Source organism: Pseudomonas sp. RIT411, assembly GCF_003057735.2.
Taxonomy (GTDB): Bacteria; Pseudomonadota; Gammaproteobacteria; order Pseudomonadales; family Pseudomonadaceae; genus Chryseomonas; species Chryseomonas oryzihabitans.
In genome coordinates this window covers 1-54,540 of sequence record NZ_QBIZ02000015.1, presented here as the reverse complement: position 1 = coordinate 54,540, position 54,540 = coordinate 1, and the positions used below count along the sequence as shown (strand labels likewise).

Here is a 54,540-nt window from a genome sequence, read left to right as displayed (position 1 = left end):
CGGCGATGGAGGAAGCGGCCTGCAGCGCGCTGCGGGTCACCTTGGCCGGGTCGATGATGCCGAATTCCAGCATGTCGCCGTATTCGCCGGTAGCGGCGTTGTAGCCATAGTTGCCGCTGCCCTGCTTGACCTTGTCCAGCACGACGGAGGCTTCGTCACCGGCGTTGGTCACAATCTGGCGCAGGGGCGCTTCGACGGCGCGACGCAGGATGTTGATACCGGCGTTCTGCTCTTCGTTGATGCCTTTCAGGTCTTTCAGAGCTTCCAGGGCACGCACCAGGGCGACACCGCCGCCAGGCACCACGCCTTCTTCCACCGCAGCACGGGTCGCGTGCAGGGCGTCTTCAACGCGGGCCTTCTTCTCTTTCATCTCGACTTCGGTGGCAGCGCCAACCTTGATCACGGCAACACCGCCAGCCAGCTTGGCCAGACGCTCTTGCAGCTTCTCCTTGTCGTAGTCGGAAGAGGTTTCTTCAACCTGGGCACGGATCTGCTTGATACGGGCCTGGATGTCGGCTTCGACGCCAGCGCCGTCGATGACGGTGGTGTTTTCCTTGTTCAGGACCACACGCTTGGCTTGACCCAGGTGCTCCAGGGTGGTGCTTTCCAGGCTCAGGCCGACTTCTTCGGAGATGACGGTACCGCCGGTCAGGATGGCGATGTCCTGCAGCATGGCCTTGCGACGATCACCGAAGCCGGGCGCCTTGACGGCAGCGACCTTGACGATACCGCGCATGTTGTTGACCACCAGAGTGGCCAGGGCTTCGCCTTCGACGTCTTCGGCGACGATCAGCAGCGGGCGACCGGCCTTGGCGACGGATTCCAGCACCGGCAGCAGTTCGCGGATGTTGGAGATCTTCTTGTCGACCAGCAGCAGCAGCGGGCTGTCCAGCTCGGCCGACATGGTGTCGGGCTTGTTGATGAAGTAGGGCGACAGGTAGCCACGGTCGAACTGCATGCCTTCGACGACGGACAGTTCGTTTTCCAGGCCCGAGCCTTCTTCGACGGTGATGACGCCTTCTTTACCGACCTTCTCCATGGCTTCGGCGATGATGTTGCCGATGCTGTCGTCGGAGTTGGCGGAGATGGTGCCTACCTGGGCGATGGCCTTGCTGTCGGCGCAGGGCTTGGACAGGTTCTTCAGCTCGGCGACGACGGCCGCGGTGGCCTTGTCGATGCCGCGCTTCAGATCCATCGGGTTCAGGCCGGCGGCCACGGACTTCAGGCCTTCGGTGACGATGGCCTGGGCCAGCACGGTGGCGGTGGTGGTGCCGTCACCGGCAGCGTCGTTGGCCTTGGAGGCCACGTCTTTCACCAGCTGGGCGCCGATGTTCTCGATCTTGTCCTTGAGCTCGATCTCCTTGGCGACGGAAACGCCGTCCTTGGTGATCAGGGGAGCACCGAAGCTACGCTCCAGCACCACGTTGCGGCCTTTCGGGCCGAGGGTGGCCTTGACGGCGTCGGCCAGGGTGTTGACACCGGTCAGCAGCTTCTTGCGCGCGGAGTCACCGAATTTGACGTCTTTTGCAGCCATGTTCTGTTTCCTCTAAGAAATTCGAAAAGTGAGCGGGGATCAGCCTTCGATGACGGCCAGGATTTCGGACTCAGCCATCACCAGCAGTTCTTCACCATCGACCTTGATGGCGTTGCTGCCGGAATAGGGACCGAAAACCACCTTGTCACCCACTTTCACCGCCGGAGCACGGACATCACCGTTGTCCAGCACGCGTCCAGTGCCTACGGCAACCACTTCACCGCGGTTCGGCTTTTCGGCAGCCGAGCCCGGCAGCACGATGCCGCCAGCGGATTTGGTCTCTTCTTCGCTGCGACGAATCACAACGCGATCATGCAGAGGACGAAGCGCCATTGTCGTATCTCCCAAAGTTCTAAGTGTTTCCAGCGCCGATGACTGCATCGGCAGTTTGTTTTTACCGGCTGCGCCGGGTGCGCCCCGTGCATGACAGGACGCGAAACCTGCTCGCCTTGCGGCGACAACCTTGCGGTGTCCGCTACATGAGGTTGTCGCCAGGCATTTCAAGGGCGGGGGGCAAAATTTTTAGTGCTTTTGCTCGTCGCGGTGCACCACTTCACCTTCGATGACCTCGGGGCGATGGGGCGCGGCCTGACCGGAGCCCGGCTGATGGCCCTGGTAGCCCTGGGCACCGGGGTTGCGCCGGGTCACCCGGCCGATCACCGCGCCCAGCAAGGCCTTGCGGGTCACCGGCAGGAGGCAGACGAGCGCCAGGACATCGCTGATGAAGCCCGGAAAGATCAGCAGGGCGCCGGCGATCGCCAGGGTCAGACCCTGGATGACCTCCTGCTCCGGCATCTGCCCCTGGGCCAGGCGCATGCGGATGCGCCAGAGGGTGGTGAAGCCGGCGACGCGCAGCAGGGCGACGCCGACCAGAAAGCTCAGCAACAGCAGGGCGAAGGTGGCGAGCACGCCGATTTCGCTGCCGATCTTGATGAGTACGGCCAGTTCCACAAAGGGGAACAGCAAGAAGAGTAAGGCGGTCACGCGCATCTCGGGTCCTTCACGGTGGAAGCCGGTTGAAAGTCAGGAGATGGAGGCGGCCGAGCCGATTTCAAGGTGGCCGCCCGACGCCGCCCGGAAACGCAAAGGCCGCGAAAATCGCGGCCTTGACGGATTGGCGCCTGCCTAGGGAAACATGACGTTACCAGGACACGCCGACACCGGCGGTGTACTCGGTCTGGTTGACGTTGCCCTCGGCACCGCTGGTCAGTTCCTTGGACGCCTTGAGGTTCAGCGACGCCCAGTTGGTCACCTTGTATCTCAGGCCGACATCGCCGTCGAAGGTGAAGTTGGCGGTGTTGTCCAGCGGCCGGCCCAGTTCACCATTGGTGAAGAACTGGATGGTCTGGCCGTACAGGTAGCGGTTGTAGTCCCACTTCACGCTCGCCGAGAGGAACTGGTCGGAGCCGCCGTCCGAGTACTCGTAACGGTTGTGGTTGAGCAGGCCGGTAAGGGAGAAGGCACCCAGTTCGTTGTCCCAGAACTGGTAACCGGGACCGGTACCCAGGGTGCGCTGCTTGGCCAGGTCCTGGATCCAGTCGCGCTTGTATTCGGCGCGGCCCTGCCAGAAGAATTTCTCGTCGAAGAAACGATCCAGGGCGTACTGCAGACCGTACTTGCTGGTCGAGACCACGTCGTCGGTCTTGTAGCGGTCATAGCTGCCGTTGGCGTTGTGCCGCCACATGCCGTGCCGCGCCTGGGTCTTGAAGTCAATGTCGTACTTTTCGCTGTCCTGGGACGAGCTGATGTAGTCCAGACCGGCGTCGATGTTGCCCTTCCAGGCGAAGTCGCGCAGGAAGGGACGCGGCGGCACGATCTGGGTGATGCTGGCCAGGGGCACGGTCTGCTGGCCATCGGCGGTACTGACCACCACCTGACCGTCATCGGCCGGCTTGAGGCTTTCCACCGGGAAATCGGGTTCGTACTTGCCGCGCTGGACGATGACGGGCTTGTCACGCTGCAGGGTCTTGATCTTGTCCCAGGACAGGGGAATGTTGCCGCCGTATTCGGTCTGCAGGAGCAGCTTCTTGCTGTCGAGCAGCTTGATGGTTCCGGTCAGGCGGTCGCCGTTCTTCAGCCAGACGGTATCGGCATGGGCGAAGGAGGCGAGTGACAACAGCGCGAGCGAGGAGAGCAATCGAAAACGCATGGGCACCAGGACACCTTTGGGTGGAAAGGTAACGAAACGAGAGGGGCGCGATTATCCGGGTGCCGGAGACCCGCGCAACCGTTCCTGGGTAAAAGTTAGGCAAGTTTCCGCAAATACTGCCCAAAGGTCGGACGTCTTGGGAGAATGTGGCAGCTCGACACGTTTCAGCACCACCGTAACCAAACTTTTCGGCACACTGGCACTCTTCTCCCCCGGAGCAGCAGGGCGTCATGAGCGCATCCCCTCCCCTCGAACCCCGGCGTCAGGCCGTCTTCCTGGCGCTGGCCGCCATTCCCGCGGGACGGGTGGTCAGCTATGGCCAGTTGGCGGAGCTCGCCGGCCTCGGTCGCGGCGCGCGCTGGGTGGGCTGGGTGCTGGGACGCCTGCCCGAGGGCAGTGCCCTGCCCTGGCACCGGGTGATCGCCGCGGACGGCCGCCCGAGCCTGACCCGCGACAGCCCCTCTGGCCGGGAGCAACGCGAGCGTTTGCGGGCCGAGGGCGTGCTGCTGCACGAGGACCGGGTGGACATGCGTCGGTACCGGTGGAATCCAGCTGAGAGTGTCGAGTAGAGTGCGCGTTTTTTCCGAGCCCAAGGGCATGTTTGCACGTTTCTGGCGTGAAGCCGTCACCACCTACAAATCCAGGGCCTGCCTGGCCCTGCTGCTGCTGGGCTTCGCCGCGGGCCTGCCGGCCATGCTGGTGTTTTCCACCCTGTCGGTCTGGCTGCGCGAAGCGGGCGTGAGTCGCGAGACCATCGGCTACGCCAGCTGGATCGGCCTGGCCTATGCCTTCAAGTGGGTCTGGTCGCCCATGCTCGACCTCTGGAAGCTGCCGCTGATCGGCAAGCTCGGCCGTCGCCGCTCCTGGCTGGTGCTGTCGCAGATCCTGGTGGGTCTGGGGCTGATCGGCATGGCGCTGTGCAATCCGCAGCAGCACTTGGAGCAGTTGATCGCCCTGGCGGTGCTGGTGGCCTTCGCCTCGGCCACCCAGGACATCGCCGTGGACGCCTATCGCCTGGAGATCGCCGACGACGACCGCCAGGCCGCCCTCGCCGCCTGCTACATGACCGGCTATCGCATCGCCGCCCTGCTGGCCAGCGCCGGCGCGCTGTTTCTTGCCGAGGAACTGGGCTCGTCCCGCCTGGGCTACAGCCAGAACGCCTGGGCCACCACCTATATGCTGTTCGCCCTGCTGGTCCTGCCCGGCCTGGTCACCAGCCTGCTGATCCGCGAGCCCGAGCCGGTGGCGCCCATGGCCATGGCGGAATCGCGCTTCGGCTTCAATCACCAGCTGGTGGCGGTCGCCCTGCTGCTGGTGATGCTGGTCTCCATCCCCGCCGCCATCAATGCCGCCATCGCCCAGGCCTGGCCGCGCGCCCTGCTCTACAGCCTGTTCATCGTCGGCTGCCTGTCGCCCTGGGGGCGCTATTGCTCAAAGCCGCTGAGCGATCTCATGCGGCGCATGCGCGAACCGCTGCGACTGCGCGATGCGGCCAATGCCGAAGAGCTGCCGCGCTTCGACTTCGTCCACCAGATGGTCTCGGTGATCCTGCTGATCGTGCTCATCGTCGCCGTCACCGGTGGCCTGTCGGCGCTGGCCGGCGGCTACTGGCCGCGCGGCCTGATGTACGGCCTGATCGCCTGGCTCTGCCTCACCGCGCCGGGGCGCCGGCTGATGGCACCGGTGCTGACGCCCATCACCGAATTCATCCAGCGCTACCAGTGGCAGGCGCTGCTGCTGCTCGGCCTGATCTCCACTTATCGGCTGTCGGACACGGTCATGGGCGTGATGGCCAGCGTCTTCTATATCGACGTGGGCTACAGCAAGGAAACCATCGCCGGGGTCAGCAAGATCTTCGGGGTGTTCATGACCTTGTTCGGCGCGGGCCTGGGCGGCGTGCTGATCACCCGGGTGGGGATCCTGCCGATCCTCTTTCTCGGCGGCGCCGCCTCGGCGCTGACCAACCTGCTGTTCGTGGTGATCGCCTCCACCGGCGCCAACGTGCCGCTGCTGATCGCCACCATCTGCGCCGACAACGTCAGTGGCGGCATGGCCACCTCGGCCTTTGTCGCCTACCTGTCGAGTTTGACCAACCTCAGATTCTCGGCCACCCAGTACGCCATGCTCAGCTCGCTGATGCTGCTGTTGCCGCGGCTCTTGGGCGGCTACTCGGGGGCCATGGTCGAGCACGTCGGCTACAGCTCGTTCTTCTCGCTGACCGCCCTGATGGGGGTGCCGACGCTGCTGCTGATCGCGGTGCTCTGGCTGCGCCAGCGGCGGACCGCGATACCCAGCGGTCCTTCCGGCAGCGGCCACTGAGACCGGGGCGGCCTATGGCCGCCCCGGCCTGCCCTAGGCTTCGCCGCGCGCGGCCGCGGTGGCGCGCTCGTCGCCCTTGTCGTCGATCACCTTGACCACCCGGCTGGGCAGCGCGATGTCGATGCCTTCGGCCCGCAGGCGATCGCGGATCTGCTCGTTGAAGGTGAACTGGGTGCCCCAGAAATCGCTGTTGGCGGTCCAGCAGCGCAGCGACACGGTGATGAAGGTGTCACCCAGGCCGGCCACCACGATGGCGGGCGGCGGCGTCTCCAGCACCCGCGGATCCTTGGCCATGTCGGCCAGCACCTGCTTGGCCTTCTGCAGATCGGCGTCGTAGCCGACCTTGACGTCGAAGACGATCTGCCGCGTCGCCTGGCGCGACTGGTTGGTGATGATGCCGTTGGACAGGTTGCCGTTGGGCACGGTGACGGTGCGGTTGTCGCCGGTGCGCAGCACGGTATGGAAGATCTGGATCGAATCCACGGTGCCCTGCACGCCCTGGGCCTCGATGTAGTCACCGATCTTGAACGGCCGGAACAGCAGGATCAGCACCCCGCCGGCGAAGTTGGCCAGGCTGCCCTGCAGCGACAGGCCGATGGCCAGGCTGGCGGCGCCGAGGGCGGCGACGAAGGAGGTGGTGGCGATGCCGATCATGGAGGCGACGCTGATCACCAGCATGACCTTGAGACCGATGTTGACCAGGGTCACCACGAAGGTTTCCAGGGCCTGGTCCATGTGCCGTGCGGTGAACAGCGCGGCCAGTCGCCCGGTCAGGCGATTGATGATCCACCAGCCGATCCACAGGGTGATCAGGGCCAGTACCACCTTGCCGCAATATTGCAGGATCACCGGTAGCCAGGCCATGAAGGCCGTCAGCAGGTGATCGGTCTGGGCACTCAAATCCATCGTCTACCTCTCCACGCACAAGAAAAAAGTCGGGCGCGGCCTGAATGGCAGCGCCCTATGTGCGACGGACGGTAGCCCGAGAGGTTCCGAAACGCGGCTCAGTCGCGGAAGTTGTCGAACTGCAGCGGCATGCCCAGGGACTGGCCGCGCAGCAGGGCGATGACCTCCTGCAATTCGTCGCGTTTCTTGCCGGTGACGCGCACCTGTTCGCCCTGGATGGCGGCCTGGACCTTGATCTTGCTGTCCTTGATCAGGGCGACGATCTTCTTCGCCAGCTCCTTGTCGATGCCCTCGCGCAGGGTGGTCTCCTGCTTCACGGTCTTGCCGGAGGCATAGGCATCCTTGACCTCCAGGCACTGGACGTCGATCTTGCGCTTGGCCAGGTTGACCTTGAGGATCTCCAGCATCTGCTCGAGCTGGAAATCGGCGTCGGCGGTCAGGGTGACGGTAAGGTCCTTGGCCTCGAAGCTGCCCTTGCCGCGCAGGTCGTACCGGCGCTCGAGCTCCTTCATGGCGTTGTCCACGGCGTTGGTGACTTCGTGCTTGTCCAGCTCCGATACGACGTCGAAGGAAGGCATGGATTTTCTCCTCGGTTGGGGTGGGGCAGCCTTGACGCTGCAGCCTGACCGACCATTATAACGACTGGCCCTCTTCCTCAGGAATCCGACCATGCGCAAGGAATCGACACTGGAGTCACAGCTGTGAGCTGGCACGTGCTGGGCGCCGGCAGTCTCGGCGGACTCTGGGCCGCGCGGCTGTTTCGCGGTGGCGAGCCGGTCCGGCTGATCCTGCGCGATCGCACGCGCCTGGCGCAGTATCGCGCCCGCGGCGGCCTGCAACTCAGCGAAGGCGACACCACCAGCCTCTATCCGCTGCCGGCCGAGACGCCCGAGGCCGGCAATCCGATCCGCCGGCTCATCCTCGCCTGCAAGAGCTACGACGCCGAAGAGGCCATCGCCAGCGTCGCCGCGCGCCTGGAACCGGAAGCCGAGATCCTGCTGCTGCAGAACGGCCTGGGCAGCCAGGACGCCGTCGCCGCCCGGGTACCGCGGGCGCGCTGCCTGAGAGCCAGCACCACCGAGGGAGCCTATCGCGAGACCGATTTCCATGTGGTCGCGGCCGGGGCCGGGCAGATCTGGATCGGCGACCAGCTCGGCAGCCATACCCCGCCGCCCTGGCTGGATACCCTCGCCGAGCTGGGTTTCCCGGTGCGCTGGACCGACGACATCGACGCCCGCCTGTGGCGCAAGCTGGCGATCAACTGCGCCATCAATCCGCTGACCGTGCTCTATCGCTGCCGCAACGGCGAATTGCGCCAGCATCTGCCGGAGGTCACGGCGCTCTGCGACGAACTCGCGGCGCTGCTGGAAGCCATGGGCCTCGCCCCGGCGGCCCAGGGGCTGCAGCAGGAGGTCGAGGCGGTGATCGCCGCCACCGCCCACAACAGATCCTCCATGCTGCAGGACGTGGAGCGCGGCCAGCGCACCGAGGTGAGCTACCTGCTCGGCCACGCCCTGCCGATCGCCGGACGGCTGCGCCTGCCGGTGCCGCACCTGACCGAGCTGCAGCAGCGCCTGCAGGTCCGGCTCGCGGAGCGTGGATTGCCCGTCGATTAGCAGCGGGCTACCCTGCCCGCTTCCCTGTTGCCACGGCTGCGCCATGATCCTCGCCAAACGCCTGAAGAATCTCCCGGTCGGCCGCAAGTTGCTGGCTGCCCTGCTGGTGATGATGATCGCGGTGCTGGTGGTGGCCAATGTGACCTTTATCAGCGCCGCCTATTGGATCTCCCAGGAGAGCGTGGCGCCCCAGGCGCTGCAGACCCTGGGCCGGCTGTTCGCCAGCCCGGTGCTCAGCCGCGAGGTGCTGGCCTCGCCGGCGGCGGCCGAGGTGCAGCTGCGCCAGCTGGACGGCTATGCGCCGCTGCGCCTGGCCGCGGTCTACGACAGCCAGGGCCAGCGCCTGGCCGAGTTGCACAATGGCGATCGGCTGCAGGTGCCGGCGCGCTTCGAAGAGCTGCAGACCTGGCGCCTGCGCGAATTCCGCACCAATCTGCTGGTGGAGCTGCCGCGTCCCGAGGGCGCTCCCGGGCATCTGCTGCTGGTGGCCAGCAGCGAACTGCCGGGGGCCTTCTACCGCGGCACCCTGACCGCCAGTCTGGCGATCCTGACCTTCAGTATCCTGCTCTGGCTGGTGGTGGCGCGGCAGATCAAGAGACTCATCACCCTGCCGATCCGCGAACTGGAAGAACTCTCGCGCCAGGTGACCCGCGAGGAGAACTATTCGCTGCGCGCCAGCAAGGGCAGCGAAGACGAACTGGGCCGCCTGGCGGAATCCTTCAACACCATGCTCGGCCGCATCCAGGGCCGCGAGCAGCAACTCAAGCGCGCCCGCGACGACGCCCAGTACGCGGTGCTTCAGGCCCAGAGCCTGGCCGAGGAGACCCGCCGCTCCAACCGCAAGCTGGAGCTGGAGGTGCAGGTCCGCGGCAAGATCGAGAAGAAGCTCACCGGCTTCCAGAACTACCTCAACAGCATCATCGACTCCATGCCCTCGGCACTGATCGCCGTGGACGAGCAGTTCTACGTCACCCAGTGGAACCAGGAGGCCACCCACCTCTCCGGCACCCAGCTGGACGAGGCCCTGAACCAGCCGGTGTTCCTGGCCTTTCCTTCGCTCAAGCCGTTCCTGCCGCAACTGAGTCGCACCGCCGAATTGCTGCGGGTGGAAAAGGTGGAACGGGTGACCTGGGCGCTGACCGATACCCCGCGGCACTACACTCTGACCTTCTACCCGCTGATGGGCGGCGCCGGGCGTGGCGTGGTGATCCGCATCGACGACATCACCCAGCGCCTGAACATGGAAGAGATGATGGTGCAGTCGGAAAAGATGCTCTCGGTGGGCGGCCTCGCCGCCGGCATGGCCCACGAGATCAACAATCCGCTGGGCGCCATCCTGCACAACGTGCAGAACATCCGCCGGCGGCTGTCGCCGGAGTTGCCGAAGAACGTCGAGCAGGCCGCCGAATCCGGTGTCGAGCTCAATGCGGTGAACTGCTACCTGGAGAGCCGGCAGATCCCGCGGCTGCTCGACGGCATCCACCAGGCCGGCAGCCGCGCGGCCAAGATCGTCAGCCACATGCTGGCCTTCAGTCGCCGCAGCAATCGCAAGATGGAAGCCAGCGAATTGCCGCCGCTGATCGACCAGGCCATCGAGATCGCCGGCAACGACTTCGACCTGGCCGAGGGCTTCGACTTCCGCACCCTGTCGATCATCCGCGAATTCGATCCGGCGCTGGGACCGGTGCCGGTGATCGGCAACGAACTGGAGCAGGTGCTGCTCAACCTGCTGAAGAACGCCGCCCAGGCCATCCACCTGCGCGACGACGAGGAAGAAGGCGAATACGGCCGCATCACCTTGCGCACCAAGCTGCGCGGCGGCTGGGCCGAGATCCAGGTGGAAGACAACGGCATCGGCATCCCCGAGGACATCTGCAAGCGCATCTTCGAGCCGTTCTTCACCACCAAGGAGGTGGGTCAGGGCACCGGTCTGGGCCTGTCGGTGTCGTATTTCATCATCACCAACAACCACAAGGGGCAGATGGAGGTGCACTCCACGCCCGGCGTAGGGACCTGCTTCACCCTGCGCCTGCCCCTCGTCCAGGCCGACTTCGACGCGGCCTAGGACCTCATTAGGAGCTGCGCCATGGGTTTTCGCCTCACCGAGATCTACACCCGCCAGGGCGACGCCGGCGACACCGGCCTGGCCGACGGCAGCCGGGTACCCAAGGACCATCCGCGCATCGAGGCCATCGGCGCGGTGGATGAGCTCAACAGTGCCCTGGGTCTGCTGCTCGCCGAGCTGGCCGAGGACGCCCGCCTGGCCGAGGTGAGCGAGCTTCTGGCGCCCTGTCAGCACCGCCTGTTCGACCTCGGTGGCGAACTGGCCATGCCCAGCTATCGCGCCCTGCAACCGGTGGAGATCGAACGCCTGGAGGGCGCCATCGATCGCTGGAACGCCGAGCTGGGGCCGTTGGAGAATTTCATCCTGCCTGGCGGCTCGCGCGCCGTGGCCCAAGCCCATGTCTGCCGCACCCTGGCGCGCAGCGCCGAGCGCCGCTGCCGCAGCCTGCATGCGGTGGAGCCGCTGGAGGGCCAGGGCTTGCCCTATCTCAATCGCCTGTCCGACCTGCTGTTCGTCGCCGCCCGCATCGTCGCCCGGCGCCAGGGGGTGAGCGAGGTGCTCTGGCAGGCCGCGCGGCCATGAGCGCGTCGGCCGCGCCCGCCGCGCCACCGCCGCGCCGCCACGAGGGGCTGCTGGCGCTCTGGGACGGCCTGATCCTGATCCTGGTCTGCGTGAACCTGGCGCTGATCCTGTTCGACAGCCTCTATGCCCTGGGACCGCTCAACCAGGCCCTGGCTGCGGTGTTGCCCGGCTTCCACGCCTTCTATGGCGAACGCATCCACGCCCACTTCACGCGCATCGACCTGGTGTTCGTCGCCTTCTTCATCGCCGACGTGCTGCTCGGCTGGCTGGTGGCGGTGATCGAGCGCCGCCACGCGCGCTGGTACCACTACCCCTTCATCCACTGGTACGACGTGCTCGGCTGCATCCCCTTGGGCGGCTTCCGCCTGCTGCGGGCGCTGCGCATCGTCTCGCTGCTGCTGCGCCTGCAACGCCTGGGGCTGATCGACATGCGCGGCTGGCGGCCCTATCGGCTGTTCAACCACTACTACCAGCTGCTCATGGAAGACCTGTCCGACCGGGTGATGATCAAGATCTGCGGCGAATTGCAGGACGAACTCAACACCCGCGACGACTTCTCCCAGAGCGTGATCGACCGCGTCATCCGCCCGCGCAAGCAGCGGCTGATCGACGGCATGGCGCTGCGCATCCAGACCATGGTGGAACAGGGCTATAGCCAGAATCGCGCCACCCTGGAGCGCCTGGTTGGCGACGTGGTGCAACGCGCCCTGAACGAGAATCCCGATCTGGCCCGACTCAAGCGCCTACCCATGGGCGAGCGCCTGGCCGACACCCTGGACGGGGTGCTCACCGATATCGTCAACGGCCTGGTCAGGGAGGCGGCGGCCAGCCTGCGCACCCGCGACTTCCGCGCCCTGGCCAGTCGCCTGGCCGATCACGGCTTCGATCAGAGTCTGCCCAGCGGCGCCCAGGACAATGCCCTGGACGAGGTGCTGGTGGAGATCCTCGAGGTGTTCAAGCAGAAGGTCCTGCAGCGCCGGCTCGATCAACTCGATGGCGAGCTCTGGCCGCAGGAATGGCAGCGCAGCGAGATCGATCCGATCAACGCGCCCCGGCGCTGATCTGCTGCTGCAGATTCTGCACCTGGGTCTGCAGGGTGGTGATGTTGCGGGTGGTCTGCAGGCGGAAGGCGTCGAATTCCTTGCTGTCCGGGCCCACCGGGCGCGCATCCAGCTCGCTGCGCAGCACCAGCAGGTCCTGCTGCATCTCGCCCAGGGCCTGATTCTGAGCACTGGGCTTCTTCAGCGCGGCGATGTCGGCCTGCAGCGCCTTGTTCTGCGCGGTGAGGCTGGCGACCTGCTCGGTCAGGCTGGCGGTCTGCGCCAGGCCGTTCTTCAGCGCGGTCTGCTCATCGGCCAGGGCCTTGAGGCGGGTATCTACCTCGCCACTGCCGGTCTGCACCGTCTGGACCGCGGTGGAGAGATTCTGCAGACGGTTGTCCTGGGCCTGCTGGTTGTCCGTCACCCCCTGCTGCTGGCGGGTGAGTTCGGCGACCTTGGTCTGCAAGGTCTTGACCTGCAGCAGCAGCGCCTCGCGACTGGTGGTGCCGGAGGATTCGCTTTCCACCAGCTTGCCGGAGATGTCCCTCAGGCGACCCTGGGCGTCTTCGCTGATGCGCGCGAAGTTTTCCTGGGTGGCCACCACCTGCTCCTGCATCAGCACCAGTTGCTGATGACTCCACCAGGCGACCCCGGCCAGGGCCAGAGTCAGGGCCGCGACCAGCACCCACAGCGGCGCGGTGGACGGGCCACGGCGTACCGCGCGCGCATGACCGGCCGTGGGCTCGCGATAGACCTCCTCGGCTTCGACCGACCGGCGACCCGCGGGACGGCGATCGTCACGCTCCGGCGTCAGACTCGGGACGTTATCCATTTCATCGAGAAGATCGTTGCGCATGGCAGACCTGTGAGCAAAGGCAGGAAGACGAAATCGCGGCCAGTATAACGGCCGTCGGCGTCGACGCGAGGCCGTGCGCGGACGGATTCACCCCGGGAGCGTGCGCGGAAACGCAGTCTGCGCCGATAGCAAAGCGCCAGCATGCCATATCCCGAGTGCCTTTGGTGCGGCGCTAGACCGGGCCGCTGCGGGCCTGGGGCGCCCGCGGGCGATATTCTTCCAGGGCGTTCCAGGAGCTGGCCTCGGGCAGGTAGCCGAAGGCCTCCTGGGCGGCGCGGATATCCAGGGTGAAGGGGCTGTCGAGCAGGTCGGGCCAGCGCGACTCGTGACCCGGGGTACGCAGGCGGGCATAGAGACGCCGGGGATCGAAGGCCTTGCGCTCGACCACCGGCGGCAACTCGAAGCGCCGCAGCAGGAAGTTGATCGCATCCCAGCACACCAGCGGCTGGCCATCGCTGAGGTTGAAGACCTTGCCCTGGGTGGCGGCCGGTTGCCTGAGCAGCAAGGTCACCAGGGCCTTGCGCAGATTGCCGGCGCTGGTGAAGTCCCAGCGATTGAGGCCGTTGCCGCTGCGGCCCAGCTGCCTGCCCTTGGCCCTTTCCAGCAACCAGCGCGCCCAGTCGCGATCGGCCAGGCCGAGCACCTGGGCCGGCCGCAACACCGTGACCTGGGGGCCGAATTCGCCGGCGGCCAGGGCCAGGCGCTCCAGTTGCAGACGGCGCTGGGCCTCGCTGCTTCTGGGCTTGGCCGGCACCTGGTCTTCCTTGAGCGCTTCGCCGCCCCGCTCGTAGACGCGGGCGGACGAGACATAGACGAATTGCGCGACCTGCTGCTGCAGGGCGGCTTCGATCAGCACCTGGCCGTGGTCGAGATCGGCTGCGCTCGGCACGCCGGCCACATCGGTACAGTGGGCGATGGCATCGATGTCGTCGCACAGCGCCACCACCTGCGCGGGCTGGTCGAGCAAAGCCGGGTGATAGTCGGCGCCGCGCTCGACCAGGGCGTCCAGGGTCGCGCCGGGGCGGCCGTGCACCCGCACCAGTTGGCCGCGGTCGAGCAGGTCGCAGGCCAGGCCCGCACCGAGCGGCTCGCTGGCGCCCGTGATCAAGATACGCATGTCGCTGGGATTCCCGAAGCTGTCCGCGGTCGCCCGGGGCGACCCATCCGCCAGTGTAACCAAAGCCTTCGACAGGCGCCGCTAGTCGCGCACCAGCCACTGGCCGGCGACCTGTTCGAGATGCCGGGTGAGGGCCTGCAAGGCGGCGCCGCCATTGCGCCAGTGATGCCAGAACAGCGGCACGTCCACCCAGTGACCGGGCGCCAGATCCACCAGCGCGCCCCGCGTCCGGGCAGCCGCGCTCTGGATATCCGGCAGGAGACCCCAGCCGATGCCACCCAGGGTCATCTGCAGAAAGCCTTCGGCGGAAGGACAGAGGTGGTAGTCGAAGGTCTGGGTGACGCCGAGCTGCTCCAGATAGCGATGCTGCAGGCGATCATCCGGGCCGAAGACGATGGCCGGCGCCCGTGCCAGGGCCTGGGGATCCGGCAATGCGGCCAGTTGCCGAGCGCGGAATTCCGGACTGGCCAGGGCCCGGTAGCGCATGGCGCCCAGGGCGCTGACCCGCGCCCCGGCCAGCGGCTGACCGTTGGCGCAGAGACAGGCCGCCACCTCGCCGGCGCGCATCCGTCGGAGCACCACGTCCTGGTCTTCCACCACCAGATCCAGCAACACCCGCTGCGACCGGACCCAGGGGCCGACCGCCAGCGGCCACCAGTTGGCCAGGCTGTCGGCGTTGAGGGCGATACGCAGGCGCTGCGGCGCCTCGTCGGCCAGACCCGGCACCTCGCTGCCCAGATCGGCTTCCAGTAGCCGCACCTGCTGGATATGGCGCAGCAGCCGCAGACCCGGCGCCGTCGGCTGCGGGGGTGTCTCCCGCACCAGCACCGCCTGGCCGACCCGGGCTTCGAGCAGCTTGATGCGCTGGGACACCGCCGATTGCGACAGCCCCAGGCGCCGCGCCGCCCGCTCGAAACCGCCCTCTTCCACCACCACTGCCAGGGCTTCCAGCAACTTGTAGTCGATCATCGATTCAGCTAATGCTGCATAAGGAATATTGGTTTTTCTTATACACCTGGACGCGGCAAGGTGGCAGCCAATCCAGCACGACAGGGCACCACTTCCGCAATGAACAGCTACGTCACCGGCCTCCTGACCATGGCCAGTCTCATCATGGCGCTGGGCGCGCAGAACACCTATCTGCTGGCCCAGGGGCTGCGCCGCGAGCACCATCTGGCCATCGCCGCCTTCTGCCTTACCTGCGACGTGATTCTGGTGGCCGCCGGGGTACTGGGCCTGGCAGCGCTGATCCAGCACAGTCCGTTGCTGGTGGATATCCTGCGCTGGGGCGGCGCGGCCTTTCTGCTCTGGTATGGCGCCCAGGCATTGCGTCGGGCCTGGCGGCCGGCAGCCATGGGCACCCTGGCCGCGGCGGAGCCACGCAGCAGGCGGCAGGCGCTGCTCGCCGCCGCGGCGGTCTCGCTGCTCAATCCCCATGTCTATCTGGACACGGTGCTGCTGGTGGGCTCCCTGGGCAGCCAGCAGGCCGCGCCCCTGGCCTATGTGTTCGGCGCGGCCACGGCCTCCATGCTGTGGTTCTTCGGCCTCGCCCTGGGCGCCGCCTGGGCCGCGCCCTACCTGGCCCGCCCAGGGGTGTGGCGGTTGATCGATCTGCTGGTGGCCGGGGTGATGTTCGCCGTCGCCGCCCAGTTGCTGGTCTCGACCTGAGGCTGGCCTTCCCCGGGCGAGCGCCCTAAGCTGCGGCTCTGCGTTTCCTGTCGAGAGTCCTCATGCCCTTCGCCCGCTCGCTCCGCAGTCAGAGCCTGCTCCTGTTCGGCGGCAGTCTGCTGCTGATGCTGCTGATCGCCCTGGCCGGCTTCGGCCTGCTCTCCCGCGAGTTGCATCGCTACCAGCACCTGATCGAAGGCCCGCTGGAGCGCCTGGTGGAGATCGACGACACCCACCTGATCTTCAAGATCCAGGTCCAGGAGTGGAAGAATTTTCTTCTGCGCGGCGGCGATGCCACGACGGCCGAGCGCTACTGGCAGGCCTTCCTGACCCGCGAGGCGGAGGTCGACCGGCGTCTGCAGCAACTGACCGGCAGCGTCGATCCCGATCTGCAACCGCGGCTCCAGGCGCTGCGGGCCCAGCACCAACGCCTGGGCGAGCGCTATCGCGCCGGCCAGGCCGCCTATCTCGCCCATGATCGCGATCCGCGTCGCGGCGATGCCGAGGTCCGTGGTATCGACCGCGAGACCGCCGAGGGCTTCGCCGCCCTGGTCGACGACCTGCACGGACGCACCGCCGCGCAGATCGCCGCCATCCGCGCCGAGGCCCAGCGCGACATCCTGCTCGCCGGCCTGGCCCTGCTGCTCTGTGGCGGCGGCCTGCTGTTCCTCGGGATACGGCTGGTGGAGCGGCGGCTGGTGGATCCGCTGGTGGCCTGCGCCCGACAACTCGGGCTGCTGGCGCGCGGGCGTTTCGGCGAGCGCCTGCCCGGCGGCCGCGATGACGAAATGGGGCGCCTGGTCCTCAGCACCAATCTCCTGCGCGACGCCGCCGTGCAGCACACCCACGACCTGCGCCACCAGGCCGGCGAGGTGGGCGCCCTGAGCGCCCTGCTGGCCAATCAGCTGGTGACCGGGCCGGGCCAGCCGCCGCGAGAGGTCGATCCGCAGGTGCTCAAGGACGTCAGCCGCCGCCTCGCCGACATCGCCGGCGATCTAGAGGAGGCCGCCAGCCAGCGGCAGGACTGAGCTCCGCCCCTAGAGCTGCGCCGGCACCTCGCGCCACGCGCCCGGCGCCAGATCGTCCAGGGTCCAGGGGCCGATGCGGACGCGCACCAGGCGCAGGGTCGGCAGGCCCACCGCGGCGGTCATGCGCCGCACCTGGCGATTGCGCCCTTCGCGAATGGTCAGCTCGATCCAGGCGGTCGGCACGCTCTTGCGAAAGCGCACCGGCGGATCGCGCTCCCACAGCGCCGGCGGCTCCGCCAGCAGGCGCGCCTCGGCCGGCAGCGTGGGGCCGTCATTGAGGTCGACGCCCTGGCGCAGGCGCTGCAGCTGCTCTTCTCCAGGTGTGCCCTCCACCTGGGCCCAGTAGGTCTTGGGCAGCTTGTGCCGGGGATCGGCGATACGCGCCTGCAACTGGCCATCGTTGGTCAGCAGGAGCAGGCCTTCGCTGTCGCGATCCAGGCGGCCAGCGGGATAGACGCCCGGCACCTCGACATAGGCCTTGAGGGTCGCGCGGCCGTCGGCGTCGGCGAACTGGGTGAGCACGTCGAAGGGCTTGTTGAGCAGCAGCAACCGCGGCGTGACCGGCGGTGCCTTGGCCTGGCGCCGCGGACGCTGGCCGGGGGTGGAACGGGTATTTCGCGACATGGGGATCGACGGCGGCTAGCCAAAGGGTAATCTGGACCGCCCAGTCTATTCGTCCGAGGTCCCATGCGCATCTTTCGTCCGCTGTGGCTGATCCACCTGCTGACCCTGGCCGGTTGCGCCTCCTCCGCCTACGAGGGTCCGCGCTCCGATCACTTCGACGGCGAGCGCTTTCACAACCTGGCGCCGCGCGAAGACAAGAGCCTCTGGACCCTGCTGAAATGGCAGTTCACCCGCACCCGTCCCGAGTGGACCTGGCAGGACGGGCCGGCCGTACCGACGCGGCCAGTGGCCCGGGTCGAGGGTGGCGAATTGCGGGTGACCTTCGTCAACCATGCCACCCTGCTGATCCAGCATCAGGGCCTCAACATCCTCGCCGATCCGGTCTGGTCGGAGCGGGTGAGTCCCTTCAGCTTCATCGGTCCGCGACGCTATCACGCCCCCGGCGTGGCCCTGGATGACCTGCCGCCGCTGGACTTGATCTTCGTCAGCCACAGTCACTACGACCATATGGATCTGGCGACGCTGCGGCGCCTGGCCGAGCGCGCGCCCCTGACGCCGGTGGTGACGCCTCTGGGCAACGCCGAGCTGATCCGCCGCGAGACCGGTTTCGTCACCGTCAGCGAACTGGACTGGTGGCAAAGCCTGCCGCTCAAGGACGGCCTGCGCCTGCACCTGGTGCCAGGCCAGCACTGGTCGGCGCGCAGTCGCTTCGACACCAATCGCCGGCTGTGGGGTGGCTTCGTACTGGAAGCGCCGACCGGACCGGTCTATTTCGCCGGCGACACCGGCTGGGGTCCGCACTTCGCGCAGATCCGCGAACGCCTGGGGGCACCGCGTTTCGCCGCCCTGCCCATCGGCGCCTACGAACCGCGCTGGTTCATGCGGGACAGCCATCTGAATCCCGACGATGCGGTACGTGCTCATCAGGCGCTGGGCGCCGCCAGCAGCCTGGGCATCCACTTCGGCACCTTTTCCCTGAGCGACGAAGAACAGTTCGCCCCGCCCCGCGACCTGGCCCATGCCCGCGCCCTGCATGGCCTGGCGGACGAGGCGTTCCGGACACTGGCGCCGGGCGAGGTCTGGTCGGTGCCCTGAGGTCAGCCGCCGACCTTTGCTGCTTCGATCAAAGGCGGCAAGGAGGAGGCGCTGAGCCAATCCATCAGGGTGGCTCTCATACCGACTCCCCAATGCTGGTCATAAAGCATCCAGGCCCCGGTAATCACGATGGCCCAGAGAATGCTGAACAGCGAGCCGACCAGAAAGTATTCGGCAAAGTCCCGCTGATCCAGCTCCTTGAAGCGAGCGACGGTCTTGAGCGCTATCACCGCCGCGAGGATTTCCCAGCTGTTGCTTAGCAGTCCCGCAGCCAACACCAGACGTTCGAGCCAGCCGATGAGGCGTCCCGCGGAAAAGGCGCCATCGCTGGACGCGCCTGGCATTCTTGGCCGTGTCATGCGGATGAGCATCCTGCGACACAAGACATTGCCAAGCTCGGTCAACAGGGCCAAGGCGAAGAGCGTATAGGCCAGTGCATGCAATCCTTGCAGCAACCCGTTCATTGCTCAGCCTCCCTGCGATCCAGATCCGCCAGCACTTCCAGCACGGCATTCCACTGTTGGCTATAGGCGTCGAAGTGACCGGAGGTGCGTACCTTGTAGATGCTATGGACCGATACCTGACGCTGCTCTGCCAGCTCCGCGGGTAACTGTCCGTTCAACAGTGCCGCGATGTCGCTCAATTGACGTTGCGTCCAACCCTTCTCGATAACCGTCAAGCCAACCCCTAGTGCATCGAGAGTGGTCTCCAACAGCGGCTCCTGAGGCAGCGAGAAACCATAGCGGCAGAGCGCGCGCTTTTCGTTTAGCTTGTGCCGACTGCGGCTAAGACCCGGCCCCATCATGTTCCAGGCCTGCTGCGGATTCACAGCCGTTTCTATCCGGGCCAGCCCCAGCACGAAACGGCAATCGATACCACGCTGCAGGAGATCCAGCCTGATGTCACGCAACAGCCGAGCGCCGGCATTCAGGGACGTCACCAGGCCCTGAAATTCGTCTCCAAGGGTGATGGTCAACGGTGATGCCAGGACGTCGGCATAACGCCTGTTGCACTGCACGACCGCTTCATTGAAAGCCTTGTGTAACTGCGCGATATCGGCAGCGTGCTCGCTATGCACCAGGTCGCCCATTACCACCGCGAGTGTCCTGGCAGTCATTTCCTGTTTTGGGGTCATTTTTCGCGATGTAACCATAAAAGGGTCAATCGCTTCTTTTTACCCAAAAACGGTGCGACTCGCCTAGCGCTAAATGTCATCAGTAATCAGCAGGGCAAGAGACACAAGCGGCCAGGACGCTTGAGGATGCCCTCAACACCTCGCTGCTCCCGACCATTAATTCAGGTTATTCCACCAGCCCCTTGTCCCAGAGTCGTACCAGCTCGCTGGGCGCGCGGTCCTCGGGAATCAGCAGGGTCAGTTCGTCCTGCTGCTCGGCGGGCTGGGGACGGAAGCGCAATTCCACCTTGAAGTAGCGCTGATCGCCCCGCCCGACCTGGGTCGGTTCGCCGGATTCCGGCAGGCAGCGTTCCAGCACCGAGCAGATGCGCCCGCGCTGGGCGCTGTCGTACTGGCCGAATTCGATCTCCCGCGGCTTGCTCAGCGCGTGCAGGGGCGCGAAGCCGCCCTGTCGCGAGAGTCGCACCACGGTGTCCTTGCCCAGCGGGGGAAGTTCGCGCATTGCCCTGCTCCTCTAGATGAGAGTGACGCCCACGCCAGCCCAGGCCTCCTCGACCGCACGCACCTCCGCCGACTCGGCGCCGAAACGGCGACCGGCATTGGAGACGGTCAGACGGGCGAAGGAGGCGAAATCCGCATCGTTGGCCAGGCGGCTGTCACAGAGGGTGTCGTACCAGATCGGCCCGGCCTTTTCCCAGGCGTAGCCACCCAGGGCCATCGCCGCCAGATAGAAGGCCCGGTTGGGAATGCCCGAGTTGAGGTGGACACCGCCGTTGTCTTCGCGGGTCTCGATGTAGTCGCGCATATGCCCGGGCTGGGGGTCCTTGCCCAGGGTCGGATCGTCGTAGGCGGTACCCGGCTCGGCCATGGACCTCAGGCCCTTGCCGTTGATCTTCTTGGTCAGCAGCCCGGCGCCGATGATCCAGTCCGCCTCGGCGGCGGTCTGCTTGAGCTGGTACTGCTTGACCAGGATGCCGAAGACGTCGGAGACCGATTCGTTGAGCGCGCCGGACTGGTTGAAGTACACCAGGCCCGCCTCGCTCTCAGTGACGCCATGCACCAGTTCGTGGGCGATGACGTCCAGGGCGATGGTGAAGCGGTTGAAGATCTCGCCGTCGCCATCGCCGAACACCATCTGCTCGCCGTTCCAGAAGGCGTTCTGGTATTCCTGGCCATAGTGGACGGTACCGGCCAGCGGCAGGCCCTGGCCATCGATGGAATTGCGCCCGAACACCTCGTTGAAGAATCTGAAGGTGGCACCCAGGTAGTCGTAGGCCTCGTCCACCGCCACATCGCTCAGTGCCGGCTGCCCTTCCTGGCGCACCAGACGCCCGGGCAGCTGCATGGCGTTGCCGGCATCGAAGATGCTGCGCTGCGGACTGGCGTCATCGGTACGCGGCAGCGGCCCGACCGGTGCCTGGCGCACGCCGGGGCGACCGGGGTTGTGCAGCAGACTCTGGACATGACTCAGGGTGGTCAGGGCGCAGGAACGCTGGTGTTCGTCGCCATGATCGATGATGCGACCAAGAATGTAGGGGGGAATCACCCCCTGGTAGGTGCCCGGGTTACGAGACATGCGCGCCCTCCTCCTCTGGGGGACTGAGTCCCCGATCACCGCAGCGTGCGGTCCGTGTTTCTTGGACCACGAAACGACCAGACGGCTCCCGCCTCTTCACCCGGAGGCAGGCTTCTGGTACAAAGGCACCCCACGCGGGCGTCGTATAATGGCATTACCTGAGCTTCCCAAGCTCATGACGAGGGTTCGATTCCCTTCGCCCGCTCCAGATTCCAGACGGCCTCCAATCAGTCCTTGCGGACACGCTGATTGGGGGCCGTTGCGTTTCCGGGCCCTGCCAAAGGGGTTTCGCGCGCGAAACCTACCCCGCCACCAGCCCCTTCACCCGCTGCGCCAGGGCCTCCACCGCGAAGGGCTTGGTCAGGATCGCCATGCCCGGTTCCAGGTGGCCGTCGCTGAGCAGCGAGGTTTCGGCGAAGCCGGTGATGAACAGCACCTTGAGCGCCGGGCGGCGGACGCGGGCGGCGTCGGCCAGCTGGCGGCCGTTCATGCCGCCGGGCAGGCCGACGTCGGTGACCAGCAGGTCGATGCGGGCATCGGAGTGCAGCACCTCGAGGCCGCCGGCGCCATCGGCGGCCTCGATGATGACGTAGCCCAGTTCGCGCAGCAGATCGGTCACCAGCATGCGCACCGTGGGTTCGTCGTCGACCACCAGCACCGTGGCATTGGCGCCTTCCAGCAGAGCGGGCTGGTCCTCCACCCGAGGCAGCCCGCACGGCCGCTCCACCGGTCGCAGGGGCAGGTACAGGCAGACGGTGGTGCCTTCGCCGGGCGTCGAGCGCAGCCGCAGCTGACCGCCCGACTGGCGGGCGAAGCCATAGATCATCGACAGCCCCAGGCCTGTGCCCTGCCCCATGGGCTTGGTGGTGAAGAAGGGCTCGAAGGCCTTGGCGGCGACTTCCGGCGTCATGCCGCTGCCGCTGTCGGTCACGCTCAGATGCAGATAGCGTCCAGGTGCAAGCTCGAAGTCGCGGATATCCGCTTCGCCCAGGGTGCGATGACTGGCGGCGATGAGGATGCGTCCGCCCTTGGGCATGGCGTCGCGGGCGTTGATGCACAGGTTGAGCAGGGCGTTCTCCAGCTGGGACTGGTCCACCAGCAGGGGCTGGTCGTCCGGCAGGCTGCTGAATTGCACCTGGATGGCCGGCCCCACGGTGCGCTGCACCAGGTCGAGCAGGCCGCCCACCAGCTGGTTGACCTCGGTGGCTTCCGGGGCCAGGGTCTGGCGGCGGGCGAAGGCCAGCAGCCGATGGGTCAGGGCCGCGGCGCGCTTGGCGCTGCTCTGGGCAGCCGTCAGGTATTTTTCCAGCTCGGTGAAGCGCCCCTGGCCAATTCTCAGGCTCATGAGGTCGAGGCTGCCCGAGATCCCGGCGAGCAGGTTGTTGAAATCGTGGGCCAGGCCGCCGGTGAGCTGGCCGACCGCTTCCATCTTCTGCGACTGGCGCAGGGCCTCTTCCGAGCGCCGCAATTCTTCGGTGCGTTCTTCGACCCGCTGCTCGAGGGTGGCGGTCAGGTCCCGCAGGTCCGCCAGGGCGCGGTCGCGCTCGTCGGCCAGGGCCCGGCGGGCGTCCACGTCCAGCAGCACGCCGGGAAAGCGCAGCGGGGTGCCATCCGGCGCCAGTTCGACGTGGCCGTTGGCCTCCAGCCAGTAGTAGCGGCCGTCACTGCGGCGGACCCGGTACTGGTGGGCATAGCGGCCACCACGGCCGATGACGTCGGCGATGGCCGCGGCCAGGCCGGGCTGGTCGTCCGGATGGACGGTGGCCACCACTTGCGCCAGGCTCAGGCCATCGCGCCCCAGGGCCGGGTCGAGGCCGAAGTTGATGGCGAAGGCCTCGTCGACGGTGAACCTGTCGGTGGGCAGATCCCAGTACCAGGTGCCGATGATGGCGCCGGCGGCGAGGGCCAGCTGCACGCGCTCGGCGGCGGCCAGCACGCTGCTCTCCGCGGCGCGGGCGCTATCGAGCTCGTCGATGCGTGCGGAAAGCTCCTGTTCGAGGGTCAGGTTGTGCCGCCGCAGGGCGGCCTCGGCCACATCGCGCTGACGGTGGGCCTGAACACTGGCGGTGGTCTCGGTGGTGATGTTGAGCATGCCGACGATGCGCTCGCCATCGCGCAGCGGGCTGTAGGAAAAGCTCCAGTAGGTGTCCTCGGGATAGCCGTTGCGGGTCATCACGAAGTGCTTGTCGACGAAGTGCAGCGCCTCGCCGGCCAGCGTCCGCGCGATCAGCGGCGCGATCTCGTCCCACAATTCCGCCCAGACCTCATCGATCGGCTGCCCCAGGGCGGCCGGATGGCGGGCGCCGAGAAAGGGGGCGTAGGCCTGGTTGTAGATCAGCGTCTGCTCGGCGCCCCAGGTGGCGCACATGGCGAAGGGAGACGCCATCAGCAGGTCGTAGGTGGTCCGAAGGGCCACGGGCCAGCTGGCGCGCGCGCCCAGTGGCGTGGTTTCCCAGGCGAAACTTTCGAGATAGGACAAGGGACGACTCACTGGCAGAGGCGCGGAGGGATCTCGTGGCCGTCCGGGCCTGCCGCGAGGCGCCCGGATGCCCATGATAGGCAGGTACGCAAGGCCCCTGCCAGTACCGTGATCCATCGCTGGCACCGCCCTGCCCACCCGAGGCGGGACCGGGCCTGCGGCATGCTGTCCCGGTGAAACGACTGGCACCGGCGCCGTGCATCTCTTACCGTGTGGCCCCCGCTGTCGCTGTCAGGTATCCGCTCGTCATGTCCGCGTCTCCCACCCCGCCCGAGGGGCTGCAACGCAGCCTGTCCAATCGCCATCTGCAACTGATCGCCATCGGCGGCGCCATAGGCACCGGCCTGTTCATGGGTTCGGGCAAGACCATCGCCCTGGCCGGCCCCTCGATCCTGCTGGTCTATCTGATCATCGGCAGCGCCCTGTTCTTTGTCATGCGCGCCCTGGGCGAATTGCTACTGTCGGATCTGGAGTACAAGTCCTTCATCGACTTCTGCACCGATCTGCTCGGGCCCTGGGCCGGCTTCTTCTGTGGCTGGACCTACTGGTTCTGCTGGATCGTCACCGCCATCGCCGATGTCATCGCCATCGCCGCCTATGCCCAGTTCTGGTTTCCCAGCCTCGCGCCCTGGATCCCGGCGCTGCTCTGCGTGCTGCTCCTGCTGGGTCTGAATCTGGTCACGGTGCGACTGTTCGGCGAACTGGAATTCTGGTTCGCGCTGATCAAGATCGTCGCCATCTGCGCCCTGATCGTCACCGGATTCGGCCTGGTGCTCTGGGGCTTCCAGTCGCCCTCGGGCAACGTCGCCAGCCTCGCCAACCTGTGGAACGACGGCGGCGTCTTTCCCATGGGGCTGGGCGGTTTCTTCGCCGGTTTCCAGATCGCCGTCTTCGCCTTCGTCGGTATCGAGCTGGTGGGCACCACCGCCGCCGAGACCGCCGATCCGCGGCGCAACCTGCCGCGGGCGATCAACTCCATTCCGGTACGCATCCTGGTGTTCTATGTGCTGGCGCTGGTGGTGATCATGGCGGTGACGCCCTGGCGCCAGGTGGTGCCGGACAAGAGTCCCTTCGTCGAACTCTTCGTGCTGGCCGGCGTGCCCATGGCCGCCAGCCTGATCAATTTCGTGGTGCTGACCTCGGCCACCTCCTCGGCCAACAGCGGCATCTTCTCCACCAGCCGGATGCTCTATGGCCTGGCCCGCGAAGGCCATGCGCCACGCGGCCTCACCCGCCTTTCGCGGGCGGCGGTGCCGGCGCGTGGCCTGGTGCTGTCCTGCCTGTGCCTGCTGCTGGGTACGGTGCTGATCTACCTGATCCCCAACCTGGTCACCGCCTTCACCCTGGTCACCACCCTGGCCGCGGTGCTGTTCATGTTCGTCTGGTCGCTGATCCTGCTGGCCTGGCTGGCCTACCGCCGCAACCGTCCGGAGCGCCATGCCGCCTCGGCCTTCCGCCTGCCCGGCGGGCGCTGGGTGTGCTACGGGGTGCTGGCCTTCTTCGCCGCGGTGCTGGTGCTGCTGACCCTGCAGGACGACACCCGCCAGGCGCTGCTGGCCAGTCCGCTGTGGTTCCTGCTGCTAGGGGTGGGCTACCGGTGGCGCGGGCGGCGGGTGGTACGCGCCGGCTAGCCGGACGCTGGCCGCTCAGCCCAGCGTCCAGAGTTCATCGAGCCGGGTGGTGTAGCGCGGGCTGAGCAGGTCGCGGCGCATCTGCCAGGCGGGATCGCGCGGGATCCGCGCCGGTCTCAGGGTCTCGCGACCGAACCGGCCGTTGATGGCGTCCAGGGTCGCCATCAGCCGGGCCGCGGCCGGATCCGGGGCGGCGGCGAAGAGATCCGCCGCCACCTCGCTACGGCCGCAGAGATCGAGCAGCAGCACCTCGGCCTTGGCGTAGCCGAAGCCGTCGCGAAAGATCTCGCGCAGGCCCGCCTGGGCCTGGTCGTTGAGCACCCGGGTGTCGTCGCTGGGCACCGGCAGGTTGAGCAGGGCGGCATTGGCGTAGCGGCCTTCGTCGGCGCCGTGCATGCCGGTCTGGATGCTGACCCTCAGGGTGCGACAGAGCGAGCCCTGGGCGCGCAGCTTTTCCGCAGCCCGCGCGGTGTAGCTGGCCACCGCCTCGGCCAGGGCGCCGAACTGATACTGGCGGCGACCGAACATGCGACTGCAGCAGATGGTCTGCCGGGGCGCTTCCAGTTCCTCCAGGCTCAGGCAGGCCAGACCGCGCAATTCCCGCGCGGTCTTTTCCAGCACCACGCTGTAGCGCTGGCGCAATGACCAGGCGTCCTGCCCGGCCAAGTCCCAGGCCGTGCTGACCCCCTCCCCGCGCAGCCGCGCGGCCAGGCGCCGGCCGACGCCCCAGACGTCTTCGATGGGCGAATGCCTGAGCACCCAGTCATGCACCGCCGGATCGCGCAGATCCAGCACCCCGCCGGTGCGCTCCGGCCAGCGCTTGGCGGCTGCATTGGCCAGCTTGGCCAGGGTCTTGGTGCCGGCGATGCCGACGCTGACCGGGATGCCCGTCCACTTCTGCACCCGGGCCTGCAGGCGATGGCCGAGGGCGTCCAGGGGTTCGGGCAGGCCGGCCAGATCGGCGAACACCTCGTCGATGCTGTAACGCTCCAGGCGCGGCACCAGAGTCGCCAGGGTGCGCATCACCCGGTCGCTGAGATCGCCATAGAGGGCGTAGTTGGAACTGAAGGCCGTCACTTCGCCGCGCCGGGCCAGTTCGCGCACCTGGAACCAGGGCGCCGCCATGGCGATGCCCAGGCGCTTGGCCTCGGGCGAACGGGCGATCACGCAGCCGTCGTTGTTGGACAGCACCACCACCGGGCGCCCAGCGAGATCGGGGCGGAAGACCCGCTCGCAACTGCAATAGAAGGCGTTGCAGTCGATCAGCGCCAGCACCGATTCAGCCATGGCCGAAACGCCTCAGGCTGTGGGTGGCCACGCCCCAGACCTCGAAGTCGTCGCGCTCGCCGATGACCAGGGGGGCATAGGCGGGATTTTCCGCCAGCAGGACGAAATTGGCGCCGCGCCGACCGAGGCGCTTGAGGGTGGGTTCGCGATCGCGCACCGCCACCACGATGTCGCCGACCCGTGCCGGCCGGGCGCGATCGACGATCACCAGGTCGCCGGCAAAGATGCCGGCGCCGGTCATGCTGTCGCCACTGACCTGGATGACATAGGTGTGGGGCGCGCGCAGGTCGACCAGCTCGTCCAGCGAGACCTGGCGCTCCAGATGATCCTGGGCCGGCGACGGGAAGCCGCACGGCAGGCGAAAATCATAGAGCGGCAGCCGGGTGTCGGACGATTCCAGGCAACCCAGGACGGTAACGGACATGACAAGGTGTTCCTGCGGATAACTGTCTATTTATACAGTTATCCGCAGCTGCCGTGTTGTAAAGTCCGACCTAATCTGCGCCGATGAGCGGCGCCATCAGGCGCTGAGGCGGAAGCGCGAGACGATGCCGCGCAGGTCCTGGGAGAGGCCGGCGAGGCGTTCGGCGGTACCGGCATCGGACTCGATACCGGTCAGGACCTGCAGGGTGCTGGCGCGGATGCCGGTGGTGTTGCGGTTGATGTCTTCGGAGACCGCCGCCTGCTGTTCCGCGGCACTGGCGATCTGCACATTGACGTCGACGATGCGCTCCACCGCGGCGCCGATGCTGGTCAGGCTGACGCTGGCCTGCTCGGCCGCCGCGACGCCGGTCAGGGCATGGCCGCGGCTGGCCTGCATCTGCCCGACGGCCTCGCCGGTGGCGGCCTGCAACTGCTCGATGATGCGGCGGATTTCCTCGGTGGAGGTCTGGGTGCGCGAGGCCAGGGTGCGGACCTCATCGGCCACCACGGCGAAGCCGCGGCCCTGCTCGCCGGCCCGAGCGGCCTCGATGGCGGCGTTGAGCGCCAGCAGGTTGGTCTGCTCGGCGATGGTGCGGATCACCGCGATGACCCCGCCGATGGCCTGGCTGTGGGTTTCCAGGGCCGCGACCTTGGTGGCGCTGAGGTCCACCTCGGCGGCCAGGGCCTCGATGGCCTGTTGCGTCTGCTGCATCACCCGGGTGCCTTCCCGGGTGGCCTGATCGGCCTGCTGGGCCGCGGCCACGGCGCCTTCGGTGTTGTTGGCGACGTCCGCCACGCTGGCGGTCATCTCGGTGATGGCGGTGGCCACCTGATCGGTCTCGCCCTGTTGCGTCTGCATGGTCGAACGGGCCTGGCCGATGGAGCCGGCCAGGGACCCCGAGGCCTCGGCCACCGCGCTGGAGGCCTGATCCACCTCGCGCAGCGAGCGACCGAAGGCCTCCAGCATCGCGTTCAGGCTACGGCCGATGTCGGCGATCTCGTCACGCCCGTGCAGGGCGGCGCGGCGACTCAGATCGCCCTGAGCGGCGGCGGCGGTCACCCCGACCAGTTCGGCGATCCCCAGGCGCAGGGCCTGGTAGATGCCGGCGAAGGTATAGGCCAGCAGCAGCAGGGCGCCCAGGATCATGCCCACGACCAGATTACGCAGCGTGGTCGCATGCGCCAGACGCTCGGCCAGCAGCTGGGAGAGCTGACCCTGCGCTTCCTCCTGCACCTTGTAGTAGCGGGCGACCACGGCATTGCCCTGGGCACCCAGGGCGCGACCGGAAACCGTACCCTCATTGGTCATGGCCGCCTGCATGCCCTGACGGAAGTTGGCATAGTCGTCCGCCGCCTGGGCCAGGGAGCCCTTGAGGCGCTGGGCCAGCTCCGGCGCCTGCCGCGCCAGGAGTCTGAGGCCCTGCTCCAGTTCGTCGGCGCTCTGCCGTTCCTGGTTCACCACGCTGCGCGCCAGATTCAGACTGGCCGGATCGAAGCGGTTGGTGGCACTCAGGCCGAAGGCCAGGCCGCGCAGCTGGCCGATGAGGTTGATTTCCCGCGGCAGGCGCACGGAGGTGATGTCGATGAGAAAGAGGCTGGTGTAATCCGAATCCAGCGCCAGGCCGGAGGTGGCCGACACGTAATAGAAGAGATTGAGGGTCTGGGTCAGCTGCTCGTTCCAGGCCTCGAATCCCTCCAGCGGGGTGCCGGTGGCTCCCTGCATCAGGCGCTCGGCGCCTCGCCGCAGCTGGCTCAGGCGATCGCCGGTTTCCAGCTGGGTGCCGAGTTCGCGATCCAGCCGGCCGAGGTCGTCATAGGCCTTGAGCAGGTTGTCACGGTTGTTCTGCCAATCCTGCTGGGCCGAGGCATCGCCATCCTGGAGTCGCTTGGTCAGGGCGCGCTGCAACATGCTCAAGCGGGCGACCGGCGTCAGTTGCGTCAGATAGCGCTGACCGTCGATTTCCTGGGCCAGACCGACCCGCTGTTCCTGGATATCCTGATAGAGATAGACGCTGAGAAACACCAGGGGCACCAGGATGATGGCCGCCAGGCAGGCGAATTTGGCGGGGAATCTCAGGCGATTCATTAGGCTTACGACAGGGGTCAACAGATTCATGGCGGGCTCACGGGCGGCAGAGGGGGTCACTTGGGCTGTACCGCCCAATTTGTGACGTAATAGACAGAGTTTTCTGTAACAGTTCTATCGCTATCGGCCTGCCGTCTCGCTTATATGGCCCTTTGCCACTCGACGGTCGAAAGGCGTCTCCCAACGGTCGCAGGATGGCTCTAGCATGCATGATGTAGTGATTCTCAATGCCCTTGTGCTGGATGGTCGCGACCGTCCGGGCCGGGTTCTCGACGTGGCGATTGCCGGCGAGCGTATCCAGGCACTCGGTCAGTTGGCCGGGCAACCGGCACGGGAGGTCCGCGATGGCCGCGGCCTGGCGCTGGCGCCCGGCTTCATCGATGTCCATACCCATGACGACACCATGGTCATCCGCCGCCCCGAGCAACTGCCCAAGCTCAGTCAGGGGGTCACCACCGTGGTGGTCGGCAACTGCGGCATCAGCGCCGCCCCGGTGCGGTTGCGTGGCGAGCCGCCGGATCCGCTGAATCTGCTGGGCCCGGCCGCGGCCTTCAGCTATCCCACCTTTGCTGCCTATCGCGCGGCGGTGGAGCAGGCCCGCCCCGGCGTCAACGTCGCCGCTCTGGTCGGGCACACGGCGCTGCGCAGCAATCACCTGGACGATCTCCAGCGTGCCGCCACCCCTGCCGAGATCGCTGCCATGCGCGCCGAACTGCGCGACAGCCTGGCCGCTGGCGCTCTGGGGCTCTCCACCGGCCTGGCCTACGCCTCCGCCATGGCGGCGCCGACCGCGGAGGTGGCGGAGCTGGCCGCCGAGCTGGACGCCGTGGGCGGACTCTATGCCACCCATTTGCGCAGCGAATTCGCCGCGGTGCACGAGGCCCTGGACGAAGCCCTGGACATCGGTCGCCAGGCCCGGGCGCCGGTGGTGGTGTCCCACTTCAAGTGCGCCGGGGTGGACAACTGGGGCCGCGCGCCGGAGTTGCTCGGCGCTCTGGCGCAGGCCGCCCACGGCCAGCCGGTCGGCTGCGACTGCTATCCCTATGCCGCCAGCTCCTCCACCCTGGATCTCAAGCAGGTCACCGACCGCCACCGCATCACCATCACCTGGTCCACCCCGCATCCCGAGTGCGGCGGCCGCGACCTGGCCGCCATCGCTGCCGACTGGGGCCTGGACCTAGAGACCACCGCGCGCCGCCTGCAACCGGCCGGTGCCGTCTACTACGGCATGAGCGAAGCCGACGTGCGCCTCATCCTCGCCCATCCGCTGAGCATGATCGGCTCCGACGGCCTGCCCGAGGACCCCTTCCCCCATCCGCGACTCTGGGGCGCCTTCCCGCGGGTGCTCGGTCACTTCAGCCGCGACCTTGGCCTCTTTCCCTTGCACACCGCCGTGCACAAGATGACCGGCCTCTCCGCCGGCCGCTTCGGCTTGGCGGGTCGCGGCCTGATCGAGCCCGGCGCCCAGGCCGATCTGGTGCTGTTCGACCCCGCCCGCATCCGCGACGTGGCCGACTTCAGCGAGCCGCAACGGCCTGCCGAAGGCATCGAAGCGGTCTGGGTGAATGGGCACCTGGCCTATGCACCGGGGCAGGCCATTGGCGAGCGTCATGGTCGCTTCCTGCCGCGCGCCGGGGATCTGCGGTCGACCTTCCCACGTTCCGCCTGAGCGCTACCGGGTAACGCCTCCAGCTGGTGCATCCCCGTTACCTTCCGCCACCTCCCGGTGCCCCCTGGCGCACCGGGAACCCCTTCGGCTGCCTGTCCCCCATGCCAAGCCCTTGATTTGCAACGTCATGCGGATAGCTGGCACAGTCGCTGCAATCTATTCCGTTGTTACGAACACACTTCCGCTATAACGGAAAAGGAGACACGCGATGACAGGCAAGACGAAGGGGTGGAAAACGCTGGCGCTGCTGGTCGGCCTGGTCGCCATGACCGGCGCCCAGGCGGCCAAGCTGGATGACGTGCTCAAGCGCGGCCATCTGGTCGTGGGCACCGGCAGCACCAATGCGCCCTGGCACTTCCAGGGCGCCGACGGCAAGTTGCAAGGCTTCGATATCGATATCTCCAAGGTCATCGCCAAGGGCCTGTTCAACGATCCGGAAAAGGTCGAGTTCGTCGTCCAGGGCTCGGATGCGCGCATCCCCAACCTGCTCACCGACAAGGTCGACATCAGCTGCCAGTTCATCACCGTGACCGCCAGCCGCGCCCAGCAGGTGGCCTTCACTCTGCCCTACTACCGCGAAGGCGTGGCCCTGCTCCTGCCGGCCAACAGCCGCTACCAGCAGATCGACGACCTCAAGGCGGCCAAGGGCGACCTGACCGTGGCCGTGCTGCAGAACGTCTATGCCGAGGAACTGGTGCACCAGGCGCTGCCCGGCGCCAAGGTCGACCAGTACGACAGCGTCGACCTGCTCTACCAGGCCCTCGGCACCGGCCGTGCCGACGCCGTGGCCACCGACCAGTCCTCGGTCAAGTACCTGATGACCCAGAATCCCGGCCGCTACCGCTCGCCCGACTACGCCTGGAGTCCCCAGACCTACGCCTGCGCGGTCAAGCGTGGCGATCAGGACTGGCTGAACTTCGTCAACACCGCCCTGCACGAGGCCATGACCGGCGTGGAATTCCCCACCTATCAGGCGTCCTTCAAGAAGTGGTTCGGCGTCGAGCTGCCCTCTCCGGCGATCGGCTTCCCCGTCGAGTTCAAGTGATCCTGGCCCCGGCGCGGTCCGTCCGCGCCCTCTAGGTAGACGTCGAGCATGAACTACACCCTCAACTTCGCCCCCGTGTGGCAGAACCTGGACCATTTGCTGGCCGGGCTCGCCCTCGGCCTGCAGCTGGCGCTGGTAGGCATCGCCATCGGCTGCCTGATCGGCCTGGCCACCGCCTTCGCCCTGCTCTCGCCGGTGCGGGCGCTGCGCTGGCTGGCGGGGGGCTATGTCACCCTGGTGCGCAACACCCCGATCCTGGTGCTGATCCTGCTGCTGTACTTCGCCCTGCCCAGCGTCGGCATCCGCCTGGACAAGCTCAGCTCCTTTCTCATCACCCTGGCGCTCTATGCCGGGGCCTACCTGGCCGAGGTGTTTCGCGGCGGGCTCATGGCCATTCCCAAGGGCCAGCGCGAGGCGGGCCTGGCCATCGGCCTGCGCGAGTGGCAGATCAAGGCCTACGTCATCATTCCGGTGATGCTGCGCAACGTGCTGCCGTCGCTTTCCAACAGCTTCATCTCGCTGTTCAAGGACACCTCCCTGGCGGCGGCCATCGCCGTGCCGGAGCTGACCTACCAGGCGCGCAAGATCAACCTGGAAAGCTACCGGGTCATCGAGACCTGGCTGGTGACCAGCGCCCTCTACATCCTCACCTGCTACGTCATCGCCCTGCTGCTGCGCCAGCTGGAGCGACGCCTGAGCCTGACCCGCTAGGAGCCCGATCGTGTACGAAGCCCCCTCCTGGTTCCTAGAATTGTGGAACGCACGCCAGACCCTGGCCGCCGGGTTCGCCACCACCCTGGCCTGCTCGGTACTGGCGGTGCTCGGCGGCACCCTGCTCGGCACCCTCGGCGGCCTGGCGCTGACCTATGGCCGCTGGCCGCTGCGCCTGCCCTTTCGCCTCTATGCCGACCTGATCCGCGGCACCCCGGTGTTCGTGCTGGTGCTGGCCTGCTACTACATGGCGCCGGCGCTGGGTCTGCGGCCCACGCCCTTCGAGGCCGGCACCGCGGCGCTGCTGCTGTTCTGCGGCTCCCACGTGGCGGAGATCGTCCGCGGCGCCCTGCAGGCCATCCCCCGCGGCCAGCACGAGGCGGCCAAGGCCATCGGCCTGACCTTCGCCCAGAGTCTCAAGGAGGTGCTGCTGCCCCAGGCGCTGCGCCAGATCCTGCCGACCTGGGTCAATGCCTCCACCGAGATCGTCAAGGCCTCCACCCTGCTCTCGGTGATCGGCGTGGCCGAGTTGCTGCTGAGCAGCCAGCAGGTCATCGCCCGCACCTTCATGACCCTGCAGTTCTATCTGTTCGCCGGGCTGCTGTTCTTTCTCATCAACTTCGCCATCGAGCGGCTCGGCCGCTATCTGGAAAAACGGGTGACCCTGCCATGACCGACGCCAACGCCCCGCTGTTGAGCATCAACGGCCTGCACAAGAGTTTCGGCGCCACCGAGGTGCTCAAGGGCATCGACCTGTCCCTGGACCGCGGTGACGTGGTCACCCTGATCGGCTCCAGCGGCTCGGGCAAGACCACACTGCTGCGCTGCGTCAACCTGCTGGAAGACTTCCAGGGCGGCAGCATCCAGCTGGCCGGCGAGGCCATCGGCTACCGCGAGGAAGGCGGTCGCCGCCAGCGCCTACCGGAGCGCGAGATCGCCCGCCAGCGCTCGCTCACCGGCATGGCCTTCCAGCAGTTCAATCTGTTTCCCCACCTCACCGCCCTGGAAAACGTCACCCTCGGCCTGCGCAAGGTCAAGAAGATGGGCAAGGACGAAGCCATCGCCCTGGGTGAACAGTGGCTGCGCCGGGTCGGCCTGATCGAAAGACGCGACCATCATCCCGGCCAACTCTCCGGCGGTCAGCAGCAGCGGGTGGCCATCGCCCGCGCCATCGCCATGAATCCCAGCCTGATGCTGTTCGACGAACCCACCTCGGCGCTGGACCCGGAGCTGGTCGGCGAGGTGCTGGCGGTGATCAAGGACCTGGCCCAGGACGGCATGACCATGCTGCTGGTGACCCACGAGATGAGATTCGCCTACGAGGTGTCCGATCGCATCGTCTTCATGAGCCAGGGCCGCATCGAGGAGCAGGGCCCGCCCCGCGAACTCTTCGAGCGCCCCCGTTCCACCCGTCTCGCCGAATTTCTCGGCCGGACCTCCTTCTGAATCCTTCCCCCGCTACAGGAGCACCCTTATGAGCATCACCCGATACGGCGCCGGCGAACGCGGCGCAGGCGGCCAACCCCTGCCCTTCGCCCGTGCGGTGGAAGCCGATGGCTGGCTGCACGTCTCCGGCCAGGTGGCCATGGAGAATGGCGAGATCATCGACGGCGGCATCGTCGCCCAGACCCACAAGACCATGCAGAATCTGATCGCCATCCTGCACGAAGCCGGCTACGGTCTGGAGCATGTGGTGCGTGCCGGCGTCTGGCTGGACGATCCGCGTGATTTCTGGAGCTTCAACAAGGTGTTCGCCGAGTACTTCGCCGGCCACGCCCCGGCGCGCGCCTGCGTGCAGTCCTCCATGATGGTGGACTGCAAGGTCGAGATCGACTGCATCGCCTACAAACCCAAGGCCTGAGACAAACCGCACCGATGACCGAACCTACCCGCCAGCGCGCCCGCGGCCTGGACCGCGCCTTCGACATCCTCGATCACCTCAAGCGGGTGGGTCGGCCGCTGCGACCCAACGAGATCGCCGCCGGCCTGGGCATTCCCAAGTCCACCGTCTACGACCTGGTCGGCCTGCTGCTGGAGCGGCACATGCTCGATGCCGTGGGCCGCGACGGTCAGGTCTACCTGGGCCGCGAGCTGTACTTTCTCGGCCAGGCGCACCTGCGCCACTTCGACCTGGCCCGCGAGGCCGGACTGCTGCTGGACGACATCGTCGCCCAGACCCGCGAGACCGCCCAGCTGTGCCAGCTCAACGGCCGCAAGTACACCGTCTCGCTGATGAAGGAAGGCGCCCGCGCCTTTCGCATCTCGTCCAATGTCGGCGAAGACGCGCCCATTCCCTGGACCGCGTCCGGGCGACTGCTGCTCGGTCATCTGAGCGATGCCGAGATCCTCGCCCTGATCGATCCGGACGATTTCATCCTGCCCGACGGTAGCCGCCTGCCCCCGGCGACCTTTATCGCCGAGATCCGTAGCGCCTGCGCCGAAGGCTTCTTTTCCTTCGACAGCATCGCCGACACCTACACCCACTGCTTCGCCGCCCCGGTGCAGGACGCCAGCGGCCTGAGCATCGCCACCCTGTGCATCGTAGCGCCCCGCGCCGACGCCCAGGCCCACCATGCCGAGTACCGCCGGGTGCTGGTCGACAGCGCCCGCCGCCTGTCCCAGCGCCTGGGCGGCCAGGAGAATCCATGACCATCCTCAAAGCTCCCGAGAAAGGCGCCGCCACGCCTGGCGCCAGCCTGCTCAGCGACGTGCCCCTGCCCGCCCTGGTCGTCCACCGGGCTGCACTCGACCACAACATCGCCTGGATGCAGGCCTTCGCCAGCGACCGCGGTGCCGAACTGGCGCCCCACGGCAAGACCAGCATGGCGCCGGCGCTGTTCCAGCGGCAGCTGGCCGCGGGTGCCTGGGGCATGACCCTGGCCACCGCGGTGCAGACCCGCGCCGCCCAGGCCCACGGCGTGCGCCGGGTGCTGATGGCCAACCAGCTGGTGGGCGCACCGAACATGGCGCTGATCGCCGAGTTGCTCGCCGCCGATCCGGACTTCGACTTCCATTGCCTGGTGGATCATCCCGACCAGGTGACCGCCCTGGGCGCCTTCTTTGGCGCACGGGGGCTGGCGCTGCAGGTGATGATCGAGTACGGCGTACCGGGCGGCCGTTGTGGTTGCCGCAGCGAAGCCGAGGTACGAGAACTGGCCCGGGCCATCGCCGGGCAACCGGCGCTACGCCTGACCGGCATCGAAGGTTACGAGGGGGTGATCCACGGCGCCGAGGCGGCCACCGACATCCGCGCCTTCGCCGATTCCCTGGTGCGCTTGGCGGAGGAACTGCGCGGCCAGGGCGCCTTCGCCCTCGACCGACCCATCGTCACCGCCTCGGGTTCGGCCTGGTATGACCTGATCGCCGCCGCCTTCGACCAGCTGGAAGTGCGCGAGCGCTTTCTCGCAGTCATGCGGCCCGGCAGCTATGTGGTCCATGACCACGGGATCTATCGCGATGCCCAGCGTGGCGTCCTGGCCCGCACCGGTCTGAACGAGGGCCTGCAACCGGCGCTGGAGGTCTGGGCTCACGTGCAATCCCTGCCCGAACCCGGTTTCGCCATCCTGGCCCTGGGCAAGCGCGACATCGCCCACGATGCCGGCCTGCCGCTGCCGCTGCGCCGCTACCGGCCCGGCCAGACTGCTGCCGAGGCGGTCGACGTCAGCGGCTGCACGGTCACGGCCATCATGGACCAGCACGCCTTCATGGTCGTCGCCCCGGGAACCGCACTGGCCATCGGCGACCTCATCGCCCTGGGCACTTCCCACCCTTGCCTGACCTTCGACAAGTGGCGCCAGGGCTGCATCGTCGACGAAGGACTGCAGGTGGTGGAGACCTTCGCCACCTGCTTTTAGGCTTGTTTGAAAGGTCGTCGAACGAAGGTCAGGCAAGGCAAAAATCTGTGAGGAAGCGGATCGGACTCGCGCTCGAGTTTACGAATGGTAAATGAGCATTCCGACTGGGCTGGCATTCCAGCAGATTTTTAACGCAGCATGACCGAGTGCAGGCACCTTTCAGACAAAGCCTAGGGGCGCAGCTCGCCCTCTTCCTCTACATCCCAGTAACGGATGCGCTCGGCATGCACCTTGATGAGGATCATGCCGGGCGTGTCGGTGCCTTGGGGAAACCAGCGGTCCAGACTCTTGGTCCAGTGCGCCTCGAATTGCGCCTTGTCGCGGATAAGCTCGGCGTGCCCTTCGATGCCGATGAAGATACCGGGCTTGCCGAGCAGGCTCTTGCCTTCGCTGAAGCTCAGTCCCACCGCCGGATCCTGCTCGATGTCCCGGATCTTGGCCGAGTCCTCGTAGGCATAGAACCAGGAGTCCCCGTCGTATTCGACGTCGCCGTTGTTGCTCATCGGCCGGCTGGTCAGGCGCCCGGTGCCGGTGGTCAGCATGCAGAAATCCAGATCGCGCATCGCTTTGGAAAGGTCGTGCAGGGTCTTGTCGGCCATGGGGGTCGCTCCGGTTGGGCGGGCAGGCAGTGCCCGTCTCCATTCAGACCGGGGGCGGCGGCCGCTTGGTTCCGGCGCAGCGGCGTCGCCCGGGCTTTTCGGACGGACAGCCCTAGTGGGAAGCGACATAGACCGCCGTCGCAGGCGGTGCCGGCAGCGCATAGGTGGCCTTCATCCAGTCGATCTCCGCCAGAGGGGTCCGGCCGAACAGCCGCTTGAATTCGCGGCTGAACTGGGAGGCGCTCTCGTAGCCTACGGCAAAGGCCGCGTTCGCCGCCGGGAGGGCGTCGCGCAGCATCAACAGCCGCGCCTGGTGCAGACGGGTCGACTTCAGATACTGCATGGGCGTGGTGCCGGTAATGTCGCGGAAGTGCCGGTGGAAGCTGGGCTGACTCATGCGCGCTTCCTGCGCCAGCGCGGCGACGTCCAGCCGCTCGGCATAGCGGGCGTGCAGGGTGCGCAACGACCGGGCGATACGGCCGAAACGCCCCTGGCGATCCAGGGCCGCGCGCAACGAGCCGCCCTGGGCGCCGGTGAGGATCCGATAGTAGAGCTCACGCAGCAGCGCCGGCCCCAGCAGCCGGGCATCGGTCGGCACGCTCAGGACCTCCAGAAAGCGCAGCGTCGAGGCGCGCAGCGGCTCATCGATCGGCGAGGCATAGAGCCCGCGGGGCGCCTCCAGCGCCGGCCCGAGTTCGCTGTCTAGCTGCAGCACCAGGTCGCCGAGCAGCCGAAAATCCAGGCGTAGATAGATGGCCAGCAGCGGTGCCTCCGGACTGGCATCGGTCTCCATGGTGAAGGGCACGGGCACGGAGACCACCAGGTAGTGCTGGGCATCGTACTGATAGACGCGGTCACCGAAGTAGCCGCGCTTGCCGCCCTGGCAGACGATGACGACCCCGGGATCATAGAGCACGGGTACGCCGGTCAGCGGGCGATCCGAGCGCAGGAAGCGCACATCCTCCAGAGGGCTGAGGTTGTAGCCTTCCTGCGGCGCCAGCCTGCCCAGCAGCGCCACCAGACGTCTGGCAAGGGGATCGCTCGGATTCATGGGGCCTCCGCTTCAGCCATCGGTGGAAAGGGTCAGGGCTTCCCAGCGGTCGATTTCCCGGCTGGCCGTGGCCAGGCGTTCGCGAACCAGGTGCAAGGCATCACTCCCCAGCAGCAAGTGCGTTGGCGGCGCCGGCAGGGCGATGAGCTGCAGCAGCGCCTGGGCCGCCTTGCGTGGATCGCCCAGCTGCTTGCCGCTCTTGGCCTCCCGCGCCGCCCGGATCGGCGTGAACTGCTCGTCGTAGTCGGCGATGCCGCGTGCGCTGCGACGCATCGAGCGACCCGCCCAGTCGGTACGAAAGGAGCCGGGTGCCACGGCGGTGACCCAGACGCCGAAGGGTGCCAACTCCTGGCCCAGGGCCGCCGAGATACCTTCGAGGGCGAACTTGCTGCCGCAATAGTAGGAGATACCCGGCAGGGTAATGGTGCCACCCATCGAGGTGATGTTGATGATATGACCGCGGCGCCGTTCGCGAAAGGACGGCAGGAAGGCCTTGGTCATGGCGACCGCCGCGAAGACATTGACCTCGAATTGCTGGCGCAGCTCTTCCAGCGGCGATTCTTCGAGAATGCCCTCATGGCCGTAGCCGGCGTTGTTCACCAGGACATCCACCGGACCGTGGGCTGCCTGAACCTCGGCCACCACTGTCGCCAGGCGCGCATGGTCCGTGACATCCAGCAGCACGCCATGGGCCCGGTCCGACAAGGCCGCGAAGGCCTCCAGATCGGCTTCCCGGCGCAGCGTGCCGATGACACGGTGGCCGGCCGCCAGGGCTTCCCGCGCCAGGGCATTGCCCAGGCCGCTGCTCACGCCGGTGATGAAAAGGGTCTTGTGCTCGTTCATGGTCCACTCCCATCGTTGGAAGCGGCCATGCTAGCGCCGGTGTCTGGCGCCCCCACTGCCGGATCGTCTGGGTGTCTTGCCTAATCCTCTCGGCATCGACGCCCCGTGCTCAGGTCCCCCGCGGCTTGGCTCGGGCCGTGGGTTCGGCGATCAGGGGATCGTCCGGCCAGTAGTGCTTGGGATAGCGGCCCTTGAGATCCTTCTTCACCTCGGCGTAGGTATTGGCCCAGAAGCTGGCCAGGTCCTGGGTGACCTGCACCGGTCGCCGCGCGGGCGAGAGCAGGTGCAGCTTGACCGCCAGACGGCCACCGGCGAGGCGCGGGGTGTCGGCCAGGCCGAACAGCTCCTGCAGCCGCACCGCCAGCACCGGCGGCTGCTCGCTGTAGTCCAGGCGGATCGTGGAACCCGACGGCACTGCCAGACCTCGCGGGGCCAGCTCGTCGAGCTGACGAGGCAGCGGCCAGGGCAGCAGGCCCTGGAGCATGGCGGCCAGGTCCAGGGTGGCGAAGTGGGCCAGGCGGCTGACGCGATCCAGATAGGGCAGCAGCCAGACTTCCAGGCTGGCCAGCAGGGCGGCGTCGCTCACGTCCGGCCAGTCGCTCGTCGGCTGCTGCTGCAGATCCAGTTGGCGCAGCAGCGCCACCCGCGCCTGCCACTGGCGCAGCTCCGGCGTCCAGGGCAGCAGCTCCAGCCCCTTGCGCCGCACCAGTCCGAGCAGGGCCCGGCTGCGGGCGGCAGTGTCCAGATTCTTCAAGGGTTCGCGACTCAGCACCAGCTGGCCGATCCGCCGCTGGCGTTCGGCGCGCAACACCCCTTCGCGCTCGTCCCAGTCCAGTTCGTCGTGGCCTGCCACCTGCTCGGCCAGCGGCCCCTCGAACAGCGCCGGATCCAGTTCGGCAGCCAGGTAGATACGCTCTTCGCGCTGGCCCTGGCGACTGCCCAGATCGGCCACCACCAGCCAGGGCGATTTCATCAGTCCATCCGGTTCGCCAAAGCTGGCGGCCCGGCCATTGGCCAGGCGATAGTCCTGGCCGCCGGCCTTGCGCTGCTGGGCGATGCGATCCGGATAGGCGCAGGCCAGCAGCGCACCGGTCCAGCGCGGGTGCTCGGGATCGGCCACCGGCCGCCCGGCCGGGCCACGCAACAGGCCGCGATACTGGCGGACCAGCTGCCGAATCCGCGCCACGCCGCCGCGCGGACCTCGGCCTTCACCGGCCAGGAGCAGCAGGCGGGTGTGCAGATCGGCGCCCTGCCCCGGGGCCAGGTCGCGCTCGCCCAAGAGCGCGGCGACCTCGCAGGCACGCTCGGCCAGGCCCCAGGCCTGCCCCCGCAACAACAGGTGCGCCAGCCGCGGATGAGCCGGCAGGCCGCTCATGGCCTGGCCGTGAGGGGTGAGCACGCCCTGGTCGTCCAGGGCGCCCAGGCGCACCAGCAGATCGCGGGCCTGGGCCAGGGCGGCGGCGGGTGGCGGATCGAGCCAGGCCAGCTCCTCGGCGTTCATGCCCCAGCGCGCCAGTTGCAGCGCCAGTCCGGCCAGATCGGCCTGGAGGATCTCGGCACTGTCATAGGCCGGCAACTGCTGATGCCCTTCCTCCGACCAGAGTCGATAGCAGACGCCCGGCTCCAGGCGGCCGGCGCGGCCCTGGCGCTGGGTCGCCGAGGCGCGGGAAATGCGCCGGGTGGTCAGGCGGGTCATGCCACTGCCGGGATCGAAGGCCGGCACTCGCGCCAGGCCCGCGTCCACCACCACCCGCACCCCTTCGATGGTCAGACTGGTCTCGGCGATGTTGGTGGCCAGCACCACCTTGCGGCTACCTGGCGGCGCCGGCTCGATGGCCGCACGCTGGGCGGCCAGTTCCAGCTCGCCATGCAGCGGACAGAGCAATACCCCGGCGGGCAGCTGCTCCGCCAGGCGCTCGGCGGTGCGGCGGATCTCCGCCTGGCCGGGCAGGAACACCAGCAGGCTGCCGGCTTCCTCGTCCAGCGCCTGGAGCACCGTGGCGGCCACCCGCGCTTCCAGGCGCTCGTCCTGGCCGAGCGGCCGGCTCCAGCGGGTCGTCACCGGAAACATCCGTCCTTCGCTGCGCACCGCCGGCGCGCCGCCGAGCAGCGCGGCGAGGCGTTCGCCTTCCAGGGTGGCCGACATCACCAGCAGCTTGAGCGGGGTATCGCGCAGCAGTTCGCGACCGCTCAGGGTCAGCGCCAGGGCCAGGTCGGCGTCCAGGCTGCGTTCGTGGAATTCGTCGAAGATCACCAGGCCGACGCCGTCCAGCGCCGGATCGTCCTGCAGGCGGCGGGTTAGGATGCCCTCGGTGACCACCTCGATACGGGTGCGCGGCCCGACCCGGCTCTCCAGGCGGATGCGATAGCCCACGGTCTCGCCGACGCCTTCGCCCAGCTCCGCGGCCAGGCGCTCGGCGGCAGCGCGCGCCGCCAGCCGGCGCGGCTCCAGCAGCAGGATGCGCTGGCCGGCCAGCCAGGGCTCCTGCAACAGCGCCAGGGGCACCCGGGTGGTCTTGCCGGCCCCGGGTGGCGCTTCCAGCACGCAGTCGTCGCGGTGGGCAAGGGCCTGGCGCAGCTCGGGCAGGACAACATCGATGGGCAAGGGCGTCATTGGGCACGGCCGGTGGTCTCAACGGGGCGGGCAGTATAAAGCGTCTCGCCCGCCGTGATTCCGGCCGCTATAGTGGCGGCCTCATCCAACCGGAGGTTGTCTATGTCGATGCGTACCCGCGCGGTGTGTGGCGTCCTCGCCGCCGCCCTGTTCACCCAGCTGACCGCTTGCGGCTCGCTGTTCTATCCCGAGCGTCGCGGCCAGATCACCGGCAGTGGCCGGATCGATCCGGGCATCGTCGCCCTCGATGCCATCGGCCTGCTGTTCTACATCATTCCCGGCCTGATCGCCTTCGGCGTGGACTTCGCCACCGGCGCCATCTACCTGCCCGACAACAAGCGCGCCGAGGTCGATCCCGGCGAACTGAACAAGGCGTTCAATCCGGACGGCAGCGTCGATCGCGCGCGCCTCAAGGCCATCATCCAGCAGGCCACCGGCCACAGCCTGCCGCTGGACGATCCGCGCCTGCTGCAGCGCAGCGGCAGCAACGAGCAGCTCGCCAGCCTGGGGCTCGCCCCGCGCGCCTGATGAGCGACCCGCACCGCACCGAGCGGCTGCTGCGTCGCGCCACCGCCGCCTCGGTGGCGGTGGCGACGACGCTGATCCTGGCCAAGGCCGTGGCCTGGTGGTTCAGCGGCTCGGTCAGTCTGCTCGCCGGTCTGACCGATTCGCTGCTCGACGGCTTGGCCTCGGTGTTCAACATGCTGGCGGTGCACTACGCCCTCAAGCCGGCGGACGACGACCACCGCTATGGCCATGGCAAGGCCGAATCCCTCGCCGGCATCGCCCAGGCGGTGTTCATCGGCGTCAGCGCCGTGCTCATCGCCTGGCAGGCGATCGGACGCCTGCAGCAACCCGAGCCCCTGGGCGCCCATGCCCTGGGTATCGCCGTCACCCTGTTTTCCCTGGCCCTGACCGCCGTGCTGGTGGCCTACCAGCAGCACGTCATCCGCCTCACCGACTCCACGGTGGTCCGCGCCGACGCCCTGCACTACCGCTCCGATCTGCTGCTCAACGTCGGCATCCTGGTCGCCCTGGCGCTGACCGGCTTCGGCTGGTACTGGCTGGATCCGCTGTTCGGTCTGGCCATCGCCCTCTACATCCTCTGGAGCGCCTACGGCATCGCCCGCGACTCCTTTGGCGTGCTGATGGATCAGGAACTGCCCGCCGACATCAGCGAGCACATGCTGCAGCTGGCCTGCCAGGTGCCGGGCGTGGAAGGTGCACACGACCTGCGCACCCGCCTCTCCGGCAATCACTGGTTCGTGCAACTGCACCTGGAGCTGCCGGGCGAGATGAGCCTGTCCCGCGCCCATGTGCTGTGCGACGAGGTGGAAGCCGCCATCCGCGCCGAATATCCCCAGGCGGAGGTCCTGGTCCACGCCGATCCGCTGGACGCACCCGACGTTCCGCACCGACATCCGCTGCCGCCCGCCACCTGAGCGGAACCCGGCGCCGCTGCGCTCTCTCGAATCTGCTGAGCCTGATTCAAGAGAGCGCCCAGACGGCGCCGGAGTCCACCATGAAAGCCATGTATCCGGTCGCGCGCCTCGCCGACCTGCGCGAAGACCGTGGCACCGCGGTCAAGATCGAAGACACCGAGATCCTGCTGCTGCGCGTCGGCGACGAGGCCCGCGCCTTCCAGGCCAAATGCCCCCACGCCGGCGCACCCCTGGCCGACGGCGCGGTCTGCCAGGGGCGCCTGGTCTGTCCGTGGCACAAGGCGAGCTTTGCCGTCGAGGATGGCAGCCTGTGCGAACCGCCGGCGCTGGACGCCCTGCAGCGCTATCCGGTGGAGGTGCGCGATGGCGAGGTGCTGGTCGGCCGCGAACCCCTGCCCGCACAGGCGGCGGAATCCCAGCCCGACGACCGCCTGTTCGTCATCGTCGGCGCCGGCGCCGCAGGTACCGCCGCGGCCGCCGCCCTGCGCGAATTCGGCTATGGCGGACGCCTGCTGCTGATCGGTCGCGAACCGGGCGAGCCCTACGACCGGACGGCCCTGTCCAAATTCGTCCTCCAGGGCGACAAGGCCCCCGACGAAGCCCCGCCGCTGCGCGAGCCCGAGTTCTTCCGCCAGCAGCGCATCGAACGGTTGCATGCCGAGGTGACCCGCCTGGATCCCCAGACCCGTCAGCTGGAACTCGCCAACGGCCAGACCCTTAGCTACGACGGCTGCGTGCTCGCCACAGGGGGCGAACCCAGGCCGCTAGACGTTCCCGGCGCCCAGCTCGAGGGCATCCACCTGCTGCGGACCCGCGCCGACGCGGCCGCGATCCTCGCCGAGCTGCCCGCCGAGGGCCGCGCGGTGATCGTCGGTGCCAGCTTCATCGGCCTGGAAGCCGCGTCCGCCCTGCGCAAGCAAGGCCTGGCAGTGGACGTGGTCTCCCCCGCCTCCCTGCCCTTCGTCAAGCAGATGGGCGAGACCCTCGGCCAGCACTTCAAGACCCTGCACGAGGCCAATGGCGTGACCTTCCACGCCCCCAGCGAGGTAGTGGGCTTCACCGGCGACGCTCACGTCCGCCAGGTCAGCCTCAAGGACGGCAGCCAATTGCCCGCCGACCTGGTGCTGGTGGGTACCGGCATCACGCCGGCCACCACTTTCCTCACCGATCTGCCCCTGGCGGATGACGGCAGCGTTCCGGTGGACGCCGAGCTCCGGGCCGCCGAGGACCTCTACGCTGTCGGCGATCTGACCACCTTTCCCTTCGCCGGTCAGCCGACCCGCATCGAGCACTGGCGCCTGGCCCAGCAACACGGCCGTCTGGCGGCACGCAATCTGCTGGGCCACGCCGAACGCTACACGGACGTGCCCTTCTTCTGGACCCTGCATCACGGCAAGCGTTACGAATACCTGGGCCATCCCCGCCACTGGGACGGCATGCATCTGGACGGCAGCCTCGGCGAACAGACCTTTGTCGCCCTGCTGCTGGCCGAGGATCGGGTGGTGGGTGTGGTGGCCTGCCAACGGGAACGCGCCACCGCCATCCTGGCCCAGCGTATGCGCCAGCCGCTGGGACGCGCCGAGGCCCTGGACATCGTCCAGGCCAATTGAGGAGTCGCCATGGCCAATCCCTATCGCGTCGGCCTGATCGCCGATACCCATGGTCTGCTCCGGCCCGAGGCGCTGGAGGCCCTCGCCGGCAGCGACTTCATCCTGCACGCCGGTGACATCGGCAAACCCGAGATCCTCGATGCCCTGCGCGAGCTGGCACCGCTGGCTGTGGTCCGGGGCAACAATGACGACGTGCCCTGGGCCGACGACATCCCCGAGCGCGTCACCCTGACCCTGGACGGCATCGACATCCATATGCTGCACATCCTGCCCGAGCTCGACCTGGCCGCCGCCGGTGCCCAGGTAAGGGTGGTGGTCAGCGGGCACTCGCACAAGCCGCTGATCGAAGAGCGCGATGGCGTACTCTACATAAACCCCGGCAGCGCTGGCCCACGGCGCTTTCGGCTGCCGATCAGCGTCGGCCGCCTGACCCTGGACGCCGGCCAGATCCAGGCCGAGATCCTGGAACTCACCCCCTGAAGGAATCCCGATGAGCATCGATTACCACTTCTACGAACCCAGCCAGGGCCACGGCCTGCCCCACGATCCCTTCAACGCCATCATCGCGCCGCGTCCCATCGGCTGGATCTCCTCCCAGAGCGAAACCGGCGTCCTGAACCTCGCGCCCTACAGCTTCTTCAATGCCTTCAACTACAAGCCGCCGCTGATCGGCTTTTCCAGCCAAGGCTACAAGGACAGCGTGGCCAACATCGAGCGTACCGGCGAATTCGTCTGGAACCTGGCCACCCGCGAACTGGCCGAGGAAATGAACACCAGCAGCGCCATGGTTGGCCCCGAGGTGGACGAATTCGCCCTGGCTGGTCTGGAGCCTGCCGCTTCGACGGTGGTCAAGGTGCCGCGTGTCGCCCGTGCCCAGGTGGCCTTCGAGTGCCGGCTGAGCCAGATCGTCCGCCTCAAGACCGCCGCCGGGGACGAACTGGACCAGTGGCTGGTGCTGGGCGAGGTGGTGGCCGCCCACATCGACAAGCGCCTGCTCAAGGACGGCATCTACCAGACCGCGGCCGCTCGCCCCATCGTCCGCGGCGGTGGCCCGGCCGACTATTTCGAGATCACCGAGGCCGCGCTGTTCCGCATGCGCCGCCCGGACTGAGCGGTCGGCCCTGCAATGCAAAACGGCGCCCTCGGGCGCCGTTGTCGTTGTCGCGACCCCTAGCCCGCTGCACTGACGCGGAAATTCAGGCGCGGGAAATGCACCTGGATCGCCCCCAGATGCTCGTCGTGACGGCGGATCACCAGAGCCTCGCTATCGGCATGCACCAGTTCACCCACCACCGGATCCACCCCATAGTCGGTTGCCGCCACACTCACCCGGTCACCCCAGGCGAAGCCTTCCACGGCGAGGGCCTGGTCGCGCGGCAAGGCCAGGGGCTCCGCCGCCCTGGCGATCTCCAGCGCCTCGGCGGCGCCGAGTTCCTCATGGGTACCATGACCGAACCCCAGCACCCGGGCGAACCAGGCGGCGATCTCGGGGCGCTCGTCGATGAGGGGCGCCAGTTGCGGCGTGCTCTTGAGAAACCAGAAGTTGTGCGCCAGGGCGATGTCGGCCACCGAGGGCGCGCCGAACAGGAATTCGCCGGCGCTGCGCTGGAGCTGGGTCTCCAGGCGGGTCAGCAGGGTCGGCAACTGTTGCCGGGCCTGCTCGGGACTCAGCCGGCTCAGGCTGCCACCGCTGAACAGCGCCTTGCGGTCGTCCAGGAACGCCTGGGCCTGCTCCGGCGGCAGGCTGGCCAGGCGCGGACCCATGATCTCCGGCTGGAACATCAGCGCCACGGCATGCTGGAACAGCACCGAGTCCGCCCAGGCGGCAAAGGTGGCCACCACCGCTTCCTGGCCTTCCGGAAACAGCGCCGGCACGGCCTTTTCCGCCTCCAGGCGACGGGCGATCAGTGCCGTGTCGCAATAGACATCTGCCCCCACCTGCAATACCGGCGTCTTGCGATAGCCACCCGTGAGCGCCACCAGCTCGGGCTTGGGCAGCATCCGCGGAATGATCACCGAACGCCAGGCCAGCCCCTTGAAGCCCAGCAGCAGGCGCGCCTTCTCGGCGAAGGGCGATTGCCAGTAGTGATGCAGAATCAGCTCGGACATGACAGCTCTCCTGAGGGGGCCGCGGACGCCAGGCCGGCGCGGGCCAGCACCAGGGATTCCTTGGCTTTTTTGGGCAGCTTCTTGATCTGGATTTCGCGACGCAGGGCGGTCGACTTGTCGCCACAAGCTTCCACATAGACCAGCGCCTGGGCCGGGCTGGAGGCGAAGAAGCGGGCACCGCGGCCACTGCGGTGCTGGGCGAAACGGCGCTCGGGATCATCGCTGATGCCGCAATAGAGCGCCTGATTCTCGGCACGCACCAGGTAGACATACCAGGTGCGCGCGGGTGGCAGGGGGATGTCGCTCACCGTCAGGCGAACCACTCCCGGGCGGTACGCCAGACGCACACGCCGACGAAGTAGATGCCGCTGGCGAACCAGAGGACCATCAGCCACAGCGGCTTGTCGGGATGCACGAATACCATCATGGCGCTGCTGAGCAGCCAGATGGAGGTCACGGTGATGTTCACCGCCATCAGCTGGCGCACGCGGAAGGGATGCAGGAACTTGACCCGGGTCAGGGTCAGGGCGGCCAGCACCAGCACCACCGCCATGCTGAACCAGGGCGCCAGGTCCAGTACGTAGAAATACAGCGCCACCACGTTCCAGGCCGCGGGAAAGCCGACGAAATAGTTGTCGGCGCTCTTCATGTTCACATTGCAGAAACAGAACAGCGACGACAATAGGATGATGCCCACCGCCACCAGTTCGAAATGCGGCGGCAAGGGCACGAAGCGATAGATGAAGATGGCCGGAATGAACACATAGGTCAGGTAGTCGACCACCAGGTCCAGCGCCGAGCCGTCGAAATGGGGCAGTACCCGCTTGACTTCGAACTTGCGCGCCAGGGTGCCGTCCAGACCGTCGACGAGCAGAGCGATGCCCAGCCACATCAGGCAACCCTTGGGTTGACCGTCGACCAGAGCGAGCAGCGCCAGAAGCGCGAGGATCACACCACTGGAGGTCACCGCATGGGCGCCCCAGGCCTTGGCTTTTGTCAGCATGAGCGGATGGGAAATGGAGTTCACGGGCGTCTCTCTATGATGACGGCTTCGACTGCCCAGCGCACCGCCCGTTCTGGCGATACGCTACGAAATCGACAATGAAGCCGGTGAACGGCAAGGCGGACCTTGACCGCCGACCCCGGAAACCGGGCGCCAAACGTCGAGGATACCGCGCCTTGCGGCCCTTTGCCCGCCTTCCCGCCGAACGCCCGTGACTGGGTTCGCAGGACGACCGGGGCGGACAGGTCTCCGCCCCGGCCGCGCTTAGTGCAGGATCTGCCCGAGGAACAGGCGGGTACGCTCGTTCTGCGGGTTGTCGAAGAACTGGTCCGGGGCGGCCTGTTCGACGATTTCGCCCTTGTCCATGAAGATCACCCGGTTGGCCACGGTGCGGGCGAAGCCCATCTCGTGGGTCACGCAGAGCATGGTCATGCCGTCCTGGGCCAGACCGATCATGGTGTCCAGCACCTCCTTCACCATCTCAGGGTCGAGCGCCGAGGTCGGCTCATCGAACAGCATGATGCGCGGCTGCATGCACAGCGCCCGGGCGATGGCCACGCGCTGCTGCTGGCCGCCGGACAGCTGGCCCGGAAACTTGTTGGCCTGCTCGGGAATGCGCACCCGCTGCAGGTAGTGCATGGCGATTTCTTCGGCCTGCTTCTTCGGCATCTTGCGCACCCACATGGGGGCCAGGGTGCAGTTCTGCAGCACGGTCAGGTGCGGGAAGAGGTTGAAGTGCTGGAACACCATGCCCACTTCGCTGCGAATGGTCTCGATCTGCTTGAGATCGTTGGTCAGCTCGGTGCCATCGACGATGATCTGGCCCTTCTGGTGTTCTTCCAGCCGGTTGATGCAACGGATGGTGGTGGACTTGCCCGAGCCGGACGGCCCGCACAGCACGATGCGCTCGCCCTGGGTCACGGTCAGGTTGATGTCCTTGAGCACGTGGAACTGGCCGTACCACTTGTTCACGTCCTTGAGCTGGATCATGACCTTGCTGCTGTCGACCTGCTGCTTGTTGCTTACGTTCATCTGATGACTCCTAACGCTTGTGGCCGGTGTTCAGCTTGCGCTCCAGGCGAGCGGAATAGCTGGACATGGCGAAACAGAAAACCCAGTAGATCAGCGCGGCGAACACATAGCCCTCGGTGGACATGCCCAGCCAGGCCGGATCCGAGGTGGCGCGCTTGATGCTGTTGAGCAGGTCGAACAGGCCGATGATGATCACCAGGCTCGAATCCTTGAACAGCGCGATGAAGGTGTTGACGATGCCCGGGATCACCAGCTTGAGCGCCTGCGGCAGGATCACCAGGCCCATGGTTCGCCAGTAGCCCAGGCCCATGGCGGCAGCGGCCTCGTACTGGCCCTTGGGAATGGCCTGCATGCCACCGCGGACCACTTCGGCGATGTAGGCCGCCTCGAAGATGATCACCATGACGATGGCGCGCAGCAGCTTGTCGAGGTTCATGCCCTCGGGCAGGAACAGCGGCAGCATCACCGACGACAGGAAGAGCACCGTGATTAGCGGGATGCCCCGCCAGAACTCGATCATGGTCACCGAGATGACCTTGATCGCCGGCAGCTTCGAGCGGCGGCCGAGGGCCAGCAGGATGCCCAGCGGCAGCGCGCCGACGATGCCCACCGCCGCGATGACGATGGTCAGCATCAGGCCGCCCCACTCGCTGGTGGGGACCACTCGCAGGCCCAGACCACCGTACAGCAGCCAGAAGGCCACCAGCGGGTAGATCACCAGCAGGGACAGGCCGTAGCGAGCCTTGTGCTTGAAGCTGTCGAGGAACAGCGGAATAGCGCCGACCACGGCCAGCACCACGGTCAGGTCGAACCGCCAGCGCTGGTCTTCCGGGTAGAAGCCGTACATGAACTGGCCGATGCGTTCCTTGATGAACACCCAGCAGGCACCGCCCGGCGCGCAATCGGACCGGGTCGTGCCACTCCAGGTGGCATTGAGGAAGGCCCAGTTCACCACCGGCGGCACGATCAGCCAGACCAGGTAGAGGCCGAGCAGGGTCAGCAGGGTATTGCCGACGCTGGAAAACAGGTTGCCACGAATCCAGGCCAGGGCACCGACGCTGGAGGGTGGCGGCGGCAGGTCCGGTTTGAAGGTATGGGTCTGGTTACTCATACGCGCTCCTTAACGCTCGATCAGCGCGATGCGCTTGTTGTACCAGTTCATCAGGATGCTGATGCTGATGCTGATGGCCAGGTACACGCTCATGGTGATGGCCATGGTCTCGATGGCCTGGCCGGTCTGGTTCAGCGTGGTGCCGGCGAACAGCGCCACCATCTCCGGATAGCCCACCGCGGCGCCCAGGGAGGAGTTCTTCATCAGGTTCAGGTACTGGTTGGTCAGCGGGGGAATGATCACCCGCAGCGCCTGGGGAATGATCACCAGCCGCAGGGTCAACCCGGGACGCAGGCCCAGGGAGCTGGCTGCCTCGGTTTGACCATGGCTGACCGCCTGGATACCGCCCCGTACCGTCTCGCCGATGAAGGCCGCGGTATAGACCGATAGGGCCAGCGCCAGGGAGACCAGTTCCGGAATGATCACCCAGCCACCGCGCAGGTTGAAGCCTTGCAGCTCCGGCAGCTCCCAGTGGAACGGCTTGCCGAACACCAGGGTCGCCAGCAGCGGAATGCCGATCAGCAGCGCCAGGATCGTCCACAGCACCGGGAAACGTTCACCGGTGGCGTGCCGACGCTTGCGGGCCCAACGGAACACCACGACGCTCGCCACGACGGCGATCAGAAAGGCGATCAGGCCCGGAATGAAGCCCGCATCGGCGCTCGGGGCCGGCATGTACAGGCCGCGGTTGTTGACGAAGAAGGCGTCACCCAGGCTCAGACTCTGGCGCGGGCCAGGCAGCGGCGCGAGGACGGCGAAGTAGACGAAGAAGATCAGCAGCAACGGCGGAATGTTGCGGAAGATCTCGATATAGACCGTGGCGACCTTGCGCAGCAGCCAGTTGTTGGACAACCGCGCCACGCCCACGGTGAAGCCGATGATTGTCGCCAGCACGATGCCGATCACCGAGACCAGCAGGGTGTTGAGCAGACCGACCAGGAATACCCGGCCGTAGGTGTCACCCTCGGTATAGGGAACGAGGTGCTGGGGAATGCCGAAGCCGGCGGAGTTGTTGAGGAAGCCGAAGCCCGAGGTGATCCCCCGGTGAGACAGGTTGGTCTGGGTGTTGTTGAACAGGAACCAGCCGAAGGCCACGACGGCGACTACGGCGACGACCTGGAACAGCCACGAACGCACCTGAGGGTCGGTCAGTAGCGACCCACGGACTGGTGGCGAGGTTTTGCTAACGTTTTGCATCTACTGGAAGCCTCATTAAATCCTCGCCCCGCAGCGCGAACAGCGCTGCAGGGCGAGAATCTGCACATCCGGAAGGTGTCGGCGACTAGGGCGCCGAGATCAACGGACCGGCGGGGAGTACTGCAGGCCGCCTGCGTTCCACAGGGCGTTGAGACCACGCTTGATCTTCAGATCGGAACCCATGCCGACGTTACGTTCGAAGACTTCGCCGTAGTTGCCGACCTGCTTGACGATGTTCAGCGCCCAGTCCTTCGGCAGCTTCAGGTCCTTGCCGAATTCGCCATCGGTACCCAACAGGCGACGCACGTCAGGATTCTTGGAATCCTTAGCCTGGGCTTCCACGTTGGCGGAGGTCAGGCCCATTTCCTCGGCGCTGACCATGGCGAACTGAGCCCACTTGACGATGGTGAACCAGTCTTCGTCGCCACGACGGACGGCGGGAGCCAGGGGCTCCTTGGAGATGACCTCGGGCAATACGACGTAGTCGTCGGGCTTGGCCAGCTTGATGCGCTGGGCGTACAGCTGCGACTGGTCGGAGGTCAGCACGTCGCAACGACCGGCTTCCATGGATTTGGCGCTTTCGTCGGAGGTGCTGTAGGTGATGGGGGTGAACTTCATGCCGCTCGAGCGGAAGTAGTCAGCCAGGTTCAGCTCGGTGGTGGTACCGGCCTGGATGCACACGGTGGCACCGTCCAGTTCCTTGGCGCTCTTCACACCCAGCTTCTTGTTCACCAGGAAGCCCTGGCCATCGTAGTAGGTCACGGCGGTAAACATCAGGCCCATGCCGCCATCGCGGGAGCTGGTCCAGGTAGTGTTGCGCGACAGGACGTCGATCTCGCCGGACTGCAGCGCGGTGAAGCGCTCCTTGGCGGTGAGGGGGGTGAAACGCACCTTGGAGGCATCGCCGAACACGGCGGCGGCGACGGCGCGGCAGACGTCCACGTCGATACCCTTGTATTCACCCTTGGAGTCGGTGAAGGAGAAACCCGGCAGGCCATCGCTGACGCCGCATTGCACGAAACCCTTGTTCTTCACTGCATCCAGAGTAGCGCCCGCATGAGCCATGCCGGACAGGCCCAGAGCAGCGGCGGTGGTCAGAATTGCCAGGGTAGACTTCACCATCTTCATCGATAAGCTCCACTTTGTTTATGAATTACGTTTCCAGTCGCACGGCAGCACGATGTCTCTCGCCTGATTGCCGTGTAACTCGCCCACCCGATCCCTGGGCGTCCTCTATCAAGGGATGGAGGAGACGCGCTGGAAGGCGTGACGAAGCAGTGAGTCAGTGTTACCTGTTAGTGCACTACCTGGCCGCAGCCTAGATGAGGCAATTTGCGGACCAGTGAATGCGACAGCTGCTCACTTCGCTCAAACCCGGCAATCGCGTGACTTCGAGCAAAAAGCCGAACAACAGAATTACGAAAATGCGACACGCATTTTGTGCACCATCTGTTACCACACCCATTTTTAGTGGCACCAAACTGGAGCAAAGCCTTGGAAAATTCGCCTCTTGTGCTGGAATCGCCCAGCGGAACCGCCGATAGCTGCGTCATTTGGTTGCATGGCCTGGGTGCAACCCAGCATGACTTCGAACCCGTTGCCGAATTGTTGCAGCGCAGCCTGACGTCGACCCGATTCGTCCTGCCCCAGGCGCCCACCCAGGCGGTCACCATCAATGGCGGCTGGGCCATGCCGTCCTGGTACGACATCCTGGCCATGAATCCGGCCCGGGCCATCGACCGCGCCCAGCTGGACGCCTCGGCCGCCACGGTACGGGCACTGATCGAGACCCAGCAGGCCCAGGGCATTGCGGCCGAACGCATCGTGCTGGCCGGCTTTTCCCAGGGCGGCGCCGTGGTCCTGCACACCGCCTACAACACCGCCTGCCCGACACTGGGCGGCGTCATGGCGCTGTCGACCTATGCGCCCAGCTTCGAGGACGCCCAGGTCAATCGGGGCGGGGCCACCCCGGTGCTGTGCCTGCACGGCGAGCAGGACGACGTGGTACCCCTGGCCCTGGGGCGGGCCGCCTACGAGGCGCTGGTGGCCGCGGGCGTGGAAGCGCTCTGGCACAGCTACCCCATGCGCCACGAGGTCATCCCCGCGGAGATCCAGGACATCCAGGGCTGGCTGCTGGCACGTCTCGGCGGAAAATAAGGGGCGAATTGCCGGACCGCTTCGTTTTTGGAAACCGGTCGACAATTTGCAGAATCTGGACGCGAAGGGAGGCCTGGAAAGGGCAAAGCGAACGAACTTTGAGGTACCCATCCGGTCCAGTGTGGGTGCCTGAAGGTCGTGATGTGCATGGAGCAGCTATGGCCCGAGTTTTCCTTTCAGTCCCCGGGGTGATCCTTTGATGGCTGCCCCCTTGTCGGTCTGGTTGGCCGAAGTCCCGGTCGATTCCCTGAAGGACCTGCGCCTGTTCAAGGGCGTGGAGACCCATCTGCTGGAAGCCCTGATCGCCCGCTCGGCCACGCGCAGCCTGGTCGCTGGCGAGTGCCTGCTCTCGCCCGCCATGCTGAACCAGTACATGTATCTGATCCTGGAAGGTCGCCTGCGGGTCCACCTGGGCTCGCCGGACAATCCGCCCATCTATCTGCTGGGTCCGGGCGAATGCTCGGGCGAGATCAGCTTCATGGACAGCGAGCGACCCAGCGCCCACGTCATCGCCGAGGCCGACACCCAGGTGCTCTGCCTGCACCGCGATCTGGTGCTGGAACTGATCGAGCGCTCCTCCAAGGCCATGCACAACCTGCTCGGCATCCTCTGCGAGCGGATGCGCCGTGGCAACCAGCTCATCGTCGATACCGAACGCAATGCCAATGTCGACACCCTGACCGGCCTCTTCAATCGTCGGCGGCTCGAACAGCTGTTCGAGCGCGAGAGCACCCGTTGCGCCTTCAATCGGCAGCCCTTGAGCCTGCTGATGCTGGATGTGGATCACTTCAAGCGCTACAACGACACCCATGGGCACCTGGCGGGCGACTACGCCCTGTGCCTGGTGGCCAACACCCTGCGCGACCAGCTGAGACCCAAGGACAGCATGGCGCGCTATGGCGGCGAGGAGTTCGTCATCCTGCTGCCGGAGATCGACCGCGACGAAGCCATCGCCATCGCCGAGCGCCTGCGCCAGAGTCTGGCGGAGATCAAGGACTTCTATTCGCCCTGCGGCAAGCTGCCGGGGGTGACCGTGTCCATCGGCCTGGCCCAGATGCGCAAGGCCGACTCCCTGGACGAACTGGTAGGGCGTGCGGACAAGTCGCTCTACCAGGCCAAGGATGCCGGGCGCAATCGGATCAGCGGCTGAGCGGATTGCGCTTGCGTTCGGCAGGTAGTTGTTGCCGGGCACGTAGGTTGCTTTACACTGCGGTCTCATTCCGCTTTCGATGATCGAGACCCTCCGTGCTCAAGGCACTCAAAAAATTTCTGGGCAA

At 66.9% G+C, this 54,540-nt stretch carries 54 protein-coding genes and 1 tRNA gene (1 of these 55 only partly in view); 26 read left to right on the top strand and 29 right to left on the bottom strand.

All coding sequences use genetic code 11. The features are described from left to right. The 4 genes from groL to DBY63_RS18645 all read right to left on the bottom strand — a co-directional run. A protein-coding gene (gene groL / locus DBY63_RS18660; protein ID WP_027598535.1) for a chaperonin GroEL crosses the window boundary here: on the bottom strand, positions 1–1,534 show its 5' portion. Its footprint begins 107 nt before the window's first position; 1,534 of the gene's 1,641 nt are visible here — the first part of the coding sequence; it begins with the start codon at positions 1,532–1,534; its stop codon lies off the left edge, out of view. Between the two features lie 39 nt (positions 1,535–1,573). Beyond that, complete coding sequence (locus DBY63_RS18655) at positions 1,574–1,867, bottom strand: co-chaperone GroES (protein WP_007161933.1); 294 nt, start codon at positions 1,865–1,867, stop codon at positions 1,574–1,576. Positions 1,868–2,056: 189 nt separating this feature from the next. Next, positions 2,057–2,524, bottom strand: a complete 468-nt coding sequence (locus tag DBY63_RS18650; RefSeq protein ID WP_027598534.1) for an FxsA family protein — start codon at positions 2,522–2,524, stop codon at positions 2,057–2,059. Between the two features lie 151 nt (positions 2,525–2,675). Continuing rightward, a complete protein-coding gene (locus tag DBY63_RS18645; protein ID WP_027598533.1) occupies positions 2,676–3,683 on the bottom strand; it encodes a DUF481 domain-containing protein in 1,008 nt (335 codons plus the stop codon). Between the two features lie 230 nt (positions 3,684–3,913). On the opposite strand from DBY63_RS18645, the gene DBY63_RS18640 reads away from it, so the two are divergent. Together DBY63_RS18640 and DBY63_RS18635 are read left to right on the top strand one after the other, a co-directional pair. Then, positions 3,914–4,252, top strand: coding sequence for an MGMT family protein (locus DBY63_RS18640; protein WP_007161930.1), 339 nt, complete (start codon positions 3,914–3,916; stop codon positions 4,250–4,252). 28 nt (positions 4,253–4,280) lie between these two features. Further along, positions 4,281–6,002 (top strand): AmpG family muropeptide MFS transporter, encoded by a 1,722-nt coding sequence (locus tag DBY63_RS18635; RefSeq protein ID WP_042136920.1) that lies wholly within the window; start codon positions 4,281–4,283, stop codon positions 6,000–6,002. 33 nt (positions 6,003–6,035) lie between these two features. On the opposite strand, the gene DBY63_RS18630 is transcribed toward DBY63_RS18635, so the two are convergent. Both DBY63_RS18630 and DBY63_RS18625 read right to left on the bottom strand, forming a co-directional pair. Next, a complete protein-coding gene (locus tag DBY63_RS18630; RefSeq protein WP_044342171.1) occupies positions 6,036–6,908 on the bottom strand; it encodes a mechanosensitive ion channel family protein in 873 nt (290 codons plus the stop codon). 98 nt (positions 6,909–7,006) lie between these two features. Further along, on the bottom strand, positions 7,007–7,486 hold the full coding sequence (locus DBY63_RS18625) for a YajQ family cyclic di-GMP-binding protein (RefSeq protein WP_017640080.1): 480 nt from the start codon (positions 7,484–7,486) through the stop codon (positions 7,007–7,009). A gap of 123 nt (positions 7,487–7,609) precedes the next feature. Here DBY63_RS18625 and DBY63_RS18620 point away from each other — a divergent pair, with 123 nt between their 5' ends. Genes DBY63_RS18620 through DBY63_RS18605 form a run of 4 tightly spaced genes read left to right on the top strand, consistent with a single transcriptional unit; the run spans position 7,610 to position 12,232 of the window. Continuing rightward, positions 7,610–8,524 (top strand): putative 2-dehydropantoate 2-reductase, encoded by a 915-nt coding sequence (locus DBY63_RS18620; RefSeq protein WP_108582542.1) that lies wholly within the window; start codon positions 7,610–7,612, stop codon positions 8,522–8,524. Between the two features lie 43 nt (positions 8,525–8,567). Continuing rightward, positions 8,568–10,589, top strand: a complete 2,022-nt coding sequence (locus DBY63_RS18615) for an ATP-binding protein (protein ID WP_027598529.1) — start codon at positions 8,568–8,570, stop codon at positions 10,587–10,589. 21 nt (positions 10,590–10,610) lie between these two features. Beyond that, positions 10,611–11,171: a cob(I)yrinic acid a,c-diamide adenosyltransferase gene (locus DBY63_RS18610; protein ID WP_027603025.1), complete on the top strand. Its 561-nt coding sequence runs from the start codon at positions 10,611–10,613 to the stop codon at positions 11,169–11,171. Continuing rightward, positions 11,168–12,232: a preprotein translocase subunit SecA gene (locus DBY63_RS18605; protein WP_108582541.1), complete on the top strand. Its 1,065-nt coding sequence runs from the start codon at positions 11,168–11,170 to the stop codon at positions 12,230–12,232. Before DBY63_RS18610 ends, DBY63_RS18605 begins: the two co-directional genes overlap by 4 nt. Here the strand turns inward: DBY63_RS18605 and DBY63_RS18600 are convergent. The 3 genes from DBY63_RS18600 to DBY63_RS18590 all read right to left on the bottom strand — a co-directional run bounded on the left by DBY63_RS18600 (position 12,213) and on the right by DBY63_RS18590 (position 15,153). Beyond that, on the bottom strand, positions 12,213–13,067 hold the full coding sequence (locus DBY63_RS18600; protein WP_074585017.1) for an ATPase: 855 nt from the start codon (positions 13,065–13,067) through the stop codon (positions 12,213–12,215). The genes DBY63_RS18605 and DBY63_RS18600 overlap by 20 nt on opposite strands. A gap of 172 nt (positions 13,068–13,239) precedes the next feature. Beyond that, complete coding sequence (locus tag DBY63_RS18595) at positions 13,240–14,184, bottom strand: NAD(P)-dependent oxidoreductase (protein ID WP_108582540.1); 945 nt, start codon at positions 14,182–14,184, stop codon at positions 13,240–13,242. An 81-nt stretch (positions 14,185–14,265) separates the two neighbouring features. Beyond that, on the bottom strand, positions 14,266–15,153 hold the full coding sequence (locus DBY63_RS18590; protein ID WP_108582539.1) for a LysR family transcriptional regulator ArgP: 888 nt from the start codon (positions 15,151–15,153) through the stop codon (positions 14,266–14,268). A 99-nt stretch (positions 15,154–15,252) separates the two neighbouring features. Here DBY63_RS18590 and DBY63_RS18585 point away from each other — a divergent pair, with 99 nt between their 5' ends. Further along, entirely contained in the window at positions 15,253–15,852 is a 600-nt protein-coding gene (locus DBY63_RS18585) for a LysE/ArgO family amino acid transporter (protein ID WP_007161919.1), read from the top strand. Positions 15,853–15,914: 62 nt separating this feature from the next. Further along, positions 15,915–16,880, top strand: coding sequence for a HAMP domain-containing protein (locus DBY63_RS18580; RefSeq protein ID WP_108582538.1), 966 nt, complete (start codon positions 15,915–15,917; stop codon positions 16,878–16,880). A 9-nt stretch (positions 16,881–16,889) separates the two neighbouring features. On the opposite strand, the gene DBY63_RS18575 is transcribed toward DBY63_RS18580, so the two are convergent. Next, positions 16,890–17,504 carry a pseudouridine synthase gene (locus tag DBY63_RS18575; RefSeq protein ID WP_027598522.1) on the bottom strand — a complete coding sequence of 205 codons (615 nt, stop codon included), beginning with the start codon at positions 17,502–17,504 and terminating at the stop codon, positions 16,890–16,892. Positions 17,505–17,567: 63 nt separating this feature from the next. Between DBY63_RS18575 and DBY63_RS18570 the strand changes: the two genes are divergently transcribed. Continuing rightward, a complete protein-coding gene (locus tag DBY63_RS18570; protein ID WP_108582537.1) occupies positions 17,568–18,599 on the top strand; it encodes an MBL fold metallo-hydrolase in 1,032 nt (343 codons plus the stop codon). Positions 18,600–18,601: 2 nt separating this feature from the next. On the opposite strand, the gene DBY63_RS18565 is transcribed toward DBY63_RS18570, so the two are convergent. From DBY63_RS18565 to DBY63_RS18550, 4 genes are all read right to left on the bottom strand, one after another. Continuing rightward, complete coding sequence (locus tag DBY63_RS18565; RefSeq protein WP_027598520.1) at positions 18,602–19,063, bottom strand: hypothetical protein; 462 nt, start codon at positions 19,061–19,063, stop codon at positions 18,602–18,604. Next, complete coding sequence (locus DBY63_RS18560; protein ID WP_037007319.1) at positions 19,060–19,689, bottom strand: SatD family protein; 630 nt, start codon at positions 19,687–19,689, stop codon at positions 19,060–19,062. Before DBY63_RS18560 ends, DBY63_RS18565 begins: the two co-directional genes overlap by 4 nt. A gap of 211 nt (positions 19,690–19,900) precedes the next feature. Further along, positions 19,901–20,236: a protealysin inhibitor emfourin gene (locus DBY63_RS18555; RefSeq protein WP_007161915.1), complete on the bottom strand. Its 336-nt coding sequence runs from the start codon at positions 20,234–20,236 to the stop codon at positions 19,901–19,903. A gap of 12 nt (positions 20,237–20,248) precedes the next feature. Then, on the bottom strand, positions 20,249–21,310 hold the full coding sequence (locus tag DBY63_RS18550; RefSeq protein WP_108582536.1) for a M4 family metallopeptidase: 1,062 nt from the start codon (positions 21,308–21,310) through the stop codon (positions 20,249–20,251). Between the two features lie 134 nt (positions 21,311–21,444). Here DBY63_RS18550 and DBY63_RS18545 point away from each other — a divergent pair. Then, positions 21,445–21,518: transfer RNA gene (locus DBY63_RS18545), tRNA-Gly, on the top strand. Between the two features lie 93 nt (positions 21,519–21,611). Here the strand turns inward: DBY63_RS18545 and DBY63_RS18540 are convergent. Next, on the bottom strand, positions 21,612–23,789 hold the full coding sequence (locus tag DBY63_RS18540) for an ATP-binding protein (RefSeq protein ID WP_108582535.1): 2,178 nt from the start codon (positions 23,787–23,789) through the stop codon (positions 21,612–21,614). Between the two features lie 248 nt (positions 23,790–24,037). On the opposite strand from DBY63_RS18540, the gene cycA reads away from it, so the two are divergent. Beyond that, positions 24,038–25,420, top strand: coding sequence for a D-serine/D-alanine/glycine transporter (gene cycA / locus DBY63_RS18535; RefSeq protein ID WP_108582534.1), 1,383 nt, complete (start codon positions 24,038–24,040; stop codon positions 25,418–25,420). 15 nt (positions 25,421–25,435) lie between these two features. On the opposite strand, the gene DBY63_RS18530 is transcribed toward cycA, so the two are convergent. From DBY63_RS18530 to DBY63_RS18520, 3 genes are all read right to left on the bottom strand, one after another. After that, positions 25,436–26,707 carry a Y-family DNA polymerase gene (locus DBY63_RS18530; protein ID WP_042136810.1) on the bottom strand — a complete coding sequence of 424 codons (1,272 nt, stop codon included), beginning with the start codon at positions 26,705–26,707 and terminating at the stop codon, positions 25,436–25,438. Continuing rightward, on the bottom strand, positions 26,700–27,131 hold the full coding sequence (gene umuD, locus DBY63_RS18525; RefSeq protein ID WP_027598514.1) for a translesion error-prone DNA polymerase V autoproteolytic subunit: 432 nt from the start codon (positions 27,129–27,131) through the stop codon (positions 26,700–26,702). Before umuD ends, DBY63_RS18530 begins: the two co-directional genes overlap by 8 nt. Positions 27,132–27,227: 96 nt before the next feature. Beyond that, on the bottom strand, positions 27,228–29,246 hold the full coding sequence (locus DBY63_RS18520; protein WP_027598513.1) for a methyl-accepting chemotaxis protein: 2,019 nt from the start codon (positions 29,244–29,246) through the stop codon (positions 27,228–27,230). Between the two features lie 175 nt (positions 29,247–29,421). Between DBY63_RS18520 and DBY63_RS18515 the strand changes: the two genes are divergently transcribed. The 8 genes from DBY63_RS18515 (at position 29,422) to DBY63_RS18480 (ending at position 36,495) form a co-directional block, all read left to right on the top strand. Further along, positions 29,422–30,885 carry a D-aminoacylase gene (locus DBY63_RS18515; RefSeq protein WP_108582533.1) on the top strand — a complete coding sequence of 488 codons (1,464 nt, stop codon included), beginning with the start codon at positions 29,422–29,424 and terminating at the stop codon, positions 30,883–30,885. A 265-nt stretch (positions 30,886–31,150) separates the two neighbouring features. Beyond that, positions 31,151–31,930 (top strand): transporter substrate-binding domain-containing protein, encoded by a 780-nt coding sequence (locus tag DBY63_RS18510; RefSeq protein ID WP_223855486.1) that lies wholly within the window; start codon positions 31,151–31,153, stop codon positions 31,928–31,930. A 48-nt stretch (positions 31,931–31,978) separates the two neighbouring features. After that, on the top strand, positions 31,979–32,641 hold the full coding sequence (locus DBY63_RS18505) for an amino acid ABC transporter permease (RefSeq protein ID WP_027598510.1): 663 nt from the start codon (positions 31,979–31,981) through the stop codon (positions 32,639–32,641). 10 nt (positions 32,642–32,651) lie between these two features. Continuing rightward, the gene (locus DBY63_RS18500; RefSeq protein WP_108582532.1) at positions 32,652–33,314 is read left to right on the top strand and encodes an amino acid ABC transporter permease; all 663 of its coding nucleotides are present in this window, start codon (positions 32,652–32,654) and stop codon (positions 33,312–33,314) included. Next, on the top strand, positions 33,311–34,087 hold the full coding sequence (locus tag DBY63_RS18495) for an amino acid ABC transporter ATP-binding protein (RefSeq protein ID WP_007161901.1): 777 nt from the start codon (positions 33,311–33,313) through the stop codon (positions 34,085–34,087). The genes DBY63_RS18500 and DBY63_RS18495 overlap by 4 nt, the downstream gene beginning before the upstream one ends. A 28-nt stretch (positions 34,088–34,115) precedes the next feature. Beyond that, positions 34,116–34,502 (top strand): RidA family protein, encoded by a 387-nt coding sequence (locus DBY63_RS18490; RefSeq protein WP_007161900.1) that lies wholly within the window; start codon positions 34,116–34,118, stop codon positions 34,500–34,502. 14 nt (positions 34,503–34,516) lie between these two features. Next, on the top strand, positions 34,517–35,290 hold the full coding sequence (locus DBY63_RS18485) for an IclR family transcriptional regulator (protein ID WP_108582531.1): 774 nt from the start codon (positions 34,517–34,519) through the stop codon (positions 35,288–35,290). Continuing rightward, entirely contained in the window at positions 35,287–36,495 is a 1,209-nt protein-coding gene (locus tag DBY63_RS18480; RefSeq protein WP_108582530.1) for an amino acid deaminase, read from the top strand. The genes DBY63_RS18485 and DBY63_RS18480 overlap by 4 nt, the downstream gene beginning before the upstream one ends. 170 nt (positions 36,496–36,665) lie before the next feature. On the opposite strand, the gene DBY63_RS18475 is transcribed toward DBY63_RS18480, so the two are convergent. The 4 genes from DBY63_RS18475 to hrpB all read right to left on the bottom strand — a co-directional run bounded on the left by DBY63_RS18475 (position 36,666) and on the right by hrpB (position 41,602). After that, on the bottom strand, positions 36,666–37,094 hold the full coding sequence (locus DBY63_RS18475) for a pyridoxamine 5'-phosphate oxidase family protein (protein WP_108582529.1): 429 nt from the start codon (positions 37,092–37,094) through the stop codon (positions 36,666–36,668). A gap of 112 nt (positions 37,095–37,206) precedes the next feature. Beyond that, positions 37,207–38,145 (bottom strand): AraC family transcriptional regulator, encoded by a 939-nt coding sequence (locus DBY63_RS18470; protein WP_108582528.1) that lies wholly within the window; start codon positions 38,143–38,145, stop codon positions 37,207–37,209. A gap of 12 nt (positions 38,146–38,157) precedes the next feature. Then, on the bottom strand, positions 38,158–38,988 hold the full coding sequence (locus tag DBY63_RS18465; RefSeq protein ID WP_027603003.1) for an oxidoreductase: 831 nt from the start codon (positions 38,986–38,988) through the stop codon (positions 38,158–38,160). A gap of 109 nt (positions 38,989–39,097) precedes the next feature. Continuing rightward, positions 39,098–41,602, bottom strand: a complete 2,505-nt coding sequence (hrpB, locus tag DBY63_RS18460; RefSeq protein ID WP_108582527.1) for an ATP-dependent helicase HrpB — start codon at positions 41,600–41,602, stop codon at positions 39,098–39,100. A gap of 102 nt (positions 41,603–41,704) precedes the next feature. Here hrpB and DBY63_RS18455 point away from each other — a divergent pair, with 102 nt between their 5' ends. From DBY63_RS18455 to DBY63_RS18435, 5 genes are all read left to right on the top strand, one after another. Beyond that, a complete protein-coding gene (locus tag DBY63_RS18455; RefSeq protein ID WP_108582526.1) occupies positions 41,705–42,130 on the top strand; it encodes a polyribonucleotide nucleotidyltransferase in 426 nt (141 codons plus the stop codon). Then, positions 42,130–43,044 (top strand): cation diffusion facilitator family transporter, encoded by a 915-nt coding sequence (locus DBY63_RS18450; RefSeq protein ID WP_108582525.1) that lies wholly within the window; start codon positions 42,130–42,132, stop codon positions 43,042–43,044. Before DBY63_RS18455 ends, DBY63_RS18450 begins: the two co-directional genes overlap by 1 nt. A gap of 80 nt (positions 43,045–43,124) precedes the next feature. Then, the gene (locus DBY63_RS18445) at positions 43,125–44,654 is read left to right on the top strand and encodes an apoptosis inducing factor family protein (RefSeq protein ID WP_108582524.1); all 1,530 of its coding nucleotides are present in this window, start codon (positions 43,125–43,127) and stop codon (positions 44,652–44,654) included. Between the two features lie 9 nt (positions 44,655–44,663). Further along, a complete protein-coding gene (locus DBY63_RS18440; RefSeq protein WP_027598499.1) occupies positions 44,664–45,134 on the top strand; it encodes a metallophosphoesterase family protein in 471 nt (156 codons plus the stop codon). Positions 45,135–45,144: 10 nt separating this feature from the next. Next, positions 45,145–45,765: a flavin reductase family protein gene (locus tag DBY63_RS18435; protein ID WP_042136787.1), complete on the top strand. Its 621-nt coding sequence runs from the start codon at positions 45,145–45,147 to the stop codon at positions 45,763–45,765. A 59-nt stretch (positions 45,766–45,824) separates the two neighbouring features. Here the strand turns inward: DBY63_RS18435 and DBY63_RS18430 are convergent, their stop codons facing one another. From DBY63_RS18430 to DBY63_RS18400, 7 genes are all read right to left on the bottom strand, one after another. Then, positions 45,825–46,763 carry a glutathione S-transferase family protein gene (locus tag DBY63_RS18430; RefSeq protein ID WP_108582523.1) on the bottom strand — a complete coding sequence of 313 codons (939 nt, stop codon included), beginning with the start codon at positions 46,761–46,763 and terminating at the stop codon, positions 45,825–45,827. Beyond that, a complete protein-coding gene (locus DBY63_RS18425; protein ID WP_256594448.1) occupies positions 46,751–47,071 on the bottom strand; it encodes a GIY-YIG nuclease family protein in 321 nt (106 codons plus the stop codon). The genes DBY63_RS18430 and DBY63_RS18425 overlap by 13 nt, the downstream gene beginning before the upstream one ends. 2 nt (positions 47,072–47,073) lie before the next feature. Next, positions 47,074–47,766 (bottom strand): phosphatidylcholine synthase, encoded by a 693-nt coding sequence (gene pcsA / locus DBY63_RS18420; RefSeq protein WP_085982652.1) that lies wholly within the window; start codon positions 47,764–47,766, stop codon positions 47,074–47,076. Between the two features lie 264 nt (positions 47,767–48,030). After that, positions 48,031–48,798: an amino acid ABC transporter ATP-binding protein gene (locus DBY63_RS18415; RefSeq protein WP_027598495.1), complete on the bottom strand. Its 768-nt coding sequence runs from the start codon at positions 48,796–48,798 to the stop codon at positions 48,031–48,033. Between the two features lie 10 nt (positions 48,799–48,808). Further along, the gene (locus DBY63_RS18410; RefSeq protein ID WP_027602996.1) at positions 48,809–49,909 is read right to left on the bottom strand and encodes an amino acid ABC transporter permease; all 1,101 of its coding nucleotides are present in this window, start codon (positions 49,907–49,909) and stop codon (positions 48,809–48,811) included. Between the two features lie 9 nt (positions 49,910–49,918). Then, a complete protein-coding gene (locus DBY63_RS18405; protein WP_027598493.1) occupies positions 49,919–51,106 on the bottom strand; it encodes an amino acid ABC transporter permease in 1,188 nt (395 codons plus the stop codon). A gap of 99 nt (positions 51,107–51,205) precedes the next feature. Continuing rightward, the gene (locus tag DBY63_RS18400; protein WP_027602995.1) at positions 51,206–52,234 is read right to left on the bottom strand and encodes an amino acid ABC transporter substrate-binding protein; all 1,029 of its coding nucleotides are present in this window, start codon (positions 52,232–52,234) and stop codon (positions 51,206–51,208) included. Positions 52,235–52,618: 384 nt separating this feature from the next. Here DBY63_RS18400 and DBY63_RS18395 point away from each other — a divergent pair, with 384 nt between their 5' ends. Both DBY63_RS18395 and DBY63_RS18390 read left to right on the top strand, forming a co-directional pair. Continuing rightward, the gene (locus tag DBY63_RS18395) at positions 52,619–53,263 is read left to right on the top strand and encodes an alpha/beta fold hydrolase (protein ID WP_027598491.1); all 645 of its coding nucleotides are present in this window, start codon (positions 52,619–52,621) and stop codon (positions 53,261–53,263) included. Between the two features lie 199 nt (positions 53,264–53,462). Further along, the gene (locus DBY63_RS18390; protein ID WP_037007679.1) at positions 53,463–54,413 is read left to right on the top strand and encodes a GGDEF domain-containing protein; all 951 of its coding nucleotides are present in this window, start codon (positions 53,463–53,465) and stop codon (positions 54,411–54,413) included. Positions 54,414–54,540: the final 127 nt, after the last annotated feature.

What these genes read in the sequence shown, in the direction of transcription:
- DBY63_RS18615 (WP_027598529.1), top strand. Translation starts at nt 8,568, where the DNA reads ATGATCCTCGCCAAACGCCTGAAGAATCTCCCGGTCGGCCGCAAGTTG.
- DBY63_RS18415 (WP_027598495.1), bottom strand. Translation starts at nt 48,798, where the DNA reads ATGAACGTAAGCAACAAGCAGCAGGTCGACAGCAGCAAGGTCATGATC.
- DBY63_RS18430 (WP_108582523.1), bottom strand. Translation starts at nt 46,763, where the DNA reads ATGTCCGAGCTGATTCTGCATCACTACTGGCAATCGCCCTTCGCCGAG.
- DBY63_RS18610 (WP_027603025.1), top strand. Translation starts at nt 10,611, where the DNA reads ATGGGTTTTCGCCTCACCGAGATCTACACCCGCCAGGGCGACGCCGGC.
- DBY63_RS18650 (WP_027598534.1), bottom strand. Translation starts at nt 2,524, where the DNA reads ATGCGCGTGACCGCCTTACTCTTCTTGCTGTTCCCCTTTGTGGAACTG.
- DBY63_RS18410 (WP_027602996.1), bottom strand. Translation starts at nt 49,909, where the DNA reads ATGAGTAACCAGACCCATACCTTCAAACCGGACCTGCCGCCGCCACCC.
- DBY63_RS18485 (WP_108582531.1), top strand. Translation starts at nt 34,517, where the DNA reads ATGACCGAACCTACCCGCCAGCGCGCCCGCGGCCTGGACCGCGCCTTC.
- DBY63_RS18655 (WP_007161933.1), bottom strand. Translation starts at nt 1,867, where the DNA reads ATGGCGCTTCGTCCTCTGCATGATCGCGTTGTGATTCGTCGCAGCGAA.
- DBY63_RS18495 (WP_007161901.1), top strand. Translation starts at nt 33,311, where the DNA reads ATGACCGACGCCAACGCCCCGCTGTTGAGCATCAACGGCCTGCACAAG.
- DBY63_RS18470 (WP_108582528.1), bottom strand. Translation starts at nt 38,145, where the DNA reads ATGAATCCGAGCGATCCCCTTGCCAGACGTCTGGTGGCGCTGCTGGGC.
- DBY63_RS18565 (WP_027598520.1), bottom strand. Translation starts at nt 19,063, where the DNA reads ATGAACGGGTTGCTGCAAGGATTGCATGCACTGGCCTATACGCTCTTC.
- DBY63_RS18645 (WP_027598533.1), bottom strand. Translation starts at nt 3,683, where the DNA reads ATGCGTTTTCGATTGCTCTCCTCGCTCGCGCTGTTGTCACTCGCCTCC.
- umuD (WP_027598514.1), bottom strand. Translation starts at nt 27,131, where the DNA reads ATGTCCGTTACCGTCCTGGGTTGCCTGGAATCGTCCGACACCCGGCTG.
- DBY63_RS18555 (WP_007161915.1), bottom strand. Translation starts at nt 20,236, where the DNA reads ATGCGCGAACTTCCCCCGCTGGGCAAGGACACCGTGGTGCGACTCTCG.
- DBY63_RS18510 (WP_223855486.1), top strand. Translation starts at nt 31,151, where the DNA reads ATGACCGGCGCCCAGGCGGCCAAGCTGGATGACGTGCTCAAGCGCGGC.
- DBY63_RS18630 (WP_044342171.1), bottom strand. Translation starts at nt 6,908, where the DNA reads ATGGATTTGAGTGCCCAGACCGATCACCTGCTGACGGCCTTCATGGCC.
- DBY63_RS18440 (WP_027598499.1), top strand. Translation starts at nt 44,664, where the DNA reads ATGGCCAATCCCTATCGCGTCGGCCTGATCGCCGATACCCATGGTCTG.
- DBY63_RS18560 (WP_037007319.1), bottom strand. Translation starts at nt 19,689, where the DNA reads ATGGGCGACCTGGTGCATAGCGAGCACGCTGCCGATATCGCGCAGTTA.
- DBY63_RS18455 (WP_108582526.1), top strand. Translation starts at nt 41,705, where the DNA reads ATGTCGATGCGTACCCGCGCGGTGTGTGGCGTCCTCGCCGCCGCCCTG.
- DBY63_RS18450 (WP_108582525.1), top strand. Translation starts at nt 42,130, where the DNA reads ATGAGCGACCCGCACCGCACCGAGCGGCTGCTGCGTCGCGCCACCGCC.
- pcsA (WP_085982652.1), bottom strand. Translation starts at nt 47,766, where the DNA reads ATGCTGACAAAAGCCAAGGCCTGGGGCGCCCATGCGGTGACCTCCAGT.
- cycA (WP_108582534.1), top strand. Translation starts at nt 24,038, where the DNA reads ATGTCCGCGTCTCCCACCCCGCCCGAGGGGCTGCAACGCAGCCTGTCC.
- DBY63_RS18585 (WP_007161919.1), top strand. Translation starts at nt 15,253, where the DNA reads ATGAACAGCTACGTCACCGGCCTCCTGACCATGGCCAGTCTCATCATG.
- DBY63_RS18505 (WP_027598510.1), top strand. Translation starts at nt 31,979, where the DNA reads ATGAACTACACCCTCAACTTCGCCCCCGTGTGGCAGAACCTGGACCAT.
- DBY63_RS18445 (WP_108582524.1), top strand. Translation starts at nt 43,125, where the DNA reads ATGAAAGCCATGTATCCGGTCGCGCGCCTCGCCGACCTGCGCGAAGAC.
- DBY63_RS18520 (WP_027598513.1), bottom strand. Translation starts at nt 29,246, where the DNA reads ATGAATCTGTTGACCCCTGTCGTAAGCCTAATGAATCGCCTGAGATTC.
- DBY63_RS18550 (WP_108582536.1), bottom strand. Translation starts at nt 21,310, where the DNA reads ATGTCTCGTAACCCGGGCACCTACCAGGGGGTGATTCCCCCCTACATT.
- hrpB (WP_108582527.1), bottom strand. Translation starts at nt 41,602, where the DNA reads ATGACGCCCTTGCCCATCGATGTTGTCCTGCCCGAGCTGCGCCAGGCC.
- DBY63_RS18575 (WP_027598522.1), bottom strand. Translation starts at nt 17,504, where the DNA reads ATGTCGCGAAATACCCGTTCCACCCCCGGCCAGCGTCCGCGGCGCCAG.
- DBY63_RS18465 (WP_027603003.1), bottom strand. Translation starts at nt 38,988, where the DNA reads ATGAACGAGCACAAGACCCTTTTCATCACCGGCGTGAGCAGCGGCCTG.
- DBY63_RS18480 (WP_108582530.1), top strand. Translation starts at nt 35,287, where the DNA reads ATGACCATCCTCAAAGCTCCCGAGAAAGGCGCCGCCACGCCTGGCGCC.
- DBY63_RS18595 (WP_108582540.1), bottom strand. Translation starts at nt 14,184, where the DNA reads ATGCGTATCTTGATCACGGGCGCCAGCGAGCCGCTCGGTGCGGGCCTG.
- DBY63_RS18570 (WP_108582537.1), top strand. Translation starts at nt 17,568, where the DNA reads ATGCGCATCTTTCGTCCGCTGTGGCTGATCCACCTGCTGACCCTGGCC.
- DBY63_RS18515 (WP_108582533.1), top strand. Translation starts at nt 29,422, where the DNA reads ATGCATGATGTAGTGATTCTCAATGCCCTTGTGCTGGATGGTCGCGAC.
- DBY63_RS18605 (WP_108582541.1), top strand. Translation starts at nt 11,168, where the DNA reads ATGAGCGCGTCGGCCGCGCCCGCCGCGCCACCGCCGCGCCGCCACGAG.
- DBY63_RS18435 (WP_042136787.1), top strand. Translation starts at nt 45,145, where the DNA reads ATGAGCATCGATTACCACTTCTACGAACCCAGCCAGGGCCACGGCCTG.
- DBY63_RS18490 (WP_007161900.1), top strand. Translation starts at nt 34,116, where the DNA reads ATGAGCATCACCCGATACGGCGCCGGCGAACGCGGCGCAGGCGGCCAA.
- DBY63_RS18625 (WP_017640080.1), bottom strand. Translation starts at nt 7,486, where the DNA reads ATGCCTTCCTTCGACGTCGTATCGGAGCTGGACAAGCACGAAGTCACC.
- DBY63_RS18475 (WP_108582529.1), bottom strand. Translation starts at nt 37,094, where the DNA reads ATGGCCGACAAGACCCTGCACGACCTTTCCAAAGCGATGCGCGATCTG.
- DBY63_RS18640 (WP_007161930.1), top strand. Translation starts at nt 3,914, where the DNA reads ATGAGCGCATCCCCTCCCCTCGAACCCCGGCGTCAGGCCGTCTTCCTG.
- DBY63_RS18635 (WP_042136920.1), top strand. Translation starts at nt 4,281, where the DNA reads ATGTTTGCACGTTTCTGGCGTGAAGCCGTCACCACCTACAAATCCAGG.
- DBY63_RS18405 (WP_027598493.1), bottom strand. Translation starts at nt 51,106, where the DNA reads ATGCAAAACGTTAGCAAAACCTCGCCACCAGTCCGTGGGTCGCTACTG.
- DBY63_RS18400 (WP_027602995.1), bottom strand. Translation starts at nt 52,234, where the DNA reads ATGAAGATGGTGAAGTCTACCCTGGCAATTCTGACCACCGCCGCTGCT.
- DBY63_RS18530 (WP_042136810.1), bottom strand. Translation starts at nt 26,707, where the DNA reads ATGGCTGAATCGGTGCTGGCGCTGATCGACTGCAACGCCTTCTATTGC.
- DBY63_RS18390 (WP_037007679.1), top strand. Translation starts at nt 53,463, where the DNA reads ATGGCTGCCCCCTTGTCGGTCTGGTTGGCCGAAGTCCCGGTCGATTCC.
- DBY63_RS18600 (WP_074585017.1), bottom strand. Translation starts at nt 13,067, where the DNA reads ATGCGCAACGATCTTCTCGATGAAATGGATAACGTCCCGAGTCTGACG.
- DBY63_RS18590 (WP_108582539.1), bottom strand. Translation starts at nt 15,153, where the DNA reads ATGATCGACTACAAGTTGCTGGAAGCCCTGGCAGTGGTGGTGGAAGAG.
- DBY63_RS18580 (WP_108582538.1), top strand. Translation starts at nt 15,915, where the DNA reads ATGCCCTTCGCCCGCTCGCTCCGCAGTCAGAGCCTGCTCCTGTTCGGC.